This window comes from Erwinia sp. JUb26 (assembly GCF_003751505.1).
Taxonomy (GTDB): Bacteria; Pseudomonadota; Gammaproteobacteria; order Enterobacterales; family Enterobacteriaceae; genus Erwinia.
This window is the reverse complement of the sequence record NZ_RJVB01000002.1, coordinates 691,398-748,418: the sequence shown is the minus strand read 5'-3', so window position 1 is coordinate 748,418 and position 57,021 is coordinate 691,398. Positions and strand designations below refer to the sequence as shown.

Genomic DNA, 57,021 nt, shown 5'->3' with positions numbered 1-57,021 from the left:
CTGACAGCCCGCAGATTGCTCCATTCACGGCACGTTGCCAAATTTGCACTACAATTATCTGTAAGTTCAGCGTTTAGTCAGATAATTATCTGGTTATTGAGCGGAGTGACGAATAGAAATATTCCAGACCATTAATCTCAGCCAGAAGGAATCTGTTATGAATAACGACGAAATCAGCGGCAACTGGAAGCAGTTTAAAGGGAAAGTGAAAGAGCAATGGGGCAAGCTCACCGACGACGACCTGACGGTGGTTGAAGGTAAACGCGACCAGCTGGTCGGTAAGATTCAGGAACGCTATGGCTACCAGAAAGACCAGGCCGAGAAAGAACTGAGCGACTGGGAAAGCCGCAACAATCATCGCTGGTAAGCACACTTATTCAAGATGAAGCTCCTACCCCCTGGCACAAGGACGTGCCGACAAAGCGCTTTACATGCCTTCTGTTAAATCTCGATGTATTAATCTTCTGTCTGCGGCACGCGAATCATTGCCAGCTCATTACCTTCCGCGCTTGCAAACTAAATATCTTTCTTGTGGGGCTTTTGCATTCGCAGATCGGCTAACTCAGCGCCCGCGTTTTTTGCCCGGCACGCTATGATCGTGGTCGCAGGCATCCTGATGAGTACAGGCTTCCACTTCACTGCATCGCTGGCAAAAACCATGCGCCTCAATCACGCTGTGGGCCAGGGTAAAACCGGTTTTCTGCGCCAGCTTTTTCAGGATTTCTTCAACGCCATCCGCATGCTGCTCGGCCACTGAGCCGCAGCGATCGCAGATCAGCATCGCGGAAGTGTGCGACGGCTCTTCGAAATGATGGCAGACAACGTAGCTGTTGGTCGATTCCACGCGGTGAATAAAACCCTGCTCCAGCAGAAAATCCAGCGCCCGGTAAATGGTAGGCGGTTTGGCCTGAGGTTCAGATGCCCGCAGTAAATCCAGTAAATCGTAGGCGCTAATCGAAGCGTTGTGCTCGGTCATCAGGCGCAACACTTCCATACGCTGCGGCGTCAGACGCACGCTGCGCTGCTGACAAATGACTTCCGCCTGCGACAGGATTCTTTCGGCACTGGTAATATTCATCGTTTTCCCTCAGGCATGATCAAGGTGTTATTTTATCACGTCTGCCACAAAACGCCGAATTTGCCGTCGCTGCGGGTTTTTAGAGACGCATTCCAGAAAAATAAAATGGATCATTAAAAATGTACCACGTACACTCGATGTGGTTGATAATTGTACTGCTCCCGAATAGCCTGTTTAGCAGGAGATATCAACTTCAGGGAGTGAAATGCTTACTTTTATTGAGCTGTCGGGTTTCAGTAAACGGCGTCAGGACCTTTTGCTGGATGATGAGTTTATGATGTTTCAGGAGCTGCTGATTGATGCGCCTGAAACAGGGGCCATTATTACTGGAACCGGTGGATTCCGTAAAATTCGCTGGAGTCGACCTGGTATGGGGAAACGCGGCGGTGTGCGGGTGATTTACTACTATGTCACGAGCAGAGGGAGGATTTATCTTGCATTGGTTTATCCGAAAAATGAGCAGGATGAATTATCACAAGAGCAAAAGAAGGCGCTGAAAAAGTTGTCCGATATGCTGGTATAACGCTGCAAGATGTCTGCGGATTAATCAGCAGTTTTGCTAACCTGTCAACGAGGTCGATGAAACAGAGATGAAAGACGAATTATTTGCCGAGCTGCTGGCCAGTGCAGAAGAGATGGTAAGAATTGAGCAGGGTGTGGAAGCGCCAGCGCCGGAGCATATACGCTCTTTTAGCGATATTGATGTTAAAGCAATACGTGAAGTGACCGGTTTGAAGCAGCAAGATTTTGCCGTTGCTGTGGGTGTTAGCTACGATTTGGTCAAAAGCTGGGAAATGAAACGGCGTCAGCCTACCGGTGCACCAAGAAAGTTACTGCTGTTGCTACAGGCTAACCCTTTTATTATCGACCAGCTGAAAGGCATATGAGTTTTTTGAGGTAATGGCTAAATTTTCGCCTCTGCTCACTGAACCCGCACTGTGTTATAGTAGGACATGTTTTAGTCCATTTTCCGCCAAAGAATATAAATGCATCAGAATCAAGAATCACAATCCATGCCTCTTAACATCGCTAACGCTCACGGGCTGGAAAAATTCCCTGCACATCGCTTCTCCATCGCTCCGATGCTTGACTGGACCGATCGCCACTGTCGTTACTTCCATCGCCAGTTGACCCGTCAGAGCCTGCTCTATACCGAGATGGTGACCACCGGCGCGATTATCCACGGCAAGGGTGACTATCTGGCCTACAGCCAGGAAGAGCAGCCGGTCGCGCTCCAGCTGGGCGGCAGCGATCCGGCCGCGCTGGCGCAGTGCGCGAAGCTGGCGGAAGAGCGCGGCTATAACGAAGTGAACCTCAACGTCGGCTGCCCTTCTGACCGCGTGCAAAACGGTCGCTTCGGCGCCTGCCTGATGGGCGAAGCGCAGCTGGTCGCCGACGGCATCAAAGCGATGCGCGACGTAGTGGCGATTCCGGTAACGGTAAAAACCCGCATCGGTATCGATGACCAGGACAGCTATGAATTCCTCTGCGACTTTATCCGCAAGGTGTCGGAAGAGGGTGGCTGTGAGACGTTTATCATTCACGCGCGCAAAGCCTGGCTTTCCGGCCTCAGCCCGAAAGAGAACCGTGAAATTCCGCCGCTGGACTACGAACGCGTTTACCAGCTGAAGCGTGATTTTCCGCATCTGACCCTGTCGCTGAACGGCGGTGTGAAATCACTGGATGAGGCGAAGATCCACCTGCAGCATCTGGACGGCGTGATGATGGGGCGTGAAGCCTATCAGAATCCGGGCCTGCTGGCGCACGTTGACGGCGAGCTGTTTGGCAGCACGCAGCCGGTTGCCGATACGATTGCAGTGGTGCGGGCGATGTATCCGTACATCGAGCGAGAACTGGCCGCTGGCACCTATCTGGGCCACGTTACCCGTCATATGCTCGGCCTGTTCCAGGGTATTCCCGGTGCGCGGCAGTGGCGTCGCTACCTCAGTGAGAACGCGCACAAAGCCGGGGCGGGCGTTGACGTCGTTGAGCAGGCGCTGTCGCTGGTGGCCGATAAGATCGTGGTTAACGCTTGACCATAGATTGAGTAAATTGACCAGGTTAACATCAACCTGGTCAACAATTCCTGATATAATTCAATGGATTACGTTTTTATCCGTTATGGCACGCTTCTTGTAATGCCTCATCCAGTGATTATTGATGGGAGAGTGCAATGATTGAGATTCTGTTTGTCCTCGGTTTCTTTCTGATGTTGATGCTGACCGGTATTTCAATACTGGGGATTGTGGCTGCGTTGGTCGTCGCAACGCTGGTGATGTTCATCGGTGGGCTATTTGCAATTGTGATTAAATTGTTGCCCTGGCTGCTGCTGGCGGTCGCTGCGGTGTGGCTGTACCGGACGTATATCAAACAACCTGGCGGTAACGGCAACCGTTTATTCTGATGATATCAAGGGGTTGTGATCGGTGCGGAGGGACTAATGCGCTCTGGATCACACCGTGAAACATTATTCAGAGCAATTCGCAATTAAACATATTTTTTACTTATAAATTCTGTCAGGATGGCTGGATTGAAACAAAGCGTATTCATCGCCGCTGACCCTACATCCAGCGCGAACTAAAAAAAGAAAGAAACAAAAGGGGCTTCCGCAAGGAAGCCCCATTTTTTTATGGGATTAGCAGGCTGGATCCCTGGGTCACGCGGCTTTCCAGCGCCTGATGCGCCCGGCGGGCATCGACCAGCGCGAACTTCTGCGATTCCGGCACATCAACCTTAATCGCGCCGCTGGCCAGCAGGGAGAACAGCTCGTTGCTGGCCTGGGTCAGCGCATCGCGGGTGGTGATATAGCCGTACAGCGAAGGGCGGGTGACGTACAGCGATCCCTTCTGGTTCAGAATAGCCAGATCCACCCCGGTCACCGGGCCGGAAGCATTACCAAAGCTCACCATCAGTCCGCGCCTTTGCAGGCAGTCGAGCGAGGCTTCCCAGGTATCTTTACCCACCGAGTCATACACCACGCGCAGTTTTTTCCCCTGGGTCAGCTCGCTGACGCGCTGGGCAATATTCTCTTCGCGATAGTTAATGGTGGCCCAGGCCCCGGCCTCTTTCGCCCGCTGCGCCTTCTCGGCGGATCCCACTGTGCCGATCAGATGCGCACCCAGCGCTTTCGCCCACTGGCAGGCAATCAGCCCGACGCCACCGGCAGCGGCGTGGAACAGGAAGCGTTCATCGGGCTGTACCAGGTAGGTCTGGCGCAGCAGATAATAGACCGTCAGACCTTTCAGGAATGAGGCGGCAGCCTGCTCAAACGAAATGGCATCGGGCAGCAGCGCCACTTTGTCCACAGCGACGTTGTGCACCTCGCTGTAGGCACCCAGCGTTGCCTGCGCGTAAACCACGCGGTCGCCCGGCTTCAGCGCCGTCACGCCGGGCCCCACGCGCTTGACGATTCCGGCGGCCTCGCTGCCCAGCCCGCTCGGGAGGGAAGCGGGATACAGACCGCTACGCACATAGGTATCAATGTAGTTAATCCCTATGGCCTTGTTCTCAACCTGCACTTCGCCTGCATGCGGATCGGCCGGATCGAAATCGATCGCCTGCATCACTTCCGGGCCGCCGTGCTGGCTGATTTGTATACGTTTTGCCATGTTCACTCCTGTGGATTACGACTTAATGCAGGAGGACGGCAGCGGCGCAAACGAGTATACTTACGCGTCCCCCCACAAGATTTTTGGTAGCACATCACTATGGCAGGAAATAAACCCACCAACAAATCCTTCGAAAACCGAGAGCCGCGCGATCGCCAGATGGAAGGTCTGAAGCTGCCCCCGCACTCGCTGGAAGCTGAGCAGTCGGTGTTGGGCGGTTTAATGCTGGATAACGAACGCTGGGATAACGTCGCTGAACGCGTGGTGGCGAAGGACTTCTTCAGTCGTCCGCACCGCATGATCTTCGCGGAAATGCAGCGCCTGCTGGAGTTGGGTAAGCCGATCGACCTGATCACGCTTTCCGAGTCGTTGGAAACCAAAAGCGAACTGAGCCTGGTGGGCGGCTTTGCCTATCTTGCCGAACTGTCGAAAAACACGCCAAGTGCGGCGAATATCGGCGCTTATGCCGACATCGTGCGCGAGCGTGCTGTAGTGCGTGAAATGATCTCGGTGGCTAACGAGATCGCCGATGCGGGATACGATCCGCAGGGACGTACCAGTGAAGATCTCCTCGATCTGGCTGAAACCCGAGTGTTCCAGATCGCAGAAAGCCGAGCTAATAAAGATGAAGGGCCAAGAAGCGTCGTTCAGATCCTTGAATCGACAGTTGAACGCATTGAGGCGCTCTATCAGGCGCCGCAGAATGGCGTAACGGGTGTGGATACGGGTTACGGCGATCTGAACAAAAAAACCGCCGGGCTGCAGCGGTCGGATCTGATTATCGTTGCGGCGCGTCCGTCGATGGGTAAAACCACCTTTGCGATGAACCTGTGTGAAAACGCCGCGATGCTGCAGGATAAACCGGTGCTGATTTTCAGCCTCGAAATGCCCGGCGAACAGCTTATGATGCGTATGCTGGCCTCGCTGTCGCGCGTGGACCAGACCAAAATCCGTACAGGCCAGCTCGATGATGAGGACTGGGCGCGTATCTCCAGCACCATGGGTATCATGCTGGAGAAAAAGAACATGTTTATCGATGACTCATCCGGCCTGACCCCGACCGATGTCCGTTCGCGTGCGCGGCGAATTTTCCGCGAGCACGGTGGGTTAAGTATGATTATGATCGACTACCTGCAATTGATGCGCGTGCCTGCGCTGTCGGAAAACCGTACGCTGGAAATTGCCGAAATCTCCCGCTCGCTGAAGGCGCTGGCGAAAGAGCTGCAGGTGCCGGTAGTGGCGCTGTCGCAGCTTAACCGTTCCCTGGAGCAACGTAGCAATAAACGCCCGATTAACTCCGACCTGCGTGAATCCGGCTCCATCGAGCAGGATGCTGACCTGATCATGTTTATCTACCGCGATGAGGTTTATGAGGAAAATAGTGAGTACAAAGGGATTGCTGAGATCATCATCGGTAAGCAGCGTAACGGCCCAATTGGTACCGTGCGCCTGGCCTTTAACGGCCAGCATTCACGTTTCGACAACTATGCCGGTCCGCAGTACGACGACGAGTAATCTAAAACGTGAAACAGGCGGCTCCGTATTGGGCCGCCGTTCCCCCCCGCTGCGATCTGCGTTTCATCCCCTGCGAAAAATAGTGTTGGACAACACGACAAAAAATACTGTTATCTGTCAGGAAGCTGTCCCCTGAACCGGCATGGAATGACGATGACCCAGATCGATGATTTTGACTTTAAGATACTGACTTTACTGGAAGGCAACGGGCGGCTGACCAACCAGGAACTGAGTGACCTGGTCGGATTATCCGCCTCGCAGTGCTCCCGCCGCCGCATCAATCTTGAGCAGGCGGGCCTGATCCTCGGCTATCACGCGCGACTGTCGCCGGACGCGGTAGGGATGGGGGTCATCGGCCTGATTGAAGTGCGCCTGATCAACCATACCCAGGAGTACGTTGACAGCTTCCACCGCATGGTGGCGGAGCAGTCGGCGATCGTTGACGCCTATAAAACCACCGGCGATGCCGATTATCTGCTGAAGGTGGCGGTGGCCGATCTGGCGGGGTTAAGCGCGCTGATCAGCCAGCTGGTGGCCGGGCATAAAAGCGTGGCACACGTGAAAACCTCGGTGGTGCTGGACCGCCTGAAAGAGAACGGCATGCTGGCGCAGAGCTGAGGGGAATGCGCTAAAATAGTGCAGACTATGCACCGTTATTGTGCGCCTGCATCATTGTCGATGCGTGTATCGTGCGCTTAATTCGCAAAATATGCGTGAAATGACGACATAAATCGATTTTTACGCACAAAATGTAAAATTAAAGCGCATTTTATTCAACGAGTTAATTCTTCGGGACGATTCAGGGGCCACCGCGCACCCTGAAATGGTGCGATTTTTGCTAACTATCATGGAGATAATCGCACAACTTAGCCCCCGAGAAACAAGATGGATAACGTCGTAGAACAACCCGCAAAAATCCCCCATACCCTGGTCGAAGATATTATGGCGATCGTGCTGGGTACGCTGATGGTCTCCTTCGGCGTGACGCTGATGAAGCAGGCCGGCGCGCTGACCGGCGGCACGGCCGGGATCGCCTTCCTGATTAGCTACATCACCAAAAGCACCTTTGGCCTGGCCTTTTTTGCCATCAACCTGCCGTTTTACTGGCTGGCGGTGAAGCGAATGGGCTGGGCATTTACCATCAAAACCTTCTGCGCGGTTGGACTGGTGTCGCTGTTCTCCCAGCTGCACCCGTTGTTTATTCATTTTGCAGCGCTGGATCCCTTTTATGCGACATTGTTCGGTAACGTGGTGACCGGCATTGGGTTTATAGTGTTATTCCGCCATAAGGCCAGCCTCGGGGGCATCAATATCCTCGCGCTGTGGCTGCAGGATCGCTACGGCATTCGCGCCGGTAAGCTGCAAATGGGCGTCGACACCTGCGTGGTGCTGGCGTCGCTGTTTGTGGTGAGCCGCGAAATGCTGGTGGCCTCAATTATTGGCGCGCTGATCCTGAACCTGATTATTGCCATGAACCATCGCCCGGGCCGTTACTTCGTGTAATATCCTCTGGATGACTATGTGACGCGGGGTTAACCGCCGTCAGAATGACTGATTATTAAATGGAGATCTGCACCGTGTTTCAAAATGTTGATGCCTATGCTGGCGATCCAATTCTCACCCTGATGGAAACCTTCAAGCAGGACGATCGTGCGCACAAGGTCAATCTGAGCATCGGCCTGTATTACGACGCACAGGGTGCAATCCCGCAGATGGACGCCGTGGCGAAAGCGGAAGCGCTGCTGAACGCGAAGCCGCAGATGGCGTCCCTGTATCTGCCAATGGAAGGCCTGCCGCCATACCGTAGCGCGGTTGCTCCGCTGCTGTTTGGCGCGGAACATCCGGTGCTGAAAGCGGGCCGTATCGCCACCATTCAGACGCTGGGCGGTTCCGGTGCATTGAAAGTGGGTGCGGACTTCCTCAAACACTACTTCCCGAATTCACAGGTCTGGGTCAGCGATCCAACCTGGGAAAACCACGTGGCTATCTTTGCCGGTGCCGGCTTCACGGTAAATACCTACCCGTGGTATGACCCGGAAACCAACGGCGTGAAGTTTGATGCGCTGCTGGAAAAACTGAACGCTCTGCCTGCACAGAGCATCGTGCTGCTGCATCCGTGCTGCCACAACCCGACCGGCGCGGATCTGACCAACGATCAGTGGGATAAAGTCACCGAAGTGCTGAAAGCGCGCGAGCTAATCCCGTTCCTCGACATCGCCTACCAGGGCTTTGGCGGCGGTATGGAAGACGACGCCTATGCGATTCGCGCTATTGCCGCGGCGGGCCTGCCTGCGCTGGTCAGCAACTCCTTCTCAAAAATCTTCTCGCTGTACGGTGAGCGCGTTGGCGGTCTTTCAATCGTCTGTGACAATGCGGAAGAAGCTTCCCGCGTGCTGGGCCAGCTGAAAGCGACCGTGCGCCGCAACTACTCCAGCCCGCCGAACTTCGGTGCGCAGGTGGTTTCCTGCGTGCTGAACGATGCCGATCTGAAAGCCAACTGGCTGGCGGAAGTGGAAGCGATGCGCGTGCGTATCCAGGAAATGCGTCAGACGCTGGTGGACGTACTGGGTGAGGCCGTACCGGGTAAAAACTTCGACTATCTGCTGAAGCAGCGCGGCATGTTCAGCTACACCGGCCTGAGCGCGGCACAGGTTGATCGCCTGCGCAACGAGTTTGGCGTTTACCTGATCGCCAGCGGTCGTATCTGCATCGCCGGTCTGAACCACAACAACGTGCGTCAGGTGGCTGAAGCTATCGCTGCAGTAATCTGATGTTCTGCTGGCCGGGGGCGCCCGGCCAGCTATGCTTACCTGCTTACCTGCTTACCTGCTTACCTGCTTACCTGCTTACCTGCTTACCTGCTTACCTGCTTACCTGCTTACCTGCTTACCTGCTTACCTACTTATCTACCCTTTGCCAATCTGCTGCTCCCTCAACCCTTCAGCCCTCAATGCACCTGAGCACCAAACTTCTTCATCCTGATTTCCCTGTTTCAACGCTTTCCGGTTTACCTTTGCCTCATATACTGCACACTTAACGCATCTGTTACGTTAAGGAGTCTGACAATGTGGTATCAGCAAACGCTCACCCTGAACGCGAAGCCGCGTGGTTTTCACCTCGTCACCGATGAGATCCTCAGCGAACTGCGCCGCCTGAGCGATGTGCAGACCGGACTGCTGCACCTGCTGCTGCAGCACACCTCCGCGTCATTAACCCTCAATGAAAACTGCGACCCCACGGTGCGCAGCGATATGGAGCAGCACTTCCTGCGCCACGTGCCGGAGAATGCGCCGTATAAGCATGACTACGAAGGCCCGGACGATATGCCCGCGCACATAAAATCCTCGCTGCTCGGCACGTCGCTTCTGCTGCCGGTCAGCCGTGGGCGGCTGCTGTTAGGCACCTGGCAGGGAATTTATCTGGGCGAGCACCGCATTCACGGCGGCGAGCGGCGGATAGTCGCAACGCTACAGGGGGAGTGAGGTTTGTTCTGCATGATGCAGATTGCTACGTCCTGGCCCACAAGTCGGTGAGCTTTATGCTTAAGCCAGGGTGCAGACTGCTGCTGCCGGGCTATGGGGTCTTTGTGAACTCCGCCAGCAGGCCCAGCTGCATCAGCTAAATAATTTCAGTGCCGCAATGCGCTGCAGCGACGCATCCAGCGCCTCGTCGCTGGCGGTCAGGCTCAGGCGCACAAACCCTTCGCCGCCCGTGCCAAACCCGTGGCCGGGGGCAACCAGCACCTGCGCCTCGTGCAGCAGGCATTCGGTGAACTGCTGCGAGCTGTAGCCTGCCGGCACCGGCAGCCAGAGGAAGAAGGTACCCTGGCGGGCATCCACCGGCCAGCGCATCGCTTCCAGCGCGCGGATGACCCGCTCGCGGCGGCGGTGGTAAAGCGCGGCAAACCCGGTAACCGCGCTTTCCGGCAAATCCAGTGCGGTCATCGCCGCATCCTGCACCGCGCCAAACACCGTGCTGTAGCTGTGGGTGTGTAGCTTTTTAAACGCGCTAATCACCGAGGCATTGCCGACGGCGAAACCAAAGCGCCAGCCCGCCATCAGGAAGGTTTTCGACATCGTATAGATTTCAACGCCCCACTCTTTACCCTCAGGCTGCGACAGCAGGCTCGGCGGTGCTTCCTGCGCATGGCGGCCAATCGCCGAGTAGGCGAAGTCGTGCAGCAGCGGAATGTTCAGCCGCTGGACGAACGCCAGCGCATCGTCAAACAGCTGCGGGGTAGCCACCGCACCGGTCGGGTTGTGCGGGTAGTTGAGCATCAGCAGGCCGGCCTCGCGGGCAACCGCTTCAGGTACCTCGGTAAAGTCCGGCAGGAACTGGTTTTTAGCGTGCAGCGGGATGCCGTAAAACTGCGCCTGTGCCTGCGCGGCGGCCGAACGGTAAATCGGGTAGCAGGGATCGGTCGAAACCAGATACTGACCGGGCGCCAGCAGCGCGCGCGGCAGGCCGGTCACACCGATATGCGAGCCGTGGAAAACGGCAATCTCGCTGTCCGGGTCCAGCGCCACGCCGTACTGGCGCTGATAGAAGCGGGCAATCGCCTGGCGCAGCGCGGGTTTGCCCCAGAACGACGGGTAATCGTGGTTCTCCGGCTGTGCGGCGGCGGATTGCAGCGTGGCAACCACCGCCGCCGGGGTGGACTGGCGCGGGCTGCCGGAAGAAAGGTCAATCAGCGGGCGCTGCGAGGTATCGATCTGCGCCGCCATCTTTTCCAGTGCGCTAAACAGATTTTCTTCTAATTGATCTAACAGGGGCGAAGCAGAAAATACCGGCATAATACTTCTCGATAAAAGCCATTAATAACCGGACTATCGCATAGCCCATCGGCGCATAAAATGAAATTATTCGGCGGCAAAAAGATAAAAACAGATATCGATATGCAAAAAGCGCAATGACAAATAATGGATAAGGTTAGCACAATAAAGATATTGAGCAGAATTCACTTTCGCTGCAAAGTCCTGAGTATATTGGAATCATTTATTTTATATTCAACACGTCACCGGAGAGAGTATTGTTATGCGCAGGTCATTGATTAGCGGACTGGTTATTTCCTTATTGTCTTCTGCTGTAGTTATTTCGACAGCGCATGCCGATGATAAATTAATTCGCGTAGGTTTTAACCCTGGCCCTTATAAAGAGCAGTTCCAGAATGGCGTTGCACCATTTTTGATCAAGAAGGGATATAAAGTCGAGTATAAAGATTTCAGCGACGGAATTCAGGTTAATGATGCGGTAGCGCGGGGTAATATCGAAGCCAATATTATGCAGCACCCGGTTTACTTAAAATCGGTCAACGAGCGGCTGGGCATTGATAACGTCGGCATTGTGCAGGTGCCAACCCCGCCGATGGGCCTCTATGCCGGCAAGCTCAACACGCTGGATACCCCGAAGCCGGGCACGGTGATTTCAGTACCAAACCAGGCACCAAACGAATATCGCGCCCTGCTGGTGCTGCAAAGCCTTGGCTGGGTCAAGCTGAAGGCCGATATCGATCCGGCGACCTTCTCGCAGAAAGCCATCAGTGAAAACCCGTACAAAATCGTGCTGAAAGAGATGGATAACGCCCAGCAGGTTCGCGCGCTGCCGGACGTGGATTTCGGGCTGATTCAGGGCAACTTTGCCGTTTCCAGCGGGATGAAATTAAGCTCGGCGCTGAAGCTGGAAACGGCAACCAGCCAGTTTATCAACGTGGTGACGGTGGCCGGGAAAAATAAAGACGCGCAGTTCGCCAAAGACATCGTTGCCGGCTACCACTCCGCCGAGTTTAAAACCTATATCACCACCCATCCACAGTATGAGGGCTACCTGCAGCCCAGCTACTTCAAATGAGTCAGCCAGCGATCCGCTTTAACGCGGTCAGCAAAACGTTTACCCGCAAGGGAGAAAGCTTCCTTGCGCTGGATAACGTCAACCTGACGATTAATCAGGGCGATATCTTCGGCGTTATCGGTGCCAGCGGCGCGGGAAAAAGCACGCTGCTGCGCCTGATTAACCATCTGGAAGCGCCCACCGAGGGCGATGTGCTGATTAACGATCAGTCGCTGCAGGGCATCAGTAAGAAACAGCTGAACCAGGTGAAGAAAGATATCGGCATGATCTTTCAGCACTTTAACCTGCTGAACTCGCGCACGGTATTTCACAACGTGGCGATCCCGCTGATCTTACAGGGGCGCGATAAAGCCTTTATCCGCGAGCGGGTGAACGAGCTGCTGGCCTTCGTGAACCTCAGCGATAAAGCCGAAAGCTATCCCGATGAACTTTCCGGCGGGCAAAAGCAGCGCGTGGGTATTGCCCGCGCGCTGGCCACCAACCCGTCGATCCTGCTGTGTGACGAAGCTACCTCGGCGCTGGATCCGCACACCACCGTGCAGATCCTGCTGCTGCTGCAGGAAATTAACCGCCGCTACGGCATCACCATCGTGCTGATCACCCACGAAATGTCGGTGGTGCAGAAAATCTGCCACAAGGTCGCGGTGATGGCCAACGGGCAGGTGGTTGAGCAGGGTAACGTGCTTGAGCTGTTTGGGCAGCCGAAAGATTCTGTCACCGCCAGCTTCGTGCAGTCGGTGATCCACGATCGCCTGCCGGAGCAGACCGTGGCGCGCATCAAACAGCAAAGCCAGAGCCGGGCGCTGCGGCTGGAATTCGTGGGGCAGACCGCGCAGCAGCCGATCGTCAACCGGCTGATCCGTGAGTATCCGGTCGAGGTCAATATCCTGTTTGCCAACATGTCTGAAATTCAGAGCACCATTCTCGGCTTTATGATCGTGCAGATTAGCGGCGAAGCGGCGGATATCGACGCGGCGATCCGCTACCTCCATGACGCAGGAGTGAAAATCAGCGATGTTTGAATTTATTGATACCGCCATCACCGGCGATCAGTTCCTGCTGGCGCTGTACGACACGCTGATCATGGTCAGCGTCTCGCTGGGCTTTGGCGCGCTGCTCGGCATCCCGCTGGGCATCGTGCTGGTGCTGTGCCGCCCCGGCGGCATTCTGCCCAACCGCGCGCTGCATCAGGTGCTGAATCCGGTGGTGAATATCCTGCGGTCGCTGCCGTTTATCATCCTGCTGATCACCATTCTGCCGGTCACCCGCTGGCTGGTCGGCACCACTATCGGCACCCCCGGCGCGATTGTGCCGCTGGTGGTGTTTATCGCCCCCTATATCGCCCGACTGGTGGAAAGCTCGCTGCTGGAGGTGGATGAGGGCATCCTCGAATCCGCCGACGCCATGGGGGCCAGCACCTTTCAGACCATCTGGCACTTTATGCTGCCGGAGGCCGCCTCGTCGCTGATCCTGGCATTAACCACCGCCACCATTGGCCTGCTGGGTGCCACCGCGATGGCGGGCACCGTCGGCGGCGGCGGCATCGGCGACCTGGCCATAACCTACGGCTACCAGCGTTTTGATGCCTTTGCCACGCTGAGCACCGCGCTGGTGCTAATCGTTATCGTGCAGCTTTTACAGACCTTCGGCACGCGTCTGGCGCGCCGGATACGTCGCGAATAATCGTAAGGAGAACAGTATGCCAGTAGTAGAGAGCTTTACCCTCGACCATAACAAAGTCATCGCCCCCTATGTACGGGTGGCCGGCAACGAAAAACACGCGCTGGGCAGCGTGGTGGAAAAATACGACCTGCGCCTTTTGCAGCCGAACGTGGATGCGATCCCGACCGCCGCGCTGCACACGCTGGAGCATCTGCTGGCCTTCGGCCTGCGTGAAGAGCTGGACGGGGTGATCGACATTTCCCCGATGGGCTGCCGCACCGGCTTCTATTTAATCCTGTGGGATAACCGCGATCCCAAAACCATCGCCACCGCGCTCACCCGCGTGCTGCAACGCGTGGTGGATGCCACCGACGTGCCGGCCGTGACGCCGCTGGAGTGCGGTAACTATCGCGATCACTCGCTGTTTTCAGCGAAAGAGTATGCGCGACAGGTGCTGGCGGCCGGGATCAGCACCGACGCGTTTTCCCGTCAGGTGGTGTGATGGTTGCCATCGATCTCCGCGGGCAGACGGCGGTCGTCACCGGCGGGCTACAGGGTATCGGGCGGGCGATCGCCGAACGGCTGCATCAGGCCGGTGCCAGCGTGGTGGTGGGCGATATCGCCATTGCCGCGCGGGAAACCGGCGACCGCTGGCTGTGGCTGCCCTGTGATATTGCCCGCCCCGAGCAGGCGGGCGAGCTGATTGCGGCGGCGCAGCAGCAGTTTGGCCGCGTGGATATCCTGGTCAACAGCTGCGGCGTGTCGGTGATGAGCCGCATTGACGAGCTGGATGAGGCGGCCTGGCAGCACATCCTCGACGTTAACGTTAAGGGCGTCGGCTACGCCTCGCAGGCCGCCGTCCCACTGATGAAGGCCCAGCGCTACGGCCGCATCATCAATATCGCTTCGCAGGCGGGGAAAAACGGCTATCGCCTGATGGGGCAGTACGTCGCCTCTAAACATGCAGTGCTGGGTTTAACCAAAGTGGCGGCGATTGAACTGGCGCGCGACAACATCCTCGTTAACGCCGTCTGCCCCGGCATTGTCGAAACGGCGATGAAGTGGCGCGAGCGGGAGTTGGGCGGTGAACTTCGCGGCCTGACGGCGGAGGAGATCTATGCCGAAGACTGCTCTCAGGTACCGCTGGGGCGCACCGCGCAGCCAGAGGACGTCGCCAACGTGGTGCTGTTTCTCGCCAGCCCGCTGTCCTCTTATATGACCGGCCAGGCGATTAACGTCACTGGCGGAATGACCATGCACTAACTCCCGGAGCGCACCATGAGCCAGCAGGCCGAAGCCGATAAACGACTGACCGTTACCCACTGGGGCACCTATCGGGTGACCACCGATAACGGCGTGCTGACCGCCGTCGAGCCGGTCGAGTGGGACCGCAATCCGTCGAAGATTGGTTTCTCGATGCCGGGTGCGGTGCAGGGCAACAGCCGCGTGCGTCGGCCTGCGGTCAGACTTGGCTACCTGCAGGGCAAACCGGCGAATCGCGAGGGGCGCGGTAAAGAACCCTTTGTGGAAGTGAGCTGGGAGCAGGCGCTGTCGCTGGTGGCCGGTGAGTTGCGGCGGGTGAAAGACGCCCACGGCAATCAGGCTATTTACGGCGGATCCTACGGTTGGTCGAGCGCCGGCCGTTTCCACCATGCGCAAAGTCAGCTGCACCGCTTCCTCAATCAGTTTGGCGGCTACACCGCCAGCACCAATACTTACAGTATCGCCGCCGGAGAGCGCGTTTTACCGCATATTCTCGGCGATCTCGACGATCTTCAGCGCCAGCATACCCACTGGCCGGTACTGGCCGAACACTGCGAGCTGTTTGTCGCCATTGGCGGTCTGCCGCTGCGTAATGCCCAGGTGAACGGCGGCGGCGCCAACGATCACGCCCTCGACCACTGGCTGCAAACCCTGCGCGCCAACGGCTGTCGTTTTATTAACGTCAGCCCGGTACGCAACGATCTGGCTGCCGTCCGCGATGCCGACTGGCTGGCTATTCGGCCCGGCAGCGATACCGCCTTGCTGCTGGCGGTGTGCCATGTGCTGATTGCCGAACATCTGGTTAATCAGGACTTTATCGCCCGCTGTACGGTGGGCTACGAGCGCTTTGCGGCCTACGTACAGGGTGAGGAAGACGGCGAAGCGAAAACCCCCGAGTGGGCGGCGGCCATCACCGGACTGGAGACGGAAACTATCCGTCAGCTGGCACGGCAGATGGCGCAGAAGAAAACGATGATCAATATGGCGTGGTCGGTGCAGCGTGCGCGACAGGGCGAGCAGGCCTACTGGGCGCTGGTCGCGGTCACCACGCTGCTCGGGCAGATCGGCACTCCGGGCGGCGGTATCGGCTTTGGCTACGCCTCCACCAACCTGGCCGGAGCGGAGCGGCGGCGCTTCTCCGGCCCGCGTATGCCTGCGGGCAGCAACGCCGTCAGCGCGCGCATTCCGGTGGCGCGTATCACCGATATGCTGCTGCACCCCGGTGAACACTACGAATTCGACGGCCAGACCTTAACCTATCCCGATATCCGCCTCGTTTACTGGGCGGGCGGCAACAGCTTCCACCATCATCAGGATCTGAACCGGCTGATCGACGGCTGGCGGCGGCCGGACACGGTGATCGTTCACGAGCAGTACTGGACCGCCCAGGCTAAGTTCGCCGATATCGTGCTGCCCGCCACCACCTCATTGGAGCGGGAGGATATCGGCAGCGCCAGCAACGACGGCTTTATGATCGCCATGCGCCAGCATCTGCCGCCGCAGGGGGAAGCGCGTGATGATTACGCCATCTTCAGTGCGCTGGCGGAAAAGCTGAATTTCGCCGCGCAGTTTACCGAAGGGCACAGCGCGCGCGGCTGGCTGGAGAAGATTTATCACGAGTCCCGCCCGCGAGCCGCAGAGGACGGCATTGATCTGCCCGAGTTCGAAGCCTTCTGGGCGCAGGGCAAGCTGGAATATGCCGCGCCCGACGTGCCGCAGATCCTGCTGAAGGCCTTCCGTGACGATCCCGAGGCCGCGCCGCTGTCCACGCCGTCGGGGAAAATCGAGCTGTTTTCCGCCGCGGTGGCCGCCTTTGGCTATCGCGAAGCGCCGGGCCACGCCTACTGGCACGCGGAAGAGCAGGGGGCACAGCAGGCGCTGCGCCAGCGCTGGCCGCTGCATCTGCTTTCCAGCCAGCCGCGCACGCGGCTGCACAGCCAGTACGATCACGGTTCGGTCAGCCAGCAGACCAAAATTAACGGCCGCGAGCCGCTGTGGATGCACCCGCAGGACGCCGCCGCGCGCGGCATCGGCGAGCGCGACATCGTAAAGGTGTTTAACGATCGCGGCGCGCTGCTGGCGGGCGTGCATCTCACCGAGGATATCCGGCCCGGCGTGGTGCAGATCTCTACCGGAGCCTGGTACGACCCGCTGAACGCGCAGGAGAACCGCTCGCTGGATAAACACGGCAACCCGAACGTGTTAACCACCGATATCGGCAGTTCCCGGCTCGGCCAGGGCAGCACCGCGCAGACCTGCTTCGTGGAGATCGCCCGCTTTAATGAACCGCTGCCGGCGGTGACCGCCTGGCTGCCGCCGACGTTTGTGGCCTGGGCCGGCGAGACAACGTAGCCAGTAGCGTTGCCCGACAGGCCCAACGCGCTGGTATTGTCCACTGCATGGCACGTGCATCGCCGGTCAGTGTTCTCGTGCTGTGGGTCGGATCGCGCAATTGCCGCTGGTGTATGTTTCCAGTCACAGATTTTATTGTCATCGGAGGATGCCATGAGCACAGATCAACCGCTATCAACGCCCGCGCAGTTCACCATCAAGTCGCCGGGCAACTACCTTCAGCAGCCGGGCCTGGTTCATCAGGTCGGCGAGCGCATTCGTCCGCTGGTCGGCCACCTGCGAATTCTCACCTCGCCGCAGGCCTGGCGGGCGGTGAACCCGGCGCTGGAAGAAAGCCTGAACCGGGAAGGCCTGCGCTGGCAGGTAGAGTTTTTAACCGGCGAATGTACCGATGCGGCCATTGCACAGTTCCGCAACAACCTACTGGAGCAGGGGGCGGAAGGCATTCTGGCCATCGGCGGCGGGCGCGTGCTGGATACCGCGAAAGCCGTCAACGATGCGCTGGGCGATCGCCAGCTGATTGCGCTGCCGACGCTGGCGGCCACCTGCGCCGCCTGGTCGCCGCTGGCAATTATCTACAACGAAGAGGGTGGCCATCTCGACAGCCGGGCGCTGAACGCGATGCCCGCGCTGATCCTGGTCGACAGTGACATTATCGCCCGCGCCGACGTGCGCTATCTGCGCTCCGGCATCGTGGATGCGCTGGCGAAATGGGTGGAGTTCGATCCCTGGCAGCGCCACAACCCGCACCATCTGGCGCTGGAGGTGAAAGTTTCGGCGGCCAGACAGGCGTACGATGCGTTTCTGCGCTGGGGCGAAGAAGCGGTAGCGGCGAATAAGCAGCAGCAGGTGACAACGGCGCTGGAGAAGGTGATTGAGGCTAATATTGTGCTGGCAGGATTAGCCAACAGCGTGCGCGGCGAACTGGATACGCCGGGGCTGGCGCACGTCATCCACGATACGCTGACCCATCAGCCGGAGCTGCACGACTGGCTACACGGTGAGAAAGTGGGATTCAGTCTGCTGATCCAGTCGCTGGTGGAATACGGCCAGCCGGATGCGCAGCTGCTCTCCCTGCTGAAAATCTACGGCAGCCCGCTCCGGCTGCCCGTACTGGCGGGGGAGAGATCGGCCCGCATCGCGCAGATCGCCGCCGATATCCAGTTCCCGCAGAAGAGCCTGGGTGGACTGCCGTTTGCCGTCACCGCTGAGGCGCTGCATCGGGCGCTGCGGGCGACCGAGGAGCAGGACTTCGCAGCGTAACCGGCGGCGGCACTAATCCATCCAGTCCTGAATGATTTCCGCGTACAGCTGCTCCGACTCAGCCAGTCGGCTGAGCAGGCAGTATTCATCGGTCTGGTGCGCCATCGACGGCTCGCCGGGGCCGAGAATAATGCAGGGCGGATTGCCCAGTGCGGGCAGCAGCAGCGAGGCATCGGTAAAGTAGGGCACCACGCGCGCCGCCAGCGGCGCATCGTGCAGCGGCTGGCAGCGATGATAAACCTGGCGGATCCAGGCGTGGCGCTCTTCGCTCAGCACCGCAGGCAGATCGACCAGCGTGGTGAGGGTGACGCTTTCGCCCAGCAGCACGCTCAGCTGCTCGCGAATAGTGTCGTGCTGAAGGTTCGGCGCGCTGCGGATATCCACCTCAAAGCGCGCGCGGTCCGGCACCGAGTTAATATTCAGCCCGCCCTCAATACGTCCGACGTTCAGCGTCGGCTGCTTCATCAGCGGATGCGGCGCACCCGGCGAGAAGTGGCGGATCTTACCCAGTGCATCTGCCGCCAGATAAATCGCGTTAATCCCCAGCTCCGGCATCGCGCCGTGGGCGGTTTTTCCCCGCGTTTCGCAGCGCAGCCACAGCGCGCCTTTGTGCCCGATAACCGGATAGTTGGCCGTCGGCTCGCCGACGATGAGCGCACCGATCTCCGGCAGTTCGCCGGCCTCGATCAGTGCCCGCGCGCCGTCACAGCCGGTTTCCTCCCCACCGGTGATCAGCAGCACCGCGCCGCGCCCGTTAAGGATTTTCTGGCGGTGCTGAACGCAGGCGACGGCAAACGCCGCCACCGCAGCTTTCATATCGCTGGATCCGCGCCCGTACAGACGATCCCCGTCGATCTGCGAGCCAAAAGGATCGTACTGCCACGCCGCGTTACCGAGCGGCACGGTATCCAGATGGCCGGTAAACGCCAGAGGCCTGCCCGGTGCGTTACCGGGCAGGCGGGCGACCAAATTGCTGCGCCCCTCGCCGAACGACGTCAGCGAAACCTCAAAACCGCGTTCGCTGAGCCACCCGGCGAAAAACCGCATGCAGTCGGCTTCATTGCCCGGCGGGTTGATGGTGTTAAAGCCCAGCAGCTGCCGGGCCAGTTCAACTGTGGTATCCACCGCCATCAGCCGCGTTCCGTCAGCCAGTCGAGGCAGTTCACCCACAGCTGGCGATAGCCCGGCCATTTGGCAAACTCTTCCGGCAGCCAGTGGGCGGACATGTCGCTGGTCCACACCAGCGAGCGGCCCTGCTGGTACTCGCGCACCGCCAGCAGAGGATGCCCGGTGCCGGCCACGGTCGCCAGCAGTTTACCCTCGGGATGCATTTCCACCTCGTTATAGCCCAGCAGCCACGGCCATTCGCCCGGAATATCGTTAAATACCGCATGCGATTCGGTGACCTCGGCATAGCAGCCTTCCGGCGTTTCGATGCGGTCGTCCCAGGCCAGGCAGCGTACCGGCAGCACTTTCTCCACCGCCGTATTACGGTAGCGCGCGCCGCCGTTGATCCCCTGGAAGCTGAAATAGCCTCCGATCATCATCAGCGAACCGCCGTTAGCCACGTAGTCATGCAGCAGCGTCAGGCGGTTGGCGGTGCGGCGGCTTTTCAGCCAGGTATCCGGGTGCAGCAGCAGCGTGTTGGCACCGATATCCGACAGGATAATCGCATCCCACTCCGCCAGCGCTTCCTGCGTCAGCGGGAAGTCGGTGGCCGCCGCGTGGGCGGGCATATAGGTCACCGCATAGTTGCTGTCCGCCAGCGCGGCCAGGAAGTCGGTGGCGCCGTTGTGCCAGGTGGCGGTAGCAAACTGATCGAAGCCTTTCACGTGTACCGAGGTGCTGGTCCAGGATTCACCCACCAGTAAAATTTTCTTCTTCATTATTACGTTCCTTTTTATCCGCCAAATACCCGCTGGGGATTACCGATCATTAAGGTTTCAAGTTGTTCACCGCTGACGCCGTGGCGCTTCAGGCGCGGGACAAAATGCTTAAGAATGTAGCCATAGCCGTGGCCGCCGTAGCGGGTCAGCATGGTTTTCAGGAACACGTCCTGCGACAGCAAAATCTGCTGGATAAAACCGTCGTCAATCAGCTCGCGAATGGCGCGGGCGTTCTCCTCGTCGGAAGGCGACTGCGCCGACTCGTCGGCGTAGTAGTAGCTCATGCCGATCATGTCGTACTCGAGGAACGCGCCGCGCTGCGCCAGCTCGCGCTGATAGCGCTTGTCGGCAAAGCTCGGGTTCATATGGCACAGCACCGTATGGCGCAGATCGGCCCCCTCCTGTTCGAGAATATCCAGCACCTTATGGCCCAGACGTTCCCAGCCCGGCAGATGCACCTCAATCGGCACGCCGGTGGCCGCGCTGGCCCGGCCCGCCGCCCGCAGGGACTTCTCTTCATCCGGCGTAAAGCGGCTGGAGATGCCGATTTCGCCGATCAGCCCGGCAATCACCTCCGGCTTCTCTTCCGCGCCGCCGAGGTCGTAGATCAGCTTTTCGGTCAGCTGCTCCACGCTGGTGGTTTTCACCCACTCGGGGTGCGACGGCTCCAGATACAGCCCGGTGCCCATCACGATATTCAGCCCGGTAAGGCGCGCGATGCGCTGCAGCGCCTTCGGGTCGCGGCCAATGCCGATGTTGGTCGGGTCGACCACCGTTTCCCCGCCGAGGGCGCGGTATTTGGTCAGCTCTTCAATCGCCAGATCGGCGTCAAACAGCTGGCAGTTATCGCGGCTCATCAGCGGATTCAGCGACAGCTCGCCGAGGTTTTCCATCTTCACCGGCATCTCGGCCATGTGGCGATCGCTACAGCAGCACGGCGGTACCCACTTGCCTGAGGCATCCAGCAGGATGTGCTCATGCATCAGCGTTACGCCCATCTCAGCAATCGGCAGCGGGCCGAGCACCGTCATCACATAGCCGCTGCTGACGCCAACCGGCAGCGGATGCGGATGGCGAAAAATTGATCCTTTCATCAGCTATCCTTTCGCCGCAGATCGCGTGGGGTTGAGAATGCGGGTGTTCAGCCAGATGGCCAGCAGGATAATGGTGCCGGTGGCAATCTGGGTGTAGAACGGCGAGATATGCGACAGGATCAGCCCGTTCTGGATCACCGCAATCGACAGCGCGCCCAGCAGCGTACCGATAATGGTGCCGAAGCCGCCGAACAGGCTGGTGCTGCCGAGGACCACGGCAGCAATGACCTGCAGCTCAAAGCCTTCCCCCTGGTTAGATGAACCGCTGCCGAGGCGGGCGGTGATAATCATCCCGGCCAGCGCGGCGGCCATGCCGCTGATGATATAGACCTTCATCGTGGCGGCTTTGGTGTTAATTCCGCTGCGGCGCGCGCCCTCGGCGTTGGCACCGATGGCGGTGACGTAGCGGCCAAAGCGCATATGGTTGAGGACGACATGCCCGACGATCAGCACGATAATGGCGATCAGTGCGGGCATCGGGATCCCCAGCACCCAGGCGCGGCCCATCATCGTAAACAGGCTGTCTTCCGGCACCGGAATCGAATAGCCCTGGGTGACCAGCAGCGCAATCCCGCGTACCACCGCCAGGGTGGCGAGAGTGACGATAAACGCCGGTATCCCTTCGTAGGCGATGAAAAAGCCGTTGATCGCGCCAACCAGCCCGCCGAGCAGCAGGCCGCCGAGCAGGACGACCGGCCACGGCAGCCCCCAGTTGTTCAGGGCGATTGCCGATAGCGCACCGACCAGCGCGAGAGTGGAACCGACCGACAGGTCAATCCCGCCGGTGGTGATCACCAGCGTCATGGCGGTGGCGACGATCAGCAGCGGCGCGCTCTGGCGAACGATGTTCAGCCAGTTGGTGCCGGTGAGAAAGTTACTGGTGATCAGCGAAAACACCACACAGCAGAAAACGAAAAACAGTGCGATGCTGACGACGCCCGAGTGGTTATGCAGCAGGCGGCGCGGCAGCGAGTGCTGGATCATGCGGGAGCTGCTTAAGTTCATGATACTCATCCTGTTACCTCAGTGTGCGGCGGCAGAGCGAGCGGTGAATTTTTCGCCCACAATCAGGTTAACGATATCGCTCAGATCGGTGTCAGCGACCCGGCGTTCAGCGACGTTGGTGCCTTCATACATCACCATGATCCGGTCACAAACCAGGAACAGGTCCTGCAGGCGGTGGGTAATCAGGATCACGCTCACCCCACGGGCGGAAACGCGGCGGATAAGCTCCAGCACCGCTTCCACTTCCGCCACGGCCAGCGCGGCGGTGGGTTCGTCCATAATCAGCACTTTCGGGTCGAACGCCGCCGCACGAGCGATAGCGATGGCCTGGCGCTGACCGCCGGAGAGATTGCGCACCAGCAGGCGGGTATCGGGAATGGAAATCCCCAGCCCCTTCAGCATCTCGCGCGCATCGGCGTGCATTTTGGCTTCGTCCAGGAACGGGATACCGAGGATCGATTTCATCGGCTCGCGGCCCATAAACAGATTTCCGGCAACGTCGACCGTGTCGCACAGCGACAGATCCTGGTAAACCATTTCGATATGGCAGCGGCGTGAATCCGCCGGGTTAGTGAACTGGTGCGCTTCACCGTCAATGCGGATGGTGCCGCTGGTGGGGACCACCGCGCCGGAAAGCACTTTGGTCAGGGTGGATTTCCCTGCGCCGTTATCGCCCACCAGGCCAAGCACTTCACCCGGAGCCAGCTCCAGGTTCACGCCGCGCAGTGAGCGTATCGACCCGTAGGTCTTGGTGATGTTGATCATTTCTACCCGTGGCGGGGTAGTCTGGGGCTGCTGCATCTGATAACTCCCATCGCTGGTGCCGGGAAAATGTTTGCCTGGCTGCGGGAAAGTCATCCATCCGACACGGTTTACATGCTAGTAAACCGGTTTACCTGCGGAATGGAGCTTCCGAATCACAATCAGGTCAAACGCTATTTAAGATATTTGTTCGCCAGTAAGTCTTTGCAGCATCCGTGCCAGGGCAGGAACAACACAGCAGCCCGGTGGTTTAACTCTCTGTAGCACAACGAATTTTTTAACAATTCGTTAGTAAACCGGTTTACTGATTATAGCGAAGGGATTTTAAATTGAACGCTTTTTGCGCCAAAACTGGGCGCTTTTGCGCCATTTTGGGATGCGCTTAACAAATCCTGATGGAATCGCGACCAATCCATTCCACCGGCAGACGGGTTTCTGAGGGGATATCTTTTTCGTTGTTAAGCAGGCGCAGCATGATGCTCACCGCGGTGCGCCCCAGCTCCCGCGCGGGCTGGCGGATGGTGGAAATACGCGGCTGGGTGAAGTCGGCATAGTTGGCGTCGTCAAACCCGACCAGCGAAAGTGCGGCAGGCGCCTGGAGTCCGCTGGCGCGCAGCCCGTCCAGCAGGCCCAGCACCAGATAGTCACTGGCGGCAAACACGGCGGTCGGGCGCACGGGCTGGCTGAACAGGTGCTTCAGCGCCCGCTGACCGAACTCGCGCTGATAGTCCCCGTACATCACCCATTCCGGCGGCCAGCTCAGCCCGGCCTGCTCCATGGCGGTGCAAAAGCCCTGATAGCGTTCGCGCACGCTCATCAGCGCATCCGGCCCGCCGACGAACGCGATATGACGATGCCCGGCGGCAATCAGTTTCTCCGTGGCGATGCGCCCGCCCTGCACGTTATCGGCAAACACCTTCGGCACTTTGCTGCCCGGAATATCCTCATCCAGCAGCACGATGCGCTGGTGGCGCTGGATCTCTTTGCGCAGCAGGCCGTTATCCGGGCGGTTGGTGGTGAACAGCAGGCCGTCCACCTGGCAGGTATCCAGCCAGCGGATAAACTGACACTCTTTGTCCGGGTTATTGCGGGTGATGCACAGCACCAGGCTGTAGCCGCTGGCGGAGGCGGCCTCTTCGGCGGCGTCGGCCAGTTCGGCAAAGAAGGGGTTAGTAATATCGGGCAGCACCAGGCCGAGGGTTTCGCTGCCGCCTTTGCTCAGGCGGCGCGCCAGGCTGTTGCCGCGATAGTCCAGCTCGCGAATGGCGCTTTCAATGCGATCGATGGTGTCCTGCGGCAGCACGATATTGTGATTCATATAGCGCGACACGGTCGCCTTTGACAGCCCCGCCTGCTTTGCCACATCGGATAACAATACGCGTTTTAGACTCATTTTCTGCGCCATTTCTGCCTGAATGGGGCTATCTGTAACACAGTTACGCGCGCCCGATACAGCATTTTCTCCGGTGAATAAATTGTTAAATAAATGCTTGACAAAAATTGAGCAGCGGAGAACTGTATAAGCAGTTTACCGCATTACCCGGGTTCATTCCCAAACCCGCTCGAAACATTCCAGTCGTGCACCGAAACGGACCGGTTGCCGGAATGGGAGAAAGCAGGTCTTAGCTGAACGGCGTTTCGCTGTTTCAGTCTTACATCAGATATTTGCCCGCCAAAAAAATAATCCTTCTGCGTTTGCACTGCGGCGCGGACACCTGCTGGCTATCACCTATTCCCGACGAGGATACTGATGATGTTATTAAACACCGGAAAACTGCGTTTTATTGCTCTGGCAACCGCCCTGATCGCATCGGGCAGTGTTATTTCTGTTGCCGGTGCCGCCACGCCCGACTATGCGCTGATTCAGATTAATCAGCAGGCATTGTTCTTTAACCAGATGAATAAAGGCGCGCAGGAAGCGGCAAAAGCCAGCGGCAAGGATGTAGTGATTTTCAACTCCAACGATAACCCGGTTGCCCAGAATGACGCGATTGAAAACTATATTCAGCAAGGTGTTAAAGGGATTATGGTCGCGGCCATCGACGTCAACGGTATTATGCCGGCGGTAAAAGAAGCGGCGGCAGCGAAAATACCGGTGATTGCCATTGATGCGGTATTACCTGCGGGGCCACAGGCGGCACAGGTCGGCGTGGATAATATCGAAGGCGGTAAGATCATTGGTAAATTCTTTGTGGATTACGTGCAGAAAGAGATGGGGGGCAAGGCGCGCGTGGGTATTGTGGGCGCGCTGAACTCGGCGATCCAGAACCAGCGCCAGAAGGGCTTTGAGGAGACGCTGAAAAGCAACCCGAAGATCACCATCGCCAACGTGGTTGACGGCCAGAACGTGCAGGATAAAGCGATGACCGCAGCGGAAAACCTGATCACCGGTAACCCGGATCTAACGGCGATCTATGCCACCGGCGAACCGGCCCTGCTGGGTGCCATTGCGGCCGTTGAGAACCAGGGACGGCAGAAGGACATTAAAGTCTTCGGCTGGGATTTGACGGCGAAGGCAATCAGCGGCATTGACGGCGGCTATGTCACCGCCGTGCTGCAGCAGGATCCGAAACAGATGGGCGTGGAAGCGCTGAACGCGCTGAATGCGATTACCTCAGGTAAAACCGTGTCGAAAACCATTCTGGTTCCGGCCACGGTAGTGACGAAAGCGAACGTAGACGGTTACCGTTCGCTGTTTAAATAAGGCCTACTCGCCGCCCGTGCTTAACAGGGCGGCGAGTTCCTGCTGGCCGGGAAACGCGCTAAAGGTTCCCCGGCGGCTGACGGTGATGGCGGCGGCCCGGCTGGCGTGAGCCAGCGCTAGCGGGTCCGGCAGAACACCGCGCAGCAGCGCAGAGGCCAGCATGACGGCGAGGAAGGTATCGCCCGCACCGGTGGTATCCACGGCTTCAGCGGCCACCGCCGGGCAGAACCGGCGCTGGTCTTCACTGACCAGCCAGGCACCGGCAGCACCCTCGGTAATGACTAAGGTCTTAAGGCCCTGTGGCTGGAGTTCTGCGGCCTCTGATTCATTGACCACCGCGATATCAATCAGCGGCCAGAGATGAGCAAAGTCGGGGTTAACCGGGGAAGGATTAAATACCGTAGTCAGGCCGCGCGCTTTGGCCAGCTGAAACAGAGCGCGCGTTTTTTCCAGGGAGAAATTCCCCTGTTGCAACAGAATATCGCCCGGAGCGGCATCGGCCAGATGGGGAATAATCTCTTCCAGGCTGAAGGCATCTGCGGCGGCGGTCGTCGTAATAATGGCATTATCGCCATCGGCGCTGTTTAAAATAATTGAGGTATCGCTATGTTGGTTGAAATACGTAGTGGGTAATAACGTTAATTTTTCATTAATTATTTGCTGGCGGAGCCATATGCCGTTGCTGTCATTTCCCGTGGCGGCAATTAAATATGTTTCTATTCCGCAGCGGGATAAAATAATCGCCTGGTTTGCGCCTTTACCGCCAATATCTTGCGAGACTTTAACGCCATGAATCGAGGATCCCTTTTGCGGAATATCCGCAATGGACCATGTTTCATCGACGGTAATATTACCGGTGACATAAACACGCATAGTGTTTCCTTAAACAGGATGGATAAGATGGGTGCTATCTCAGCAGAAAAAACGAATGCAATACAAGCTATTTTTTCACGTAGTAAAGCGGTGATGGGCGTTATTCACTGTGACCCGTTCCCCGGCACGCCGAAATATCGTGGTAAATCAGTCAGGGATATTATTGAACGTGCTCTTCGTGATGCCGAAAATTATGTTGCAGGCGGCGTTCACGGTTTGATTGTAGAAAACCATGGCGATATTCCGTTTTCTAAGCCTGAAGATATTGGCCACGAAACGTCGGCGCTGATGGCGGTGATTACCGAGAAAGTCCGCGAGCGTTTTGGCGTGCCGCTGGGAATTAGCGTGCTGGCCAACGCCGCGATTCCGGCGATGGCTACCGCGCTGGCGGGCGGTGCTGATTTTATTCGCGTCAACCAGTGGGCGAATGCCTATATCGCTAACGAAGGCTTTATCGAAGGTGCTGCGGCGAAGGCACTGCGCTATCGCAGCCAGCTGCGCGCCGAGCAGATTCGCGTCTTTGCCGACAGCCACGTGAAGCACGGCAGCCACGCTATCGTCGCCGACCGCTCGATCCAGGAGCTGACCCGTGACGTAGACTTCTTCGAGGCCGACGCGGTGATCGCCACCGGCCAGCGCACCGGCGACAGCGCCACGATGGAGGAAATCGACGAGATCCGCGCCGCTACCGGGCTGCCGCTGCTGGTGGGTTCCGGCGTGACGCCCGCCAACATTTGTCAGATCCTCGGCCGCACCCAGGGGGTGATTGTTGCCAGCACCATGAAGGTAGACGGCGTGTGGTGGAACGATGTGGACCTGGCCCGCGTTAAGCACTTTATGTCCGTTGCTCAGGCCGCGCTGGAGGAAGCGTGATGGAAGCGTTCAGCGAAAGACTGCTGCGCGAACATCAGGACGCCTGGCGGGCGATGCAGCAGCACCGTTTTGTTTTGGATATTGAAAACGATCGCCTGCCGGAATCGGTGTTTAACCGCTATCTGGTGTTTGAAGGCAACTTCGTGGCGACGGCGATCGCGATATTTGCCCTTGGCGTCAGCAAGGCACCGGATATCCGCCAGCAGCGCTGGCTGATTGGCGTGCTGAATGCACTGGTGGATACGCAGATCGCCTGGTTTGAACGGGTGCTGGCGGAGCGTCAGGTCGATCCTGCCGACTACCCGGACGACCTGCCCGGGGTGCGGCGCTTCCGCGACGGCATGCTGCATACCGCGCAGCAGGGCAGCTATGCGCAGATTATCACCCTGATGTTCGGCGCCGAGTGGATGTACTACCACTGGTGCCATCGGGTGAGCCAGCAGAGCCAGCAGGATGCCGACGTGCGGCGCTGGGTAGAGATGCATGCGGAAGAAGAGTTCTACCAGCAGGCCTGCTGGCTGAAAGAAGAGCTGGACCGCTGCGCTCACGCGCTGAGTGAAGCGGAAAAACAGGCACTGTCGGCGCTGTACGGCGACGTGCTGCAGTGGGAAATTGATTTCCATACTGCGGCCTACGTCGATTAATTAAGGGCTTACGCCTGGCTAATAGGCGGCTCGCGAGGAGCCGCTTTCTTACATGCAGGCTGATTGGCTGGCTCGTTGACCGAGCGATCGTTTTTAACCATTGGGCATATCACGGTGTCATTTACCGTATCGTTCATGCCTGCCGATTAACGCCATCGCGCGGATACACACTACACCGTTGGGAATCACTACTCATTGGATAATCGTTCTCCTAATGGGAACCCGGGTTGAATCGATAATCGCTCTCCGGGAGATCGTCGGCGCACCATCATCCATCGCCATGCACTGAAACGGTGCCGCCTTAACCCGCGTTTCCCGCCAGATCCTTACCGCATATCCCCTCTGCGCCCACGTTGCTTTACGGACTGTTTTTTTTGCGCAGCTGGCATATGGATTGCAATTGTATATACAAGATTATACATCTACACTTTTCTGATAAATTAATCTCACTCATTGCCGTCGCGGCGGTGACCCGAACCGTGGTCTTCGGGCGGCGGCGACGATCGATATTCCATTAACGGAGCGGAGTTCAGATGTCTCAGACTCAAATAGAAAAACTGGCAAGAAAAGAGGCCCTGCAGCTGGGCGTTTATAACGCTGGAATGTCGGATGACGCGGTGCGTGAAACCTGGCAGGTTGACCGTATCACCCGGCTGGGCAGCAATGAAAATCCCCTCGGGGCCAGTCCGCTGGTGGCGGCGGCGCTGCGCGCCGATTTGAGCCACACCGGTATCTACTCTGACTCCGGTAGCCTGAAACTGCGCCATGCGCTGGCGGAGCTCACCGGGGCTGATGCGGAACGCATTGTGATCGGTAACGGCTCGGAAGAGCTGCTGAAGCTGCTTTGCCTGGCGTTTATCAATCCCGGCGAGCGGGTGGTGACGCTTGAGCCGTCCTTCGGGCTGCATCAGATCTATCCGCAGATGATGGGCGCGGAGGTGACGCTGGTACCAGTGAATCAGCAGATGGAATTCGATCTGCCCGCCTGGCAGCAGGCGCTGAGCCAGCCTGCCAAGATGCTGATCCTCAGCAACCCCTCGAACCCGGTGGGCTGCATGCTGGGACGCGAGGATTTCACCCGGCTGATTGAACAGGCACCGCAGGACTGCATTCTGGTGATTGATGAAGCCTATTACGAATATTGCCATCACCTGAGCGACTACCCGGACAGCCTGAGCGTATTGCAAGCCCAGTCGCGTCCTTGGATTGTGCTGCGCACCTTCTCGAAGGCATGGGGGCTGGCTGGGCTGCGCGTCGGCTACGGGATTGCCAGCGACGAAGCGCTGGCCGGGGTGCTCAATCGCGTGCGCACGCCGTTTAATATCAACCGCGCCGCGCAGGCGGCGGCGCTGGCTGCGCTGCAGGACCCGGCCCACGTTGCGGACAGCGTGGCGCTGATTGCGGAACAGCGGGAAGTGATGCGTCAGCAGCTGATTGAGCTGGGCTATCAGGTTGCCCCGTCCGTGGCTAACTTCCTGTTCTTTCGCGCGGGCGGAGACAGCCGCGATCTGGCAAAAAAACTGCTGGAGCACGGGATCATCGTGAAGCCGTGGCGTGAAGCTGGTTATACTGACTGGGTGCGGGTTTCCGTCGGTAGCCCGGAAGATAACCTAATTTTTATCAATGTGTTAAGGGGTATGTATGCTACTCAATGCGGCTGACCTGCGCCGTGAAGCCCGGCGCAGGCTGCCCGCCTTCGCCTTTAGCTATGTGGACGGCGGAGCGGAAGACGAAACCACGCTGCAACACAACCAGGATGTTTTCCGCCGCTGGATGTTCGCTCCGACGGTACTGCAGGATGCATCCAGCCGCGACACCGGCACGCATGTGGGGCAAACCCGGCTGGCGGCACCGCTGCTGGTTGCGCCGACCGGCTATAACGGCATGCTGCGCCATCAGGCCGACCAGATGATCGCCCGCGCGGCGGCCGGGCAGGGGATTGGCTACATCCAGAGCACGGTGTCGACCGCCTCGATGGAGGAGATTGCCGCGGCTTCCAACGGCGAACGCTGGTTCCAGCTTTACGTACTGAAAGACCGCAACGTCACCCGCAACCTGCTGGACCGCGCCCGGCAGGCGGGCTGTACGGCGCTGGTGGTCTCGGTGGACGCGGTGCATTTCGGCAACCGCGAGCGCGACAAGCGCCACTACCGCCGCCCGATGAAGCTCTCCCTGGCGGCGATGGCCGATGTTGCCGCCCATCCCGGCTGGGTGATGCGCACGCTGCTGCCGCAGGGGATGCCGGGCTTTGGCAACCTGAAGCCCTATATTCCGGCAGAATACCAGCGCGGGGCGGGCGCGGCGGCCTACTTTGCCAGCCAGATGGACCCGGCGCTGAGCTGGGAAACCCTCGCCTGGATCCGCGAAATCTGGCAGGGGCCGCTGTATATCAAAGGAATTATGACGGTTGACGATGCGCTGGCGGCGCAGCGGCTGGGGGCGGAGGGCATCGTGCTGTCGAACCACGGTGGCCGACAGCTGGACGGCACGCACAGCCCGATGCTGGTTCTGCCTGCGGTGCGGGCGGCGGTGGGGCCGGACTTCAGCGTGCTGATCGACAGCGGCTTCCGGCGCGGAACCGACGTGGTCAAAGCGCTGGCGCTGGGGGCCGATGCGGTACTGCTGGGTCGGCCGCTGCTCTATGCCGTCGCCGCCGGTGGCGAAGCGCTGGTGGCCAGCACCATCGCTACGATGAAGCAGGAAATTGACCGCACGCTGGCGCAGCTGGGCTGCCGTTCGGTCAACGAGCTGCACGCCGGACTGCTGCACCGCGTCTGAGCTTAAATCGCCGCCAGATAGCCGCCGTCAACGTAGAGGATCTGCCCGGTGATATAGCGGGCAGCCGGGGAGCAGAGGAATACCACCGCCCCGGCAAGATCCGCCAGCTCGCCGAAGCGGCCCAGCGGGATCTTCGCCTGCATGCTCTCCACCCAGGCCGCATCCTGATAAAAGGCCTGGGTCATCTCCGTTTCAAAATACCCCGGTGCGATGCCATTCACCCGGATCCCCAGCGGTGCCCACTCGGTGCTTAATGCCCGGGTCATGCCGGTCAGCCCCGATTTAGAGCTGCCGTAGGCCGCAGCGCCCGGCACGCCGACCGCGCTGGTCAGCGAACAGAGGTTAATAATGGTTCCGCCGTCGCCCCGGGTCATACTGCGTGCCGCCGCCTGCGCGCAGAAAAACGCGCCCTTCAGGTTGGTGGCAATAATGGTGTCCCACAGCGCTTCGTCAGCATCCAGCGACGGGCAGATCTGCTCGGTCCCGGCGTTGTTAATCAGGATGTCGATATCACCGATCTCCCCCAGACAGCGCTGGATATCGGCGGTGCGGGTCACATCCAGCACCCGGCCCTCAACGCAAAAGCCCTGCGTCTGAAGTTCCGCTACGGCCCGGTCCACCGTGGACGAGGAGCGCCCGGTGAGGATCACGCTGGCCCCGGCCTGCGCCAGCGCGGTAGCCAGCGCCAGGCCGATCCCGCGCGTCGCCCCGGTCACCAGGGCGCGCCTGCCGCTGAGGGAAAAGCTGTTCATCACATTCATGGTATCACCACCGTCTTCAGGTAGGAGGATTTGCCCTGGATCAGCATCTCGTAGGCCTGCGGCACGTCGTCCAGCGACACAGGAGGCGCGATCAGCGTGCGCAGCCCGTCGGCCAGATCGGCCATCAGCCCCAGCGCGGCCTGCTGTTCGCTCTGAAACACGCTGCAGCCGGTCAGGGAGATTTCCCGCTCAACCAGCTGATTGAAGTCCAGTTCGCCGTCGTGGTGAAAAATCCCCACCAGCGCAATACGCCCGCCGGAGGTGATGCCGCCGACCAGATGCTGCAGCACGCTGCCGATCCCGGTGGCCTCCACGGCGAAGTCATAGTCGCCGTCTTCATCCAGCGGGATCAGCGCGGCGATTCGCCCCCGGCGAGCCGCGTTCGGCTCGCTCAGCTGTACCCGGCAGCGGTGCGTATGGTGCAGCAGCAGCGCCACCAGCCCGCCAATGGTGCCGCCGCCGGCAACGCGCACCCGGCTGCCCGGCGGCGGGTTCAGCTGATTAACCACCCGCAGCGCCACGCCGAGCGGTTCGCTGAGCACGGCAATATCATCCGCGACATCGTCCGGCACCCGCAGCAGGCCGCTGACCGGCAGCACGACCTGTTCGGCGAAACCGCCGTCGCACACCTCACCGACAAAGCCCAGCGAGGTGCAGAGATTGTGCGCACCGCGCAGGCAGGCGGGGCAAGTGCCGCACCAGACTCGGGAATCGGCCACCACGCGGGTTCCCGGCGGGAAGCCTGCCGTGGCTTCCGCCGCGTCGATCACCACGCCAAACAGCTCGTGGCCGGGCGTGACCGGCAGGGCGGCCATCCATTTCCCGGTGCGATAGTTATGAATGTCGGAACCGCAGATCCCGGCGGCCCGCACCTGAATGCGCGCCTGACCGGCCGCCAGCACCGCCGGTGCTTTTTCTTCCACCCGCAGATCGCCGACGCCGTACAGCTGTACCGTTTTCATCGCTTATCCTTCCGTCAGCAGACCGTCCAGCCAGCGGGAGAACTCATCATCGCCGCCGCTGCCCAGCATCACGGCCATCGCCAGGCCAATCGTCGAACTGACCGGATTATGCTGGCTGGCCGATCCGGCGCGCAGGCTCATCACCAGCGTCGGGCAGCAGAACAGCGCCAGGCGCATAATTTGCTGCCAGTTCGCGGGCAGCCAGCCTTTGGCCTTCAGCGCGGCCAGCAGCGGCTTCCAGTACAGCTCACCTTTACTATCAAGGAACGCCTGACGCAGCGGCGTCAGCTGCCAGTTGTGCTCCACCTCCAGCGTGTCGCCATCGCGACGAACGCTGACCCGGTAGATTTCCGCCGCCTGCGCCGGTTCATACAGCCAGCAGGGATGGGCAAAAATATTGTGGAAGGTGGCTTTGATCTCGGCCAGCAGCGCCGGAATATGGCTGCCTGCAAAGGCCGGATCGAAGCTGACCAGCTGCGGCACGCCGTCCTGGGAATCAAACCAGACGTTAGCATTGTGCGCATCGCCGTGCGCCACCACCACCCCGTGATGGGCCAGCGCGGCGGGCGCAAGGATCTGCCCGGCGTCCAGGAACAGCTGGCGCAGCGTGTGCTGATAGGTGACGCCGTTGATGCGCCACCGCAGGTTGCTCAGGCTCTGCCACGGCAGCGTAAGCTCACCGAGGGTGAAGTCCTGATTGACGTAGAAGCCGTCAACCCGCCCACCCAGCCCGGCGGTGTGGCCCGGCGAAACCAGACGGTTCCAGAACAGCTGGTGGATAGACTCGGCCTCCACCTGGCTGACCTGCGCCTGCTGTAGCGTCGGCAGCGTATGCGCGAGGATTTCCGCATCGGCGCGGCGCTGGGCATCGACCACCGGGGCCATGCCCTGCCAGTCGGCATTCGCTTCAATCTCGCGGCAGACGTCGGCCAGCCGCTTTTCATCGCGCAGGGTATACAGCAGGATCTGGCGCCCCGGCTCGCCGCAGGCGTAGATCGGCACATCCACGCGGAAGCCGTGCTCGCGCAGCAGCTCGGCGCGGTAGTACTCCTCAATGGTGTGCTCTTCGCCTTCTTCATGGTGATACTTAAAGAACAGCGTGCGGCCATCGGCCAGCGTCACGCGGCCGTTGAGCGAGTTCAGGCTGTACTGATCGCGGTTGATGTTCAGGCCGGTCGCCTGCACGCCGGTGACTTCGGTAATCAGCTGGCTGAGCTTCTCGCTGGCCTGCTGCCAGTCACCCTGCTGCGTCAGGCGGCGCGCCTCCGCCGCTAACGGCGCGAGCGGCTCAGTCATGATTCTCTCCTTTCAGCAGGCGATCGCGCAGCTCAGAGACGGCCAGCGCATGGCCAGGGAAGCCCTCGTACTCGGCAAAACGTTTGGCTTTGGTCGCCAGCTGCTGGTAGCCCGCGCGGGTAACGTAGCCGACGGAGATGCGCTTCATATAATCGAACACCGACAGCGGCCCGGCGGTTTTGGCGGCGCTGTTGGTCGGCAGGACGGCATTTGGCCCCAGCACGAAGTTACCCAGGGTAATCGGCGTGTGTTCGCCCAGCAGGATCTCTCCGGCGTTGCGGATTTGCGTCATCACCGCCATCGGTTCCTCTGCCAGAATTTCCAGATGCTCGGGCGCATACTGATTGACGAACTCCACGGCGGTGGCGAAATCTTTGGTCAGCACCACGCCGCCGTGGGTGCCGCCCAGCACGCTGCGCGAGAACCCGGCGCGTTTTTCACCGATGCTGTCCCAGTAGCCCGGCAGCGCGGCAATCGCTTCTTCCGCCACGCGGCGGCTGGAGGTGACCAGATACGCCGACGAGTCCGGGCCGTGCTCGGATTCGATCAGCAGATCCAGCGCCGCCAGCGCACCGCTGACGGAGTCGTCGGCGAGGATCAGGCTTTCGCTCGGACCGGCCGGAATTCCCGGGTCGATCAGATGAGACAGCTGGCGCTTGGCGGCCACCACCCACGGGCTGCCCGGACCGACGATTTTCAGGCATTTCGGCACCGACTGCGTGCCGTAAGCCACGGCCGCCACGCCCTGCGCGCCGCCGCACTTGTATACTTCGGTAATGCCGACCAGGCGTGCGGCGATCAGCGTGGCATCATCCACCCGTCCGTCGGGGCCTGGCGGGGTGATCACCACCGCGCGCGGCACGCCGGCCACCACGGCGGGAACGGTGGTCATAATCAGTACGCTGGGGAATGAACCCTTGCCGCGCGGGACGTAGCAGGCCACCGCATCAATCGGCACGTGGCGGTCCCCGGCGAAGGCGCCCGGACGCATCTCTTTCCACCACATCTCTTCGGGCTTTTGCGCTTCGTGGAAGGCACGCACGTTCTCCACCGAGAAGCGAATCGCCTCGATCACTTTGGCATCGACGCGCGCAAAGGCCTCTTCGAACTCATGCTCTTCGGCACGCACCGAGAAGCTTTCCGGCTGCACGCCGTCAAACTCGCGAGCAAAACGGATCAGCGCGCTGTCGCCTTCCTCCTTCACCGCCGCAATAATCGGCTTCACCTTCTCAACGAAAAATGACAGGTCGGATTCAGTACGTTTGAAAAGGTCAGCGGGTAATTCAGTGGAAGCCGACAGGTCGTGGAATGTCACAGACATAGTGTTACCTTTTTTCAGTTAGCCAATCGCGTGTTGTTGAATGCGGCTCAGCACGTCGTGCTGCAGCTCGATGAATTCTGCGGTGCGGTTAATGCTTTCATGGCGCGGGCGCGGCAGGGTGACGTCGAAAGTGGAATCGATATGCCCCTGGCCCATTACCACGATACGGTCGGAAAGCCAGACCGCTTCCTCAATATCGTGGGTGACAAACATCACCGTCAGGCGATGCTTTTCCCAAATCTCCACCAGCAGCTGCTGCATCTGATGGCGGGTCATGGCATCCAGCGCGCCAAACGGCTCGTCCATCAGCAAAATTTTCGGCCGGTAGGACAGCGCCCGGGCAATCGCCACGCGCTGCTTCATACCGCCGGAAAGTTCACCCGGCCAGCGGTCGGCGGCGTTGCCGAGCTTGACCAGTTCCAGATGCTGCTGGGCGATATCGCGGCACTCGCTGGCCGGGGTGCCTGCCGCCTTGAGGGCAAACTCAATATTGCCGCGCGCGGTCAGCCACGGCAGCAGGGTGTAGGACTGAAACACCACGCCGCGATCCAGCCCCGGGCCTTCAATCGGCACGCCGTCGACCAGCACATCACCGCCGTCAAAATCCTCCAGTCCGGCGGCAATCGACAGCAGGGTGCTTTTACCGCAGCCGGAGGTGCCGACGATCGACACGAACTCATTGTCGTTCAGCGTCAGGTCAATGCCGTGCAGCACGCGGCGGTAGCTCTTGCCGAGGGGAAAACTTTTTTCCAGCTTGTTTAGCGTTAGCGTCGCCATCAGGAACGTCTCCGGTTATAGCGGAACAGCACGCGCTCCAGGGCACGCATAATCTGGTCGGTGATCAGGCCCAGCAGGCCGAGCAGCAGGATGTAACCGATAATGGTGTCGGTCTGGAAATAGCGCTGGGACACCACGATGCGGTAGCCAAGCCCCGAGGTAGAGGCCACCAGTTCGGCCAGCACCAGCCAGGTCCAGGCCCAGCCGATGCTGATGCGCAGGGCGTCCCAGATGGCAGGCAGGGCGGAGGGGATCACGATGCGCAGCAGGATCTTACGGTCCGACATGCCCAGCGTGCGGCCCAGGCCAATGAAATCAGGCGGAACGCGCTTCACGGCATCGATCATCATCAGCACCTGCTGGAAGAAGGTACCAATCCAGATCACCAGGAATTTCTGAAAATCGTCGGTGCCGGTCCACAGGATGGTCAGCGGCACGAAGGCCACCACCGGCATATAGCGCACGAAATCGACCAGCGGTTCGACAATCGCCTTCGCCAGGCCATAGCAGCCCGCCAGCACGCCGATGACAATCGCCATCAGCGATGAAATCGTAAAGGCGATGATAATGCGGTACAGGCTGCTCTCAATATCACTCTGCAGCGTGCCGTCTGCTGCTAGCGCGACCATCCGCTGCCAGACGCGTTCAATTCCCGGTAAGAAAATCGGTTTAATGGCGCCCATTGAGGTCGCCAGCCACCAGACAAAAATCAGCAGGGCAAATACGCCGATGGCGATGCTCAGGAACTGCGAGCGCGAAGGCGATTTCCCGATAGTGAGCAGATTGCTGCGCCTGCGCCGTTTTTTTGATTGTTGAGGTGTTTTTTGCTGCTCAACCACACTCATATTTCCTCCTGACATCTTTCTCCCCGCCGCATAACGGCGGGAAGAAAGAGGGATGGCTACTGGTTATTAACGAAGCTGGCATCAATGGTCTGCTGCGGGGTCACCGGCTGGCTGACAATGCCGGCATCCGTCGCCGCTTTCAGCAGGTGAGGGAAGGTTTTTTCACTAAAGTCATGGGATAACAGTTTTTTATTATCCGCCAGAGAGAAGTATTTCACGCCGTCGAAGGCGGTATGCAGGTCTTCCGGAGACGCGCCGACCGCTTTGGAAATAATGGCGCGAGCCTCGGTGGTGTGGGCGTTGTAGTAATTCAGCGAGCTGTCCCACGTTTTGATCAGCGCTTTAATGGCTTCGGGGTGATTTTTAATAAAATCATCGTGGACCACCAGCACATCACTGATCAGGCCGGGATCGGACTGGCCGCTGTACAGCATTTTCAGGCTGGGATCGCCCTTCATTGCCACGGTGAGATAAGGTTCATAGGTCACGGCGACCGGGACGCGTCCGGCGATAATGCTGCTGCCCGCTGAGGCTGCCGGCATGGGCACCGGTTTAATATCGGAGAACTTCAGCCCGGCGGAGGCCAGCGCGCTGCGCAGCAGAATGTCGCTGGTGGTGCCTTCTTCATAGGCCACCTGCTTACCCTTCAGGTCCTGCAGCGTGGCGATATCTTTGGTCACCAGCATCGCATCGGCAGTATTACTCTGGTCCAGCACCATCACGATTTTAATCGGCAGACCGGCGGAGATCATCCCGATGGCGGTATGGGTGGCGATATTTGCGGCATCGATCTGTCCGCTGGCCAGCGCGGCATTGATATCTTTATCTTCCGCAAAGTTAATCACCTCGACTTTCTTCAGGCCCTGTTTTTCAAACAGCTTCTGATCCGCCGCAACATGCCACTGACCGTAGCCCAGCCAGGGTTCAACGCCCATTTTGACGGTGTCCGTTTCTGCGGCAAAAGCAGGGACAGCCACTGCGGATAACATCCCGGCACAGCACAGCGCGGCCAGCGAACGTTTCAATACACGGAGAGAATGCATAGCGGTTCCTTCTGTATTTCGTTTGGGATAGAGCTGGTGATTGTCCAGCCATGTATATACAAGCATATGCAAGAGCAATGCCAGACAATAACCGCCTGTAAACGGGCGTTTAATTAATATTTTCGCACTTTGTTGGTGCATATTACCGGCGCAGTGCACCATGGAAAGGCGGTTCATCGGATTTTATTCAAATAGAAAATATTTAATCAGGCAAAGGAAATCGCTGGAATTGTCTACCTGACTCACAATAAAGCGTAATCGGTGAGAATTACACAAAGGAGTCACCGGTATCATTGAGTATTTTAGGTTTTTTATCAATAAACTTATGGGGTTATGCGTTGCCGGTGGGAGGGTAATACCCTTTATAATCTGAGTGGTCCGTCCATTGATTATGTTGTCGATTGTCCTTTATAGCCGTTTAATACTATTAACCTGTCGTATTAAGCGCGATCAATCTCTTTTTAATTCAATATTGTCGATAATATTCACTTTTCCCGTCTTAAATTACGGCGCGAAGGCCATTGTGAGAAAACCGTATAAATATCAATAGCGACGGGCGGAAATAACGTTGTAGTGATTACGTGCAGTAAAGATGGGGAGTTACAGGAGCATTGAACGACGTCCGATCCGTGTTAAATGCCAGTGCGGAGCGACAGAAAAGGAGCTGAAGTGGCAGGATGTCGCTCCGGCCGGACAAGTTGGCCGACCGGAGCAATGGGCGTTACGCCCGCAGCGTATCGATATCAATCACGAAGCGATACTTCACGTCGCTTTTCAGCATCCGCTCGTAGGCCTCGTTAATCTGATTGATATTGATCAGCTCAATATCGGAGGTGATGTTGTGCTTGCCGCAGAAATCCAGCATCTCCTGGGTTTCTTTAATGCCGCCAATCAGCGAACCGGCAATGCTGCGACGTTTAAAGATCAGGTTAAACACCTGCGGTGAAGGATGGTCGTGTTCCGGTGCGCCCACCAGCGTCATGGTGCCGTCGCGGCGCAGCAGGGTGATAAACGGGTTCAGATCGTGCGGAGCCGCCACGGTATTGAGGATAAAGTCGAAGCTGTTGGCATGTGCCGCCATCTGGTCGGCATCCTTCGAGATCACCACTTCATCCGCGCCCAGGCGCTTACCGTCTTCGATTTTTGACGGTGAAGTGGTAAACAGCACGACGTGCGCACCCATCGCATGGGCAATCTTCACGCCCATATGGCCCAAACCACCCAGGCCGACGATACCGACTTTTTTACCCGGACCCACACCCCAGTGGTTCAGCGGTGAGAACGTGGTGATACCGGCGCACAGCAGCGGCGCGGCGGCGGCAGGATCGAGATTTTCCGGCACACGCAGCACGAAGTCTTCATGCACAATCACCTGCGTGGAGTAGCCACCGTAGGTAATGTCGCCGCTGATGCGATCCTGACCGTTATAGGTGCCAACGAAGCCCTCTTCGCAGTATTGCTCCAGGTCTTCTTTACAGCTTTCGCAGGTGCGACAGGAATCGACCAGGCAGCCCACGCCGACCAGGTCGCCAACCTTGTATTTATGGCCGTGTGCGCCAACGGCGGTCACGCGTCCGACGATTTCGTGTCCCGGCACCACCGGGAAAATGGTGTTACGCCATTCATTGCGCGCCTGGTGCAGGTCCGAGTGGCAAACGCCGCAGTACAGCACGTCAATCTGCACATCATGTTCCCGCAGTTCACGCGGCTGGAATTCGAACGGAGCCAGTTTTGATTTTGCGTCCTGGGCGGCATAAGCATGCGTAATGTTCATTGGTGTCTCCGGTAAATGATGAGATGGCGCGAGGCCATAACGGCGGGAGAAGGGCGATGACACAGGCTGCCTTCCTCCTCAAATGATGAGGGTAAAGCATAGTCCTGAAAGCATGACGTGGGGATGTCTAAACGTCGCTAAATCTTGCCTGTTTCTGCAAGATTTAGCGCTGAATGTCAGAAATATGTCATTAAAACGAATGGAAACTGCGGGGAGCAAAGAGGGGCGAAATGATACCGCCCCTCTTCGTTTATTTCGCCAGTAGCGGCTTCAGGAAGCGCGCGGTGTGGGACTTCTCGCACTCGGCAACGGTTTCCGGCGTGCCGGACACGAGGATCTCGCCGCCGCCGCTGCCGCCTTCCGGCCCCAGGTCAACGATCCAGTCGGCGGTTTTGATCACGTCGAGGTTGTGCTCAATCACCACGATGGTGTTGCCCTGGTCGCGCAGCTGGTGCAGCACTTCCAGCAACTGCTGGATATCGGCGAAGTGCAGACCGGTGGTCGGCTCATCCAGGATATACAGCGTCTGGCCGGTGCCGCGCTTGGACAGCTCGCGCGCCAGCTTAACGCGCTGCGCTTCGCCACCGGAGAGCGTGGTCGCCGACTGGCCAAGGCGGATATAAGACAGACCCACGTCGATCAGCGTTTGCAGCTTGCGCGCCAGCGCCGGAACGGCATCGAAGAACTCACGCGCTTCTTCAATGGTCATCTCCAGCACTTCGTGGATGCTCTTGCCCTTGTACTTCACTTCCAGCGTCTCGCGGTTATAGCGCTTGCCCTTACACTGGTCGCACGGCACGTAGATATCCGGCAGGAAGTGCATCTCCACCTTCAACACGCCATCGCCCTGGCAGGCCTCGCAGCGCCCGCCGCGCACGTTAAAGCTGAAGCGGCCCGGCGTGTAGCCGCGGGTGCGCGACTCCGGCACGCCGGCAAACAGCTCACGCACCGGGGTGAAAATCCCGGTGTAGGTCGCCGGGTTGGAGCGCGGGGTACGGCCAATCGGGCTCTGATCGATATCGATCACCTTGTCGAAATGCTCCATGCCGCTGACTTCGCGGTACGGGGCCGGTTCGGCAATGGTGGCACCGTTCAGCTGACGCTGGGCGATAGGGAACAGCGTATCGTTAATCAGCGTGGATTTACCGGAGCCGGAAACCCCGGTAATGCAGGTGAACAGCCCGACCGGCAGGGTCAGCGTCACGTCCTTCAGGTTGTTGCCGCTGGCCCCGGACAGTTTCAGCACCTTCGCCGGATCGCCTTTAACCCGCTCGGCGGGAATGGCAATACCGCGCTTACCGCTGAGGAACTGGCCGGTGAGGGATTCCTCGACCGCCATAATGTCGTCCACGGTACCTTCCGCGACGATCTGCCCGCCGTGAACGCCCGCACCCGGGCCGATATCAATCACGTGATCGGCGGCGCGGATCGCGTCTTCATCATGCTCCACCACAATCACCGTGTTACCGAGATTGCGCAGGTGGACCAGCGTTTCCAGCAGGCGCTCGTTGTCGCGCTGATGCAGGCCGATAGAGGGTTCATCCAGCACGTACATCACGCCAACCAGCCCGGCACCGATCTGGCTGGCGAGGCGGATACGCTGCGCCTCGCCGCCGGAGAGCGTTTCCGCCGAACGGGACATGGAAAGGTAGTTCAGACCGACGTTAACGAGGAAGCGCAGGCGATCGCCAATCTCTTTCAGCACCTTCTCGGCGATTTTCGCGCGCTGGCCGCTGAGCTTCATATTTTCGAAGAAGGTCATCGCGTGGCCGATGCTCATATCCGAAATGGTCGGCAGCGTGGTGTTCTCAACAAAAACGTGGCGCGCTTCGCGACGCAGGCGCGTGCCGCTGCAGCTGGCGCAGGCGCGGTTGCTGATAAACTTCGCCAGCTCCTCACGCACGGCGGAGGATTCCGTCTCTTTGTAGCGGCGCTCCATATTATGCAGCACGCCTTCAAACGGGTGCCTACGCACCGAGGTATCGCCGCGATCGTTAACGTATTTGAATTCGATATTCTCTTTGCCGGAGCCGTAGAGAATGACCTTGCGGTCGTACTCTTTCAACGAGCTGAACGGCGCTTCAATGTCGAAGCCGAGGTGATCGGCCAGCGAGCGCAGCATCTGGAAGTAGTAGAAGTTACGACGATCCCAGCCGCGGATGGCACCACCGGCCAGCGACAGATCGGGGTTCTGCACCACGCGATCCGGATCGAAATACTGCTGCACCCCCAGCCCGTCGCAGGTCGGGCAGGCACCTGCGGGGTTGTTAAAGGAGAACAGGCGCGGTTCCAGCTCGCTCATGCTGTAGCCACAGATCGGGCAGGCGAAGTTGGCGGAGAACAGCAGCTCTTCGGCCTTCGGGTCATCCATATCGGCCACCACGGCGGTGCCGCCGGACAGCTCCAGCGCGGTTTCAAACGACTCCGCCAGGCGCTGCGCCAGATCTTCACGCACCTTAAAGCGATCCACTACCACCTCGATGGTGTGCTTCTTCTGCAGCTCCAGCTTCGGTGGATCGGAAAGATCGCAGACTTCGCCGTCGATACGCGCGCGGATATAGCCCTGGCTGGCGAGGTTTTCCAGCGTCTTGGTGTGTTCACCCTTACGCTCTTTAATAATCGGTGCCAGCAGCATCAGGCGGCGGCCTTCCGGCTGCGCCAGCACGTTGTCGACCATCTGGCTGACGGTCTGCGCGGCCAGCGTCACATCGTGATCCGGGCAGCGCGGCTCGCCGACGCGGGCAAACAGCAGGCGCAGGTAGTCGTGAATTTCAGTAATGGTCCCGACGGTGGAACGCGGGTTATGTGAGGTGGACTTTTGCTCAATTGAGATCGCCGGTGACAGCCCCTCAATATGGTCAACGTCCGGCTTTTCCATCAGCGAGAGAAACTGACGCGCATAGGCGGAGAGCGACTCCACGTAGCGGCGCTGGCCCTCGGCATACAGCGTATCGAACGCCAGCGAGGATTTCCCGGAACCTGACAGGCCGGTGACGACGATCAGTTTATCGCGCGGAATGATCAGGTTAATATTTTTCAGATTGTGGGTGCGGGCACCCCGTACTTCGATCTTATCCATTCACAATTCCCGGATTAGCACATACCTCACCATGCCTGCCCGGCATGGCCAGAAAAGAAACACGTCATTATGGCACAAAAAAACCTGAATGGATAACCAGTGTTTTGGCGTCAGGTGCCATCTGCGGCGATCCGCTTTCTGCTGTGGTTTCCCTCTTCGATCGTTATGTGTTGTATTAAAAAAGAGTTTTGGATCCGCCTCGAAAACGCGGATCTCTGCACGTGTCATTAGGAGGTGTGCGTGTTAGAATTTTGCGCTTAGACTTAGTCAGACACATTTATCGGAGACAGCAACATGGCCAGCAGAGGCGTAAACAAAGTTATTTTAGTTGGGAATCTGGGGCAAGATCCGGAAGTCCGCTACATGCCAAATGGCGGTGCCGTTGCCAACATTACTCTGGCTACGTCCGAAAGCTGGCGTGACAAGCAGACCGGTGAAACCAAAGAGAAGACCGAGTGGCATCGCGTTGTGCTGTTCGGCAAGCTGGCAGAAGTGGCCGGTGAATACCTGCGTAAAGGTTCCCAGGTGTATATCGAAGGTGCACTGCAGACTCGCAAATGGACCGACCAGGCCGGCGTAGAAAAATACACTACCGAAGTCGTGGTTAACGTTGGCGGCACGATGCAGATGCTGGGCGGTCGCGGCCAGGGCGGCGGCGCACCGGCAGGCGGCGGCCAGGGCCAGAACAACAACAACGGCTGGGGCCAGCCACAGCAGCCTCAGGGCGGCAACCAGTTCAGCGGCGGCGCGCAGTCTCGCCCGCAGCAGCAGCCACAGCAGAACAGCGCACCGGCGAACAACGAACCGCCAATGGACTTTGATGACGATATTCCGTTCTAAGTAAAGAACGCAAGTCAGTCCATGAAACCCTGCTCCGGCAGGGTTTTTTTATTCCAGACACATGCTCACTCGCGTCTTTAGCTGTGGCCCGTTAAGCCTCAGGTTTCGGTCATCCTTAAAATGCTTGTTATCTGCACAGTTTATGATTAGGTTAGCTTTAATATTTGCTAATTTTATATTATTAGCTGTACAGCTAATAACGAGTTTAAGGCTAATAATATGGCTGGAACCAGGGCCGCAAGGCCTGGATTTAGAAAGCAGAGTCTGCAAGCGTTGGTCAATAGCCTGGCGGATGCAATCGGAACCGATGCTGTTATTCAAGCCGTGTCCGCATCCGACCCCGATGCATCTGAAAAATCTGCTCCTGATGACGCAGTCAGGATTCAGCTGCAAAATAGCGTGCTGACTATTGATGTTGAGATCGTCAGTAGCGGTTATCCAAGAGATATCCGGAATGCGGTCAGGCGGCTAAATCTTCGCAAAAATGCGCATCGCCACCCTGGCGACGTTATTGGCATGGTTGCCGCGCAATCCCTCAGTCCCGGATCTAAAAGGGAACTAAAGGAATCAGGTTTTGCCTATTACGAATTCGTTGGAAGCCTTTTCCTCAAACATGGTTTCTGGTTGATTAATATCGAAAAAAACTCAAATCCAGTGAGAAAAAAAGAGGGTGTGGTTGATCTGTTCACTGATGCACGTGAAAACGTTGTCCATGCTCTGTTAATGCACAACGATACCTGGCTATCAGGAACGGAGTTGGCGAGGCTTGCCCAGACATCTCAATACACGTGTTCATTGGTATTACAGGAACTCATTTTGCGGGAATGGGTTAATGAGGAAGGTAAGGGGCCGGGCAAACGTAGAAAGCTGATACGACCCGGGCTGCTACTGGACGCCTGGGCTGAAAACTGGCAGGGGCGTAATGCTCAGGAATCCAGATGGTATACCTTCGTTGAAAATCCTGGCCTCCTGCTGGGTGAGCTTGCCGAAAGGATAGATACACATCAACTTGATTTCGCCTGGGCTTTCACCGGAACAGCTGCAGCCAATACGATTGTGCCTGTACTGACGGGTACAGATAGCGCAGAAATCGTTGTGGCTGATGGTGACGGCCATTTGATGGCGGAAGCACTGAATCTTAAACCAGCCCCAAAAGGGGCCAATATCTCGTTGGTCGAACGCCGGGGTGCGAGCTTACTTTTTCGTAGTAAGTGCGCAGATCGTCTGGGTTATTTTGCCAGTCCGTACATTCTGTATCTGGACTTGCTAAATGGACGTGGACGCAATAAAGAACTGGCAGATAGCTTTAGAAAACACCTGGAGTTGTTATGGCAAAGGAACTGAAACCTCGTACTGCATCGGGGTACGATACTGACATCACTGCCGCGTGTGAGAGAACGCTTTTGACACTGCTCAGTGCATTTGGAAATTTGAAGGATACGCTACGTCTGGTGGGCGGGTTGGTGCCACGTTACCTTACCCCTGAATCCCCTCCGGATGTGCCGATGCATGTTGGGACTTCTGATGTAGACATTGTGCTAAATCTTGAAGTTTTGGCCGTTGGAAATGAATACACCAGCCTCGCGGATCAGCTAAAGGCTCGGGGATTTGAACGATGGCTGGAAGATGGAAAAGCGGCGTCCTGGAGATGGCGTAGGAGGGTCGATAAGCAGATTGAGGTGGTCGTCGAACTTCTTCGCGATGCAGGGAATGATACTCCGGGTAGGACGGTCAGTGTCAGCGGTGAGTCGGTATCTGCTCTCACAATCAAACATGCTGGGATCGTAAATGACTGGTATCGGGAAAGAGAAGTTGCTGCAGCACTTCTGGATGGCGGTGGCCTATCTGTGGATGTGGTGCGTTTTGCTGATGTCCCATCTTTTGTGATCCTGAAGGCTATTGCACTGGACCAGCGGCAGGAAAATAAAGATGCTGCCGATCTGATTCACGTCATTCGATATTCAGGTTCGGTTAAAGAAGTTGCTGCGCTTTTTGTCGACAGGCTTCGCTCGGGGTTGCATCAGGAGGCACTCAGGGATGGATTAGCCGCACTGGCACGGCGTTTCTGCGATGACGACTACGGTGAGGGCTTTGAAAAAGTGGGAGCTGTTGCCTACGCTCGATTTTTTGCCATTGAGAACGATGACGAACGTATTGGTGCGCAGCGCTATGCATCGGGGTTAATTCAGGCGTTGCTACATGAGATTAAAATCCAAATAGAGTCGTCAACCGCATAACAAGTGGTGTGCTATAACATTTTTGATTTTAATGCTTTATTTCTCCAGCTATGAACTGGCATCAAGCCCAGAATCAAGCTAGATACCAGTAGTAATGATCACCCTTTAGCCTGCTACGGCGAGGGTTAACTCGCCGTCTCAACGCACACCGCAGACGACGAGCGCAGCACGCGCAGCCCCATCAGCACGACAAGCACCATCACCAGCCCGGCGACCATCGCCACGCTGAATCCGGCCCGTGCGCCGTAGAAATCGATAACCATACCCGCCAGCACGCTGCCCAGCGCCACGCCGAGGCTGATGCCGGTGGTCATCCACGTCAGCCCTTCGGTTATCCTTGATGGCGGCAGAATCGTGGTGCCGATATTCATCACGATAACCATCGTCGGTGCAAACGACACGCCGGCGATAAACAGCGTGGCGGCCAGCACGTAAACGCTGGGGGATAAAATCGGGAACAGGGTGGTCACCGCCATTACCACACCGCCGCACAGGAACTGCTTCTCAATCGGGGCGGTAATTTTTAGCGTACCGAACAGCAGGCCGGCGATCATCGATCCCAGCGCATAGGCGGCCAGCACAAAGCTGGCAGCGGCCGGCCAGCCCTGCATATTGGCGAAGGCAACCACCGCCACCTCAACCGAACCGGCAATCACCCCCAGCGCCAGCAGCGCAAAGACAATGGTGCGCACGCCGGGGATCAGCAGGGTTGAGCTGGTCTGCTTCCCGAGACCTTCCACCACTTTTGGCTCGGTCTGCTTCTGCATCAGAAAGGCGGTTATGCCCACAATCAGCAGCAGCAGCGCGACCAGCGGCCCGGCCTCGGGGAAGAAGCTGGTACTCAGCACGATGGCCACCGGCGGGCCGATGGTAAACACTAATTCGGTGATCACCGTATCCAGAGAAAACGCGGTGTGCAGCTGCGGCCTGCCGCGAAAAAGCTGTAGCCAGCGGGCGCGGATCATCGCCGGCATGCTCGGCATCGCCCCCGCCAGCAGCGCCAGAATAAACAGCAGCGGGGCAGGTGCCTGCAGATAAACGGCGGCAATCAGCGCCGTCAGCATGCCGATGCTGTAGGCGGTAACATACGGCAGCACCCGGCTTTGCCCGCGTCGATCCACCACCTTGGAAATCTGCGGGCCGACCAGCGCATTCGCCAGCGTGTAAACGCCTGCTACGGCACCGGCAAGCCAGTACTGCCCGGTTTTTTGTACCAGCATGGTGACAATGCCGATGCCGATCATCGCCTGCGGCAGGCGCACAACGGTGCTCGCGAGCGCCAGCCCCAGTGCACCCGGGGTGGCAAACAGTTCGCGATAAGGGTTAGCCATGAAGTCTCCTGTTATTCTCTGATGCTTATCAGCATCCCGCAGTGCGCGGTATGTCCATTTTATCTTTGTAATACAAAAACCCCGCGCGGGGGCGGGGTGCTGTGCGGCAACCAACGGCTTCGAGGACGGTGGACGTTCAGCGAGGTGAATTTATTCTTATAGCGCAATCAGTATACGATAAATCCCACTGCTTTTTGGGGGATTATTAGTCAAAAGTCGCTGAATATTTCATTTGCTGATGCCGATTACACTTGTGCCTAAAACGGATTCAGCGCAGCGTTCCTCGCTTCACCAGCCGCGCATCAAAAATCCGTCTTTCCGGCCGTTCTGCGTCCGGGGAAAGCAGCAGCTCGCAGGCCGCCTCTGCCATCTCCGCCAGCGGCTGCGAGAAGGTGGTGAGCCGATAGCCCAGCCAGCTGGCCTGTTCGATATCATCGAAGCCAATCACGCAGAGATCTTCCGGAATGCGCAGGCCAAATTCGTGGCGAGCGGCGTCGATAAAACCGCAGGCGATCAGATCGGTCACGCAGAACACGCCGTCCGGGCGTGTTGGGTGGCTCAGCAGCTCGCGCGCGGCAAGCACGCCGGTCTGGTAGCTGGTGCTGCCGGGGCGGATCAGGGAAACGTCGGTCTCCGCGTCGGCCGCGGCCTGCATAAAGCCGGTTTCACGGATCACCATACTGGGCGAGCGCGCTGAGGAGGAAACTACGGCAAGATGCTGACATCCGGCAGCGATCAGGTGGTCAAAAGCCTCTTTCATCGTTGAACTGTAATCGATGTCGATAGTGTCCGCGCCGGCATACTGGCCCATGCGGTTAATCAGAATTACCTGCTGCCCGCTTTGCAGACAGATCTCAATCAGCGAGCCGGGCGGTTTGCCCGACAGCACGATAGTGGCGGTGGATCGGTAGTTTAATGTCTGCTGCAGGGCCTCTTTGGCGCTCGCTTCGCCGTCGTCGGTGTTGATCACCATCACCGCCCGTCCGGCCTTGTTCAGGCGGCGGGTCAGGTGCTCCAGCAGGCTGGACTGATACGGCGACGCCAGATTACCGCCGAGAATACACACCGGGCGGCTGGCCTCCTTCGACAGGCCGCGCGCCAGATGGTTAACGTGGTAGTTCAGCACTTCGGCGGCGGCGAGCACCTTGCGCCGTGTTTCCGCCGAGACGCTGCTGCCGGGGGTAAAGGTGCGCGATACCGCCGAGCGCGATACGCCCGCCAGGCGCGCCACCTCGGTGGCGCTGGCAAATCCGGACGGCTTGCTGCTATCGCTCATCGCACGGTTCCGCTGCGGCGATGGCCCGTTCGCGAAGAATGGCCTGTTCCGCCAGCCGGGTCAGTGACGGTTTCGGCGCTTCAAACCATTCATCCGGGTGGAGCTGGCGGCGGTCGCGGATTAACGCAATCGCGGCGTCGAGCGTCGGGAAGCGCGCCGGGCACTCCAGATGCATAAACAGCGCCACTAAAGCTACGGAGCGGCTGCGGCCCCCGCGACAATTGACCAGGATATTGCCGCGCCGGCGGTTGCGGTAGGAGGCTTTTTCCGGGATCTGCTGCAGCAGCGCCGAGCGCATCAGCTGATAGCCCGCGTGCAGCATCTCCGGCGCGTTGCCGTCGCCGTCAATCAGCCCCAACTTGTAGTAGCGAACCGGACCCGCACCATGGGAGAGCAGATGCGCGGCGGCTCCGGCCTCCGGCGTGTTGACCCAGTCGATATCGAGGTTTACCGCGCAGTTAATCACCACGCCGATATCGTGTTCGGCCAGCAGCGCGGCATCGCTCACACCGGTGGAACCGCCGATATAGATATCCATTCCCCAGCCGGGGAAGTCTTCCGCAATCAGGCTGATCGGCGGACGGGGATAGTGCGGCACGGCCGGTTGAGCTGCATCCGCCGCCTGTGCGATGGCCGATGCCCTGACTGCGCCCGATTCACTGTGCTTCACCGTTACGCCAGCGGCGGGCGCTGCCTCAGAACCGGCGGCGTGATAATCCGTATCCTGCGGTTCTTCCGCCAGCGGAATTCCCGCCGCACGGGACAGTTCGCTGGCAATGCCCGGCGCGACGGCCAGCACCGGCAGACCGTTGAAAATGCCTTCGGCCGTTTCGGGAGCGATACCAATTCGGCCGCCCGCTTCACGCACCAGCAGCATGCCCGCCAGGCAGTCCCAGGCATTCATATGGATTTCCACGTAGCCGTCGGTGCGGCCTTCCGCCACCCACGCCAGCGCCAGTGCGCCGGAGCCGCCGCGTCGTATGCTGGTGCCCTGATTCAGGATCGATGTCATCACATCCAGATAGCGGCGCTGGCTGTGGCGGGCAGACCAGCCCAGCTCCACGGCGGCACGCTGCGTGTCGGTAATGGAGGTGCAGCGCAAAGGCCGGTCATTTTTCAGCGCATAGTGGCCGCGCCGTGCCAGATAGAGTTCCTGGCTTGAGGGATTATAAATCGCCCCCAGTTCGGTGACGCCGTGATGAACCCAGGCAATGCAGACGCAGAAGTGGGTGATGCCACGGGCAAAGTTAGCGGTGCCGTCAATCGGATCGACGACCCACAGGCTCTCCGCACTGGCGGGCTGGCTGGCGGACTCTTCGCCGAGGATCAGGTCGTCGGGGAAGGCTTCGCTAATCGCCTGCAGGATTAGCGCCTCAACGAAGGTATCGGCCTCGGTCAGGATATCCTGGTGGCCCTTCAGTTCGTATTCCCCTGCTTTACGCGAGTGGAAAAAGCGCAGGGCGGTATCCCCGGCTTCGGTAACAATGCGTTTGAGCGCCGCTTCGCGCTGTGCAATATCAATCGTGGTCAAAGTATGCTGCCTGTTCAAAGTGAAGAGGAACGGCCCCGTCGCTGCGCGGGGCGTTATTTTTTGTAGTTCAGGCTCCAGATATCCTGCCAGTCCTGGCGGCTTTTCCAGTCCTCTTTCGCCGTGGCGGTCAGGTATTCCATCAGTTCGCCGCGATATTTTTCGATGCCGGAAGCCTCATCGGCAGGCAGTTTTACCGCCGGGTTGGTAGACATTTTGCCGTCCACGCCCTGCGGGGCGATGCCTTCGGCGGTCAGCAGATAGTGGATAAACAACTTCGCGGTGTTCGGGCTTTTGCTGCCGGTGGCCACCACGCCCAGGCTCGGATAATTCCAGCCGATAAACGGCTTCAGCCCGCTGCACAGGCCCAGCTTCATACTCTGCTTGTTGTCGCGGAACTTGGCAGTGGACACCAGGCCAACGAAGTCGGTTTTACCGTCCGGTGCGCCGATAGCGGAGGCGGCGTCGTTATCGGAGTGGGTCAGCAGCACGCCGTTGCCCGCCAATGCCTTCACAAAGGCTGCGGTGGCGGACTTCTCATCGGTTTGCAGCGGCTTGCCGAACTGCTGCTGGTAGGCATCGCGCACCTGCTGGTCGTAGTGCGTTTCCATCTGGCTGAACCAGTCGGTATAGGCTGGTTTGCTGGTCGGATCCTGCATCGCCACGCGGCCACGCCATGTTGCTTCAGTCAGCTGCCAGATATTGTCTACCGGACAGGTGGCGTGATGAGCCGTGTTATAGGCGAAGACGTTCGGTGCCAGCACCACAGTCAGCGGGTCCTGATAGCGCGCGGGGATGCTGCCTTTCAGATCGCCTGGCACCCAGCTCTGCACATAGCCTTTGTTCAGCAGTTGGGTCATGCCCGCCGGGGCATCTTCAACGATGGCGACATCGGCCCGCACGTTTTTCGCCTGCGCTTCCCGGCTGATAATCTCAATAATCTGCGGCGCATCGGCCTTGACGCCGTTAGCCTGTAGCCCGTACTGCTCGCTGAAGGCTTTCGCCTGCTGGACGATTTTGCCGGTGGAGGCGTAAACGGTAATCGGCTGCTCCTGCTTTGCGGCGGCGATCAGCTGCTGAAGATCGAACGTTTCAGCCTGAGCAACGGTGCTGCTCAGCAGGGCGCTGGCGACAACGGCGGCGGTCAAATTGCGCTTCATGGTGGTTCCCTTAAAGTGATAAAAACGAATTAACGTGCGTAAACGTCGTGACGCAGCCCGCTGCTGTTAAAGAAGTGCAGGGAGTGGGTCGGGAGCTGACAGTGCACCTGCTGGCGCGCCTGCCAGCGCGGACGCAGCTGCGTGGAGTGGAACAGGCGATCGTCTCCGGCCACCAGTTCAATCACCCAGCTACCGCCGGTGGGCATAATGTTGTCGATGGTCATCGCAATGCCGTTGTTGCCTGCCCCTTCGCTGAGTACGATCTCCTCCGGGCGGATGCCGCAGTGCAGGGTGCGATCGAGTAGATCAAAACGCTGCTGAAGATGCCGTGCCAGCGGGCTGACCGGCTGGTTCAGCGGGATCATGTTCAGCCGTGGCGTCCCGATAAACTCGGCGACAAAGCGGTTGGCCGGGGTGGCGTAAATCTCATCCGGGGTGCCGACCTGCTGCATATGCCCGGCGCTCATCACCGCAATGGTGGTGGCGAGGGTCATTGCCTCCCACTGATCGTGGCTGACGAAGACGATAGTGGTGCCAAAGGTTTCATGCAGGCGGCGCAGCTCGGCGCGCATCTCCAGCCGCAGAGTGGCATCGAGGTTGGAGAGCGGTTCGTCCAGCAGCAGCACGCCAGGATTCACCGCCAGCATACGGGCCAGGGCCACGCGCTGCTGCTGGCCGCCGGAAAGCTGGGCCGGGTAGCGTTTGGCGTAGTCGGCAATGCGCAGCTTTTCCATCACATCCTGGCAGCGGGCAATGCGCTCGCGGGTGGGCACCTTTTGCAGGCGCAGGCCGAAATCCACGTTCTGCTCCACCGTCATATGCGGCCACAGTGCGTAGCTCTGGAAAACCAGACCAATGCCGCGCTTTTCCGGCGGCACCCAGGTGCCGTGGGCAATGGAGTCGACGATCTTCTCGCCAATGCGGATCTCGCCGCCGCTGGCGTGCTCGATCCCGGCGATCATCCGCAGGATGGTGGTTTTGCCGCAGCCGGACGGCCCCAGCAGGCACATAAACTCGCCGTCTTTCACCGTCAGGTTGATGTTGTTGACCGCCGGTGCATCGCTGCCGGGGTAGGTCTTGGTGAGGTTGTTCAAATGAATCGTTGGCATCTTATTTCTCCAGTCCGTCAGCCAGACCGGTACCGGTGATCCTCTGGATCATCACCGTGCCAGCCCATGAAATCAGCGCAATCATCAACACCACGGCGTTGGCCGCCTGCTGGTAGTTGTAGTCAATCAGGCGCAGGGAATAGGTGGTCAGCACATCGGTCGCCGGGGTGGCGAGGATCACGAACAGGCTGACGCCCTTAATCCCTGAGATAAACGGCAGCAGCACGCCGGTAGCCAGCGGCGCGGCCTGAATCGGGATCACGATGCGGCGAATACGGGCGAACCAGCCTGCTCCGGCAATGCGCGCCGCTTCTTCAGCTTCTTTACCCAGCTGGGTCATCGCGGCGATACCGGAGCGGCTGGCATACGGCATTTTTTCCGCAATCAGCGCCAGCACCAGAATCAGCGGCGTGCCGTACAGCGCCGGGACCGGGCCTCGGGCTACCGCAAACAGCGAAAGGAAGGCGGCGGCGAAGGCGATACCCGGCACCAGATAAGGCAGGAAAGTCAGCTGGCGCAGGCAGGCGGCCATCCAGCGAAAATGGCAGCGCATCACCGCGTAGCCGACCAGCAGGCCCAGCACGCCGCAGGCGACGGAGGCCGAGCCGACGATCAGCAGCGTGTTCCCCACCGTGTGCCAGAACTCCGGCGTCAGCAGAATGCCGCTGCGCAGCGCCACCGTATCGAGGTCATGGCCGATCCAGTAGGCGAGGGTGAAGTTGTCGGCGTTAAAGCGCCCCGGCAGGATCATGATGGTCGACAGGAACAGGGTCAGCAGCGGGATCGCCACGCCGAGCGTCACGAACAGCAGCGGCAGACTCCCGGCGGCGATGCGCCAGCGGCCCAGACTGCGGCGGCGTTCCATCACGCCCTTGCCGCCGACGGTGACGAAGCGTTTGGCCTCGCGCAGCATTTTCATATCCAGCATCAGGGTCAGCATGCCCATCAGCATGATCACCGTGGCGATCACCGCCGCCACGCCGGACTGGCGCGTGCCGATAGCGCGATAAAGACCGGTGGAGAGCGTATCGAAATGCACCGGCAGGCCGAGGATATACGGCAGCGCGAACTCACCGATGCAGTCGGCAAAAATCAGCAGCGCGGCGGAAAGCAGCGCCGGGCGCACCAGCGGAATAATGATTTTAAAGGCGATCGCCCTGCGGGATGCGCCCAGCACCCGCGCGCACTCTTCCATCTGGCTGTCCATGCGCTTCAGCGCGTTGCCGACAATCAGGATCACCAGCGGGGCATAGTGCAGCACCATAATGGCGACGATGGGGAAGTAACCGTAGGCCATCCAGTTCGGGGTCTGAATGCCCATGGCTTCGAGCCAGCCCGGCTGCCCGCCGATGGTGTGGTTTTTGAAAATGGTGCTCCACGCCAGCGCGAAGGTCCAGGAAGGCAGCATAAACGGCACGATCAGCAGGGTGGCAAACCACTTTCTGCCGGCGATATCGGTGCGGTTAATCAGCCACGCCAGCGAAACGCCCACCACCATCGCCCCCACCACGGTGCTCAGGGCCACCGCCAGCGTATTGAGCATCGGCGTCCACAGCAGCAGTTCGGACATCCGCGAGGTCAGCGTGCGCAGCAGGTAATAGGCGGTGACGGTGCCTTCGGTCGCGCCGGTGCGGCCTTCATCGCCGCTCTGAACCAGCACCGCATTCAGCAGTACCGATACCACCGGGGCAAGGATAATCCAGCTGAACAGCATCAGCAGCAGAGCGGCCAGCAGGTTGGCGGGTTCATGGCTGATAATCGACAGCGTATGGCGGATCCTGGGCCACGCGGCTGGGCGGTGGCGGGTTTCAACTTGGTAAGACACGGGTTTACCCCTGGCTGTGAAGGACAGACAGGAATATATCGGCGCAATGTTACAGTTTTGCGAATTCTTTGCACGTATGTGCAAATATTTACGAGATTATTTCATCCCCCATCAACGCGATGGGGGATACAGGGAGGACGTCCGGTTTCTCTTCGCGTAACAGATATTAACGACGGTCCGCAAGAGGGTGCGGTTTAATTAATTTCGCGAATTAACCCGTTACTGAAATACCACCAAACCCTTACCGTCATCCACCAGATTTTTTTCCGCCAGTTTGACAAAGGTATTCAGCGGGCACAGCTCGCCAACGGCGGTGTGATGACAGTCCGCATTATTAAATTCAGCCTCCGGCAGCGGGTGTTGTTCACTCAGGGGGGAGAGGTAACGCCACTGGTCTAATGTTCTGGCGCTGAAGGTCAAATGGATAAAGCGTTGCCCGGTTTGTTTATCCCGGTAGCGCTCCATCACCAGGCTACCGCCGGGAGGAATATCATTACGAGGATAAACCGGTAGCTGCCAGTTAAATTTCAGCATGGTCTGAATTTGCGAGATATTACTGTCGTGCCCGACAAAAATAACCAGCGGGCTTTGCAATCTGACATCAGGATTAACCTTGTTCGTTAAGCCGATCCCGGATGAAATTGCACCAATAAGCTGACGCATTAATAATGAACCGCCGTGGCGGGCATATTCCATCGTGTTGCTGACTAAATCATATTTCGCCGCGTGCAACGCCATCAGGTTATTAACGTCCTGAGCCGTTTTGACATGACCAAATGCCACTTCGGATAACGGCAGGTTTTCACTATATTGCAGGCGGATCGTTTCTGCGATTGAGGCGCCTTTCGAAACCGGCCCGCTTAATTTCGCTTTCCCTTTTTCATTAATTTTCACCTGCCATTCTTTATCCAGAAAGGCGCAGCTTTTACCCTCATCGGCACAGACCGCCTGGCGTAAATCCGCTACCGGCTTCCGCCAGTTTTTTTGCGCCTGCTGCGACGAACCCATTCGTTCTCTTACCTGCTGATAAACCACCTGTTCGTCAGGCTGGGCGATGCCCATCTCAATGGTATCAAACAGTGGGTCGTGCTGATTTACCGTGGTGTGAACCGCCATGCCGCAGCCGGGAAACATGCCGTCCAGCAGTGCCGCGCCGGTGGCCCGGGTTCGCTGATCGGGAGCGGCCCATAGCCACACGGCTCCCGGCTGTGGGCAGGCATCAGGGGAACCCACGGTCAGACCACGATCGCGCCAGGTTTCCAGCTGGTATGCGCCCTGCACCAGCATGCCAGCATAACCATGCCCGGTCAGAAAGCCGTCCGGCACGTTCCATTTCGGCCATTTTTTGCCGGTGGCGTCCTCCAAACCGGTGGTATCCGTTTGCGGCCGCACACCGTGGCGGCTGAGCATCACCACCTTCTCCAGCTCGTAGCGTGCGGAGTCAGGAGATGCCGCGTAGGAGGCGGGGATCGCGCTGCAGGTCAGGCCTGCGAGCAACAGATTCAGGACAAACAATTTTTTCATCTCAGGTCCCTCTTTAGATTAAAATTCGTACGAAACGCCGGTGATAAACTCGGTCTGCCGCTCGGAGGTGCTTTTGGATACGGCGACGTTTTTCACCCCAATATACGGCGATAAATGGCGGGTCAGCTGATAGCCCACTTCCACTTCGTGCTCCACGTCGTGGGGTTTTTTATTATACAGATCCTCATTGCCATGATAGTAAGTCAGCGTGTAACTGAATTTGAAATCCTTTATTTTTTGCGATATCTCACCGTCAATACGATCGACCCGCTTAGTCGGTTTTTCATCGCGATCGCTGATCTCTTTACGATAGCGTAGAGAGAGTTTGGTTTTATCAAACAGGCGATATTTTAATTTTAAAGAGGGTTTGTATTTTTCTTCACTCTCTTTAACGGCAAACGTCATGCCTGGCACAATACTCAGCCTGTCGGTAATGCCCCGAGTATAATTAATCTTGAACTCTTTCTCGCTGATTATTCTACGGTCAAAAAAATCCCCCGCATCGCCGTTAGTTTTTTCTCTTGGATGTAACTTAAATTTTGTGCCAATCCCAATGCCTGAATCAAAATCATGAGACAGTTCAAGTTCGTCGGTGTGTTCTTTAGTAATATCCTCGTATTTGTGTTTGTAATTCAGCTCCAGGGCAAGGGCGGAATGGGAAATTAAAATAAAACCTGTGCCTGCCAAAAAAGGGTAAATAATTTTATTAAACATTGCGTCTATTATTCCAGCTATTCAGGAGGGGCTGGAAGTTACGGATTGAATGTTTCAGTTAAATTTCACATTTAATGGGTTTTTATGACAAAGGGATTTTTCTGAAAACAAACTGGCGACTTGAAATATTTCCTCGCAGAGGATGATTTTTATCAATGCGCCGGTGAAAGTGAAAAATATGGCCGTTCTGCACTTATTTCATGCTGATATCTCGGCGGTCCGGCCGAGAAAATACGTTATTACGCGAAGGATGAAATGAAAAAAAAGGCGGTATTTTATAAGAAATTGCACGTCTGCCAGAAGAACACGGCTCAAAGGAGGGGAAATGCCCCCCTTTTTAAGCAGTTTTAAGCGGCTACAGCGAGTCGCGCAGCAGCAGCGGGCTGTTGACCTTAATCGTCTCGCAGTGGCT

The 57,021-nt window shown here is 58.5% G+C and carries 53 protein-coding genes (1 of these 53 cut by a window edge); 25 read left to right on the top strand and 28 right to left on the bottom strand.

All coding sequences use genetic code 11. The features are described from left to right. Window positions 1-157 precede the first annotated feature (157 nt). On the top strand, window positions 158-367 hold the full coding sequence (locus EC836_RS08500) for a CsbD family protein (RefSeq protein ID WP_123332006.1): 210 nt from the start codon (window positions 158-160) through the stop codon (window positions 365-367). Between the two features lie 195 nt (window positions 368-562). Here EC836_RS08500 and zur read toward each other — a convergent pair whose 3' ends face one another. Next, a complete protein-coding gene (gene zur, locus EC836_RS08495; RefSeq protein ID WP_123332173.1) occupies window positions 563-1,072 on the bottom strand; it encodes a zinc uptake transcriptional repressor Zur in 510 nt (169 codons plus the stop codon). Between the two features lie 211 nt (window positions 1,073-1,283). On the opposite strand from zur, the gene EC836_RS08490 reads away from it, so the two are divergent. The 4 genes from EC836_RS08490 to pspG all read left to right on the top strand — a co-directional run bounded on the left by EC836_RS08490 (window position 1,284) and on the right by pspG (window position 3,482). Beyond that, window positions 1,284-1,601 carry a type II toxin-antitoxin system RelE/ParE family toxin gene (locus tag EC836_RS08490; protein ID WP_123332004.1) on the top strand — a complete coding sequence of 106 codons (318 nt, stop codon included), beginning with the start codon at window positions 1,284-1,286 and terminating at the stop codon, window positions 1,599-1,601. A gap of 67 nt (window positions 1,602-1,668) precedes the next feature. Next, complete coding sequence (nadS, locus tag EC836_RS08485; RefSeq protein ID WP_123332002.1) at window positions 1,669-1,965, top strand: NadS family protein; 297 nt, start codon at window positions 1,669-1,671, stop codon at window positions 1,963-1,965. A 99-nt stretch (window positions 1,966-2,064) separates the two neighbouring features. Further along, a complete protein-coding gene (dusA, locus tag EC836_RS08480; RefSeq protein WP_123332000.1) occupies window positions 2,065-3,114 on the top strand; it encodes a tRNA dihydrouridine(20/20a) synthase DusA in 1,050 nt (349 codons plus the stop codon). A 137-nt stretch (window positions 3,115-3,251) separates the two neighbouring features. Then, on the top strand, window positions 3,252-3,482 hold the full coding sequence (gene pspG / locus EC836_RS08475; protein ID WP_123331998.1) for an envelope stress response protein PspG: 231 nt from the start codon (window positions 3,252-3,254) through the stop codon (window positions 3,480-3,482). A 223-nt stretch (window positions 3,483-3,705) separates the two neighbouring features. On the opposite strand, the gene EC836_RS08470 is transcribed toward pspG, so the two are convergent. Next, on the bottom strand, window positions 3,706-4,686 hold the full coding sequence (locus EC836_RS08470; protein ID WP_123331996.1) for a quinone oxidoreductase: 981 nt from the start codon (window positions 4,684-4,686) through the stop codon (window positions 3,706-3,708). 99 nt (window positions 4,687-4,785) lie between these two features. Between EC836_RS08470 and dnaB the strand changes: the two genes are divergently transcribed. From dnaB to EC836_RS08445, 5 genes are all read left to right on the top strand, one after another. Then, entirely contained in the window at window positions 4,786-6,201 is a 1,416-nt protein-coding gene (dnaB, locus tag EC836_RS08465; RefSeq protein WP_123331994.1) for a replicative DNA helicase, read from the top strand. Window positions 6,202-6,354: 153 nt separating this feature from the next. Then, window positions 6,355-6,819, top strand: coding sequence for an Lrp/AsnC family transcriptional regulator (locus tag EC836_RS08460; RefSeq protein ID WP_123332171.1), 465 nt, complete (start codon window positions 6,355-6,357; stop codon window positions 6,817-6,819). A 267-nt stretch (window positions 6,820-7,086) separates the two neighbouring features. After that, the gene (locus tag EC836_RS08455) at window positions 7,087-7,704 is read left to right on the top strand and encodes a YitT family protein (RefSeq protein WP_123331992.1); all 618 of its coding nucleotides are present in this window, start codon (window positions 7,087-7,089) and stop codon (window positions 7,702-7,704) included. Between the two features lie 74 nt (window positions 7,705-7,778). Further along, window positions 7,779-8,972 carry an amino acid aminotransferase gene (locus EC836_RS08450; protein WP_199735079.1) on the top strand — a complete coding sequence of 398 codons (1,194 nt, stop codon included), beginning with the start codon at window positions 7,779-7,781 and terminating at the stop codon, window positions 8,970-8,972. A 294-nt stretch (window positions 8,973-9,266) separates the two neighbouring features. Continuing rightward, window positions 9,267-9,683 carry a secondary thiamine-phosphate synthase enzyme YjbQ gene (locus tag EC836_RS08445; RefSeq protein ID WP_123331988.1) on the top strand — a complete coding sequence of 139 codons (417 nt, stop codon included), beginning with the start codon at window positions 9,267-9,269 and terminating at the stop codon, window positions 9,681-9,683. Between the two features lie 132 nt (window positions 9,684-9,815). Here the strand turns inward: EC836_RS08445 and EC836_RS08440 are convergent, their stop codons facing one another. Then, a complete protein-coding gene (locus tag EC836_RS08440; protein ID WP_123331986.1) occupies window positions 9,816-10,994 on the bottom strand; it encodes an aminotransferase class I/II-fold pyridoxal phosphate-dependent enzyme in 1,179 nt (392 codons plus the stop codon). Between the two features lie 241 nt (window positions 10,995-11,235). On the opposite strand from EC836_RS08440, the gene EC836_RS08435 reads away from it, so the two are divergent. From EC836_RS08435 to EC836_RS08405, 7 genes are all read left to right on the top strand, one after another. Further along, on the top strand, window positions 11,236-12,048 hold the full coding sequence (locus EC836_RS08435; RefSeq protein ID WP_123331984.1) for a MetQ/NlpA family ABC transporter substrate-binding protein: 813 nt from the start codon (window positions 11,236-11,238) through the stop codon (window positions 12,046-12,048). After that, entirely contained in the window at window positions 12,045-13,070 is a 1,026-nt protein-coding gene (locus EC836_RS08430) for a methionine ABC transporter ATP-binding protein (RefSeq protein ID WP_123331982.1), read from the top strand. Before EC836_RS08435 ends, EC836_RS08430 begins: the two co-directional genes overlap by 4 nt. Then, complete coding sequence (locus EC836_RS08425) at window positions 13,063-13,731, top strand: methionine ABC transporter permease (RefSeq protein WP_123331980.1); 669 nt, start codon at window positions 13,063-13,065, stop codon at window positions 13,729-13,731. Before EC836_RS08430 ends, EC836_RS08425 begins: the two co-directional genes overlap by 8 nt. A 16-nt stretch (window positions 13,732-13,747) precedes the next feature. Next, complete coding sequence (locus tag EC836_RS08420; RefSeq protein WP_123331978.1) at window positions 13,748-14,212, top strand: S-ribosylhomocysteine lyase; 465 nt, start codon at window positions 13,748-13,750, stop codon at window positions 14,210-14,212. Beyond that, window positions 14,212-14,973 (top strand): SDR family NAD(P)-dependent oxidoreductase, encoded by a 762-nt coding sequence (locus EC836_RS08415; RefSeq protein ID WP_123331976.1) that lies wholly within the window; start codon window positions 14,212-14,214, stop codon window positions 14,971-14,973. The genes EC836_RS08420 and EC836_RS08415 overlap by 1 nt, the downstream gene beginning before the upstream one ends. A 15-nt stretch (window positions 14,974-14,988) precedes the next feature. Continuing rightward, entirely contained in the window at window positions 14,989-17,325 is a 2,337-nt protein-coding gene (locus tag EC836_RS08410) for a molybdopterin-dependent oxidoreductase (protein ID WP_123331974.1), read from the top strand. A gap of 153 nt (window positions 17,326-17,478) precedes the next feature. After that, window positions 17,479-18,588: an iron-containing alcohol dehydrogenase family protein gene (locus EC836_RS08405; protein ID WP_123331972.1), complete on the top strand. Its 1,110-nt coding sequence runs from the start codon at window positions 17,479-17,481 to the stop codon at window positions 18,586-18,588. A gap of 12 nt (window positions 18,589-18,600) precedes the next feature. Here the strand turns inward: EC836_RS08405 and EC836_RS08400 are convergent, their stop codons facing one another. The 6 genes from EC836_RS08400 to EC836_RS08375 form a co-directional block, all read right to left on the bottom strand. Next, window positions 18,601-19,713 carry a M20 family metallopeptidase gene (locus tag EC836_RS08400; RefSeq protein ID WP_123332169.1) on the bottom strand — a complete coding sequence of 371 codons (1,113 nt, stop codon included), beginning with the start codon at window positions 19,711-19,713 and terminating at the stop codon, window positions 18,601-18,603. A gap of 5 nt (window positions 19,714-19,718) precedes the next feature. Further along, window positions 19,719-20,474, bottom strand: a complete 756-nt coding sequence (locus tag EC836_RS08395; protein WP_123331970.1) for a glutamine amidotransferase — start codon at window positions 20,472-20,474, stop codon at window positions 19,719-19,721. A 14-nt stretch (window positions 20,475-20,488) separates the two neighbouring features. Further along, window positions 20,489-21,568 (bottom strand): phosphotriesterase, encoded by a 1,080-nt coding sequence (locus EC836_RS08390; RefSeq protein ID WP_123331968.1) that lies wholly within the window; start codon window positions 21,566-21,568, stop codon window positions 20,489-20,491. A 3-nt stretch (window positions 21,569-21,571) separates the two neighbouring features. Beyond that, the gene (locus EC836_RS08385; RefSeq protein ID WP_199735077.1) at window positions 21,572-22,573 is read right to left on the bottom strand and encodes an ABC transporter permease; all 1,002 of its coding nucleotides are present in this window, start codon (window positions 22,571-22,573) and stop codon (window positions 21,572-21,574) included. An 18-nt stretch (window positions 22,574-22,591) separates the two neighbouring features. Continuing rightward, window positions 22,592-23,338: an ATP-binding cassette domain-containing protein gene (locus tag EC836_RS08380; RefSeq protein WP_172606574.1), complete on the bottom strand. Its 747-nt coding sequence runs from the start codon at window positions 23,336-23,338 to the stop codon at window positions 22,592-22,594. Window positions 23,339-23,717: 379 nt separating this feature from the next. Next, a complete protein-coding gene (locus EC836_RS08375) occupies window positions 23,718-24,740 on the bottom strand; it encodes a LacI family DNA-binding transcriptional regulator (RefSeq protein ID WP_123331964.1) in 1,023 nt (340 codons plus the stop codon). Between the two features lie 345 nt (window positions 24,741-25,085). Here EC836_RS08375 and EC836_RS08365 point away from each other — a divergent pair, with 345 nt between their 5' ends. Further along, window positions 25,086-26,039: a substrate-binding domain-containing protein gene (locus EC836_RS08365; protein WP_123331962.1), complete on the top strand. Its 954-nt coding sequence runs from the start codon at window positions 25,086-25,088 to the stop codon at window positions 26,037-26,039. Window positions 26,040-26,042: 3 nt separating this feature from the next. On the opposite strand, the gene EC836_RS08360 is transcribed toward EC836_RS08365, so the two are convergent. Continuing rightward, entirely contained in the window at window positions 26,043-26,912 is an 870-nt protein-coding gene (locus tag EC836_RS08360; RefSeq protein ID WP_123331960.1) for a PfkB family carbohydrate kinase, read from the bottom strand. A gap of 27 nt (window positions 26,913-26,939) precedes the next feature. On the opposite strand from EC836_RS08360, the gene EC836_RS08355 reads away from it, so the two are divergent. From EC836_RS08355 to EC836_RS08340, 4 genes are all read left to right on the top strand, one after another. Then, on the top strand, window positions 26,940-27,785 hold the full coding sequence (locus tag EC836_RS08355) for a BtpA/SgcQ family protein (RefSeq protein WP_123331958.1): 846 nt from the start codon (window positions 26,940-26,942) through the stop codon (window positions 27,783-27,785). After that, complete coding sequence (locus tag EC836_RS08350; RefSeq protein WP_123331956.1) at window positions 27,785-28,429, top strand: TenA family protein; 645 nt, start codon at window positions 27,785-27,787, stop codon at window positions 28,427-28,429. The genes EC836_RS08355 and EC836_RS08350 overlap by 1 nt, the downstream gene beginning before the upstream one ends. A gap of 533 nt (window positions 28,430-28,962) precedes the next feature. After that, window positions 28,963-30,090: a histidinol-phosphate transaminase gene (gene hisC, locus EC836_RS08345; RefSeq protein ID WP_123331954.1), complete on the top strand. Its 1,128-nt coding sequence runs from the start codon at window positions 28,963-28,965 to the stop codon at window positions 30,088-30,090. Beyond that, window positions 30,071-31,207, top strand: a complete 1,137-nt coding sequence (locus EC836_RS08340; RefSeq protein WP_123331952.1) for an alpha-hydroxy acid oxidase — start codon at window positions 30,071-30,073, stop codon at window positions 31,205-31,207. The genes hisC and EC836_RS08340 overlap by 20 nt, the downstream gene beginning before the upstream one ends. A 2-nt stretch (window positions 31,208-31,209) precedes the next feature. Here EC836_RS08340 and EC836_RS08335 read toward each other — a convergent pair whose 3' ends face one another. The 9 genes from EC836_RS08335 to uvrA all read right to left on the bottom strand — a co-directional run bounded on the left by EC836_RS08335 (window position 31,210) and on the right by uvrA (window position 43,065). Next, window positions 31,210-31,968, bottom strand: coding sequence for an SDR family NAD(P)-dependent oxidoreductase (locus EC836_RS08335; protein WP_123331950.1), 759 nt, complete (start codon window positions 31,966-31,968; stop codon window positions 31,210-31,212). Beyond that, window positions 31,965-32,930 (bottom strand): zinc-binding dehydrogenase, encoded by a 966-nt coding sequence (locus tag EC836_RS08330; RefSeq protein WP_123331948.1) that lies wholly within the window; start codon window positions 32,928-32,930, stop codon window positions 31,965-31,967. The genes EC836_RS08335 and EC836_RS08330 overlap by 4 nt, the downstream gene beginning before the upstream one ends. A 3-nt stretch (window positions 32,931-32,933) precedes the next feature. Further along, window positions 32,934-34,226, bottom strand: a complete 1,293-nt coding sequence (locus EC836_RS08325) for a hypothetical protein (protein WP_123331946.1) — start codon at window positions 34,224-34,226, stop codon at window positions 32,934-32,936. Beyond that, the gene (gene hisD, locus EC836_RS08320; protein WP_123331944.1) at window positions 34,219-35,547 is read right to left on the bottom strand and encodes a histidinol dehydrogenase; all 1,329 of its coding nucleotides are present in this window, start codon (window positions 35,545-35,547) and stop codon (window positions 34,219-34,221) included. Before hisD ends, EC836_RS08325 begins: the two co-directional genes overlap by 8 nt. 18 nt (window positions 35,548-35,565) lie before the next feature. Beyond that, complete coding sequence (locus EC836_RS08315) at window positions 35,566-36,324, bottom strand: ABC transporter ATP-binding protein (RefSeq protein ID WP_123331942.1); 759 nt, start codon at window positions 36,322-36,324, stop codon at window positions 35,566-35,568. Then, window positions 36,324-37,169: an ABC transporter permease gene (locus EC836_RS08310; RefSeq protein WP_123331940.1), complete on the bottom strand. Its 846-nt coding sequence runs from the start codon at window positions 37,167-37,169 to the stop codon at window positions 36,324-36,326. Before EC836_RS08310 ends, EC836_RS08315 begins: the two co-directional genes overlap by 1 nt. Window positions 37,170-37,225: 56 nt before the next feature. Beyond that, a complete protein-coding gene (locus tag EC836_RS08305) occupies window positions 37,226-38,212 on the bottom strand; it encodes an ABC transporter substrate-binding protein (RefSeq protein WP_123331938.1) in 987 nt (328 codons plus the stop codon). Between the two features lie 721 nt (window positions 38,213-38,933). Further along, a complete protein-coding gene (locus EC836_RS08300; RefSeq protein ID WP_123331936.1) occupies window positions 38,934-39,986 on the bottom strand; it encodes an NAD(P)-dependent alcohol dehydrogenase in 1,053 nt (350 codons plus the stop codon). Window positions 39,987-40,236: 250 nt separating this feature from the next. Next, entirely contained in the window at window positions 40,237-43,065 is a 2,829-nt protein-coding gene (uvrA, locus tag EC836_RS08295) for an excinuclease ABC subunit UvrA (protein ID WP_123331934.1), read from the bottom strand. Between the two features lie 294 nt (window positions 43,066-43,359). Here uvrA and ssb1 point away from each other — a divergent pair, with 294 nt between their 5' ends. From ssb1 to EC836_RS08280, 3 genes are all read left to right on the top strand, one after another. Then, window positions 43,360-43,905, top strand: a complete 546-nt coding sequence (ssb1, locus tag EC836_RS08290) for a single-stranded DNA-binding protein SSB1 (protein WP_123331932.1) — start codon at window positions 43,360-43,362, stop codon at window positions 43,903-43,905. A 219-nt stretch (window positions 43,906-44,124) separates the two neighbouring features. Beyond that, entirely contained in the window at window positions 44,125-45,249 is a 1,125-nt protein-coding gene (locus EC836_RS08285) for a type IV toxin-antitoxin system AbiEi family antitoxin (protein ID WP_123331930.1), read from the top strand. Beyond that, window positions 45,234-46,142, top strand: coding sequence for a hypothetical protein (locus EC836_RS08280; protein ID WP_123331928.1), 909 nt, complete (start codon window positions 45,234-45,236; stop codon window positions 46,140-46,142). The genes EC836_RS08285 and EC836_RS08280 overlap by 16 nt, the downstream gene beginning before the upstream one ends. A 125-nt stretch (window positions 46,143-46,267) precedes the next feature. Here EC836_RS08280 and EC836_RS08275 read toward each other — a convergent pair whose 3' ends face one another. From EC836_RS08275 to EC836_RS08230, 9 genes are all read right to left on the bottom strand, one after another. Then, complete coding sequence (locus tag EC836_RS08275) at window positions 46,268-47,473, bottom strand: MFS transporter (protein WP_123331926.1); 1,206 nt, start codon at window positions 47,471-47,473, stop codon at window positions 46,268-46,270. Between the two features lie 268 nt (window positions 47,474-47,741). Then, the gene (locus EC836_RS08270) at window positions 47,742-48,749 is read right to left on the bottom strand and encodes a substrate-binding domain-containing protein (RefSeq protein ID WP_123331924.1); all 1,008 of its coding nucleotides are present in this window, start codon (window positions 48,747-48,749) and stop codon (window positions 47,742-47,744) included. Beyond that, window positions 48,739-50,280 carry an inositol monophosphatase family protein gene (locus tag EC836_RS24940; RefSeq protein WP_233599181.1) on the bottom strand — a complete coding sequence of 514 codons (1,542 nt, stop codon included), beginning with the start codon at window positions 50,278-50,280 and terminating at the stop codon, window positions 48,739-48,741. The genes EC836_RS08270 and EC836_RS24940 overlap by 11 nt, the downstream gene beginning before the upstream one ends. A gap of 53 nt (window positions 50,281-50,333) precedes the next feature. After that, the gene (locus EC836_RS08255; RefSeq protein ID WP_123331923.1) at window positions 50,334-51,437 is read right to left on the bottom strand and encodes an ABC transporter substrate-binding protein; all 1,104 of its coding nucleotides are present in this window, start codon (window positions 51,435-51,437) and stop codon (window positions 50,334-50,336) included. Window positions 51,438-51,466: 29 nt separating this feature from the next. Next, entirely contained in the window at window positions 51,467-52,546 is a 1,080-nt protein-coding gene (locus EC836_RS08250) for an ABC transporter ATP-binding protein (RefSeq protein WP_123331921.1), read from the bottom strand. 1 nt (window position 52,547) lies between these two features. Beyond that, window positions 52,548-54,371 (bottom strand): iron ABC transporter permease, encoded by a 1,824-nt coding sequence (locus EC836_RS08245; RefSeq protein ID WP_123331920.1) that lies wholly within the window; start codon window positions 54,369-54,371, stop codon window positions 52,548-52,550. Window positions 54,372-54,590: 219 nt separating this feature from the next. Next, a complete protein-coding gene (locus tag EC836_RS08240; RefSeq protein ID WP_123331918.1) occupies window positions 54,591-55,895 on the bottom strand; it encodes a histidine-type phosphatase in 1,305 nt (434 codons plus the stop codon). A gap of 18 nt (window positions 55,896-55,913) precedes the next feature. Then, the gene (locus EC836_RS08235) at window positions 55,914-56,609 is read right to left on the bottom strand and encodes an oligogalacturonate-specific porin KdgM family protein (RefSeq protein WP_123331917.1); all 696 of its coding nucleotides are present in this window, start codon (window positions 56,607-56,609) and stop codon (window positions 55,914-55,916) included. Between the two features lie 355 nt (window positions 56,610-56,964). Further along, on the bottom strand, window positions 56,965-57,021 hold the 3' portion of the coding sequence (locus EC836_RS08230) for a LacI family DNA-binding transcriptional regulator (RefSeq protein WP_123331914.1). The gene runs 939 nt beyond the window's last position; the window shows 57 of its 996 coding nt (coding positions 940-996); its start codon lies beyond the right edge, outside the window — the gene reads right to left on this strand; the stop codon is at window positions 56,965-56,967.

What these genes read in the sequence shown, in the direction of transcription:
- EC836_RS08500 (WP_123332006.1), top strand. Translation starts at nt 158, where the DNA reads ATGAATAACGACGAAATCAGCGGCAACTGGAAGCAGTTTAAAGGGAAA.
- EC836_RS08490 (WP_123332004.1), top strand. Translation starts at nt 1,284, where the DNA reads ATGCTTACTTTTATTGAGCTGTCGGGTTTCAGTAAACGGCGTCAGGAC.
- nadS (WP_123332002.1), top strand. Translation starts at nt 1,669, where the DNA reads ATGAAAGACGAATTATTTGCCGAGCTGCTGGCCAGTGCAGAAGAGATG.
- dusA (WP_123332000.1), top strand. Translation starts at nt 2,065, where the DNA reads ATGCATCAGAATCAAGAATCACAATCCATGCCTCTTAACATCGCTAAC.
- pspG (WP_123331998.1), top strand. Translation starts at nt 3,252, where the DNA reads ATGATTGAGATTCTGTTTGTCCTCGGTTTCTTTCTGATGTTGATGCTG.
- EC836_RS08470 (WP_123331996.1), bottom strand. Translation starts at nt 4,686, where the DNA reads ATGGCAAAACGTATACAAATCAGCCAGCACGGCGGCCCGGAAGTGATG.
- dnaB (WP_123331994.1), top strand. Translation starts at nt 4,786, where the DNA reads ATGGCAGGAAATAAACCCACCAACAAATCCTTCGAAAACCGAGAGCCG.
- EC836_RS08460 (WP_123332171.1), top strand. Translation starts at nt 6,355, where the DNA reads ATGACCCAGATCGATGATTTTGACTTTAAGATACTGACTTTACTGGAA.
- EC836_RS08455 (WP_123331992.1), top strand. Translation starts at nt 7,087, where the DNA reads ATGGATAACGTCGTAGAACAACCCGCAAAAATCCCCCATACCCTGGTC.
- EC836_RS08445 (WP_123331988.1), top strand. Translation starts at nt 9,267, where the DNA reads ATGTGGTATCAGCAAACGCTCACCCTGAACGCGAAGCCGCGTGGTTTT.
- EC836_RS08440 (WP_123331986.1), bottom strand. Translation starts at nt 10,994, where the DNA reads ATGCCGGTATTTTCTGCTTCGCCCCTGTTAGATCAATTAGAAGAAAAT.
- EC836_RS08435 (WP_123331984.1), top strand. Translation starts at nt 11,236, where the DNA reads ATGCGCAGGTCATTGATTAGCGGACTGGTTATTTCCTTATTGTCTTCT.
- EC836_RS08430 (WP_123331982.1), top strand. Translation starts at nt 12,045, where the DNA reads ATGAGTCAGCCAGCGATCCGCTTTAACGCGGTCAGCAAAACGTTTACC.
- EC836_RS08425 (WP_123331980.1), top strand. Translation starts at nt 13,063, where the DNA reads ATGTTTGAATTTATTGATACCGCCATCACCGGCGATCAGTTCCTGCTG.
- EC836_RS08420 (WP_123331978.1), top strand. Translation starts at nt 13,748, where the DNA reads ATGCCAGTAGTAGAGAGCTTTACCCTCGACCATAACAAAGTCATCGCC.
- EC836_RS08415 (WP_123331976.1), top strand. Translation starts at nt 14,212, where the DNA reads ATGGTTGCCATCGATCTCCGCGGGCAGACGGCGGTCGTCACCGGCGGG.
- EC836_RS08410 (WP_123331974.1), top strand. Translation starts at nt 14,989, where the DNA reads ATGAGCCAGCAGGCCGAAGCCGATAAACGACTGACCGTTACCCACTGG.
- EC836_RS08405 (WP_123331972.1), top strand. Translation starts at nt 17,479, where the DNA reads ATGAGCACAGATCAACCGCTATCAACGCCCGCGCAGTTCACCATCAAG.
- EC836_RS08395 (WP_123331970.1), bottom strand. Translation starts at nt 20,474, where the DNA reads ATGAAGAAGAAAATTTTACTGGTGGGTGAATCCTGGACCAGCACCTCG.
- EC836_RS08390 (WP_123331968.1), bottom strand. Translation starts at nt 21,568, where the DNA reads ATGAAAGGATCAATTTTTCGCCATCCGCATCCGCTGCCGGTTGGCGTC.
- EC836_RS08385 (WP_199735077.1), bottom strand. Translation starts at nt 22,573, where the DNA reads ATGAACTTAAGCAGCTCCCGCATGATCCAGCACTCGCTGCCGCGCCGC.
- EC836_RS08380 (WP_172606574.1), bottom strand. Translation starts at nt 23,338, where the DNA reads ATGATCAACATCACCAAGACCTACGGGTCGATACGCTCACTGCGCGGC.
- EC836_RS08375 (WP_123331964.1), bottom strand. Translation starts at nt 24,740, where the DNA reads ATGGCGCAGAAAATGAGTCTAAAACGCGTATTGTTATCCGATGTGGCA.
- EC836_RS08365 (WP_123331962.1), top strand. Translation starts at nt 25,086, where the DNA reads ATGATGTTATTAAACACCGGAAAACTGCGTTTTATTGCTCTGGCAACC.
- EC836_RS08360 (WP_123331960.1), bottom strand. Translation starts at nt 26,912, where the DNA reads ATGCGTGTTTATGTCACCGGTAATATTACCGTCGATGAAACATGGTCC.
- EC836_RS08355 (WP_123331958.1), top strand. Translation starts at nt 26,940, where the DNA reads ATGGGTGCTATCTCAGCAGAAAAAACGAATGCAATACAAGCTATTTTT.
- EC836_RS08350 (WP_123331956.1), top strand. Translation starts at nt 27,785, where the DNA reads ATGGAAGCGTTCAGCGAAAGACTGCTGCGCGAACATCAGGACGCCTGG.
- hisC (WP_123331954.1), top strand. Translation starts at nt 28,963, where the DNA reads ATGTCTCAGACTCAAATAGAAAAACTGGCAAGAAAAGAGGCCCTGCAG.
- EC836_RS08340 (WP_123331952.1), top strand. Translation starts at nt 30,071, where the DNA reads ATGCTACTCAATGCGGCTGACCTGCGCCGTGAAGCCCGGCGCAGGCTG.
- EC836_RS08335 (WP_123331950.1), bottom strand. Translation starts at nt 31,968, where the DNA reads ATGAATGTGATGAACAGCTTTTCCCTCAGCGGCAGGCGCGCCCTGGTG.
- EC836_RS08330 (WP_123331948.1), bottom strand. Translation starts at nt 32,930, where the DNA reads ATGAAAACGGTACAGCTGTACGGCGTCGGCGATCTGCGGGTGGAAGAA.
- EC836_RS08325 (WP_123331946.1), bottom strand. Translation starts at nt 34,226, where the DNA reads ATGACTGAGCCGCTCGCGCCGTTAGCGGCGGAGGCGCGCCGCCTGACG.
- hisD (WP_123331944.1), bottom strand. Translation starts at nt 35,547, where the DNA reads ATGTCTGTGACATTCCACGACCTGTCGGCTTCCACTGAATTACCCGCT.
- EC836_RS08315 (WP_123331942.1), bottom strand. Translation starts at nt 36,324, where the DNA reads ATGGCGACGCTAACGCTAAACAAGCTGGAAAAAAGTTTTCCCCTCGGC.
- EC836_RS08310 (WP_123331940.1), bottom strand. Translation starts at nt 37,169, where the DNA reads ATGAGTGTGGTTGAGCAGCAAAAAACACCTCAACAATCAAAAAAACGG.
- EC836_RS08305 (WP_123331938.1), bottom strand. Translation starts at nt 38,212, where the DNA reads ATGCATTCTCTCCGTGTATTGAAACGTTCGCTGGCCGCGCTGTGCTGT.
- EC836_RS08300 (WP_123331936.1), bottom strand. Translation starts at nt 39,986, where the DNA reads ATGAACATTACGCATGCTTATGCCGCCCAGGACGCAAAATCAAAACTG.
- uvrA (WP_123331934.1), bottom strand. Translation starts at nt 43,065, where the DNA reads ATGGATAAGATCGAAGTACGGGGTGCCCGCACCCACAATCTGAAAAAT.
- ssb1 (WP_123331932.1), top strand. Translation starts at nt 43,360, where the DNA reads ATGGCCAGCAGAGGCGTAAACAAAGTTATTTTAGTTGGGAATCTGGGG.
- EC836_RS08285 (WP_123331930.1), top strand. Translation starts at nt 44,125, where the DNA reads ATGGCTGGAACCAGGGCCGCAAGGCCTGGATTTAGAAAGCAGAGTCTG.
- EC836_RS08280 (WP_123331928.1), top strand. Translation starts at nt 45,234, where the DNA reads ATGGCAAAGGAACTGAAACCTCGTACTGCATCGGGGTACGATACTGAC.
- EC836_RS08275 (WP_123331926.1), bottom strand. Translation starts at nt 47,473, where the DNA reads ATGGCTAACCCTTATCGCGAACTGTTTGCCACCCCGGGTGCACTGGGG.
- EC836_RS08270 (WP_123331924.1), bottom strand. Translation starts at nt 48,749, where the DNA reads ATGAGCGATAGCAGCAAGCCGTCCGGATTTGCCAGCGCCACCGAGGTG.
- EC836_RS08255 (WP_123331923.1), bottom strand. Translation starts at nt 51,437, where the DNA reads ATGAAGCGCAATTTGACCGCCGCCGTTGTCGCCAGCGCCCTGCTGAGC.
- EC836_RS08250 (WP_123331921.1), bottom strand. Translation starts at nt 52,546, where the DNA reads ATGCCAACGATTCATTTGAACAACCTCACCAAGACCTACCCCGGCAGC.
- EC836_RS08240 (WP_123331918.1), bottom strand. Translation starts at nt 55,895, where the DNA reads ATGAAAAAATTGTTTGTCCTGAATCTGTTGCTCGCAGGCCTGACCTGC.
- EC836_RS08235 (WP_123331917.1), bottom strand. Translation starts at nt 56,609, where the DNA reads ATGTTTAATAAAATTATTTACCCTTTTTTGGCAGGCACAGGTTTTATT.